This is a genomic window from Sphingomonas sp. GW821-FHT02B09 (assembly GCF_059421875.1).
In genome coordinates this window covers 112164-153578 of sequence record NZ_JBWKVV010000008.1, presented here as the reverse complement: position 1 = coordinate 153578, position 41415 = coordinate 112164, and the positions used below count along the sequence as shown (strand labels likewise).

At 62.2% G+C, this 41415-nt stretch carries 38 protein-coding genes; 15 read left to right on the top strand and 23 right to left on the bottom strand.

From position 1 onward, the window contains the following. Together AC07U4_RS21665 and AC07U4_RS21660 are read right to left on the bottom strand one after the other, a co-directional pair. The coding region (locus AC07U4_RS21665; RefSeq protein ID WP_495197025.1) for a GDP-mannose 4,6-dehydratase at window positions 1-368 on the bottom strand (368 nt) is incomplete at its 3' end. A 161-nt stretch (window positions 369-529) separates the two neighbouring features. Further along, on the bottom strand, window positions 530-2218 hold the full coding sequence (locus AC07U4_RS21660; RefSeq protein WP_495197024.1) for a hypothetical protein: 1689 nt from the start codon (window positions 2216-2218) through the stop codon (window positions 530-532). A gap of 446 nt (window positions 2219-2664) precedes the next feature. Here AC07U4_RS21660 and AC07U4_RS21655 point away from each other — a divergent pair, with 446 nt between their 5' ends. The 6 genes from AC07U4_RS21655 to AC07U4_RS21630 all read left to right on the top strand — a co-directional run bounded on the left by AC07U4_RS21655 (window position 2665) and on the right by AC07U4_RS21630 (window position 10251). After that, entirely contained in the window at window positions 2665-3606 is a 942-nt protein-coding gene (locus tag AC07U4_RS21655) for a glycosyltransferase family 2 protein (protein ID WP_495197023.1), read from the top strand. Beyond that, window positions 3603-4883 (top strand): oligosaccharide flippase family protein, encoded by a 1281-nt coding sequence (locus AC07U4_RS21650; RefSeq protein WP_495197022.1) that lies wholly within the window; start codon window positions 3603-3605, stop codon window positions 4881-4883. Before AC07U4_RS21655 ends, AC07U4_RS21650 begins: the two co-directional genes overlap by 4 nt. A 133-nt stretch (window positions 4884-5016) precedes the next feature. Beyond that, window positions 5017-6903: an asparagine synthase (glutamine-hydrolyzing) gene (gene asnB, locus AC07U4_RS21645; protein ID WP_495197021.1), complete on the top strand. Its 1887-nt coding sequence runs from the start codon at window positions 5017-5019 to the stop codon at window positions 6901-6903. Between the two features lie 34 nt (window positions 6904-6937). Next, complete coding sequence (locus tag AC07U4_RS21640) at window positions 6938-8023, top strand: glycosyltransferase (protein ID WP_495197020.1); 1086 nt, start codon at window positions 6938-6940, stop codon at window positions 8021-8023. A 68-nt stretch (window positions 8024-8091) separates the two neighbouring features. After that, entirely contained in the window at window positions 8092-9117 is a 1026-nt protein-coding gene (locus tag AC07U4_RS21635; protein ID WP_495197019.1) for a hypothetical protein, read from the top strand. 9 nt (window positions 9118-9126) lie between these two features. Further along, on the top strand, window positions 9127-10251 hold the full coding sequence (locus AC07U4_RS21630; protein WP_495197018.1) for a glycosyltransferase family 4 protein: 1125 nt from the start codon (window positions 9127-9129) through the stop codon (window positions 10249-10251). Here the strand turns inward: AC07U4_RS21630 and AC07U4_RS21625 are convergent. Further along, complete coding sequence (locus AC07U4_RS21625) at window positions 10248-11393, bottom strand: glycosyltransferase family 4 protein (RefSeq protein ID WP_495197017.1); 1146 nt, start codon at window positions 11391-11393, stop codon at window positions 10248-10250. The two genes, AC07U4_RS21630 and AC07U4_RS21625, sit on opposite strands and share 4 nt — an antisense overlap. A 202-nt stretch (window positions 11394-11595) precedes the next feature. Here AC07U4_RS21625 and AC07U4_RS21620 point away from each other — a divergent pair, with 202 nt between their 5' ends. Then, window positions 11596-12777 (top strand): DegT/DnrJ/EryC1/StrS family aminotransferase, encoded by a 1182-nt coding sequence (locus AC07U4_RS21620; RefSeq protein ID WP_495197016.1) that lies wholly within the window; start codon window positions 11596-11598, stop codon window positions 12775-12777. Between the two features lie 38 nt (window positions 12778-12815). Here the strand turns inward: AC07U4_RS21620 and AC07U4_RS21615 are convergent, their stop codons facing one another. Continuing rightward, window positions 12816-13430 carry a sugar transferase gene (locus tag AC07U4_RS21615; protein WP_495197015.1) on the bottom strand — a complete coding sequence of 205 codons (615 nt, stop codon included), beginning with the start codon at window positions 13428-13430 and terminating at the stop codon, window positions 12816-12818. 184 nt (window positions 13431-13614) lie between these two features. Further along, window positions 13615-14379 carry an SDR family NAD(P)-dependent oxidoreductase gene (locus tag AC07U4_RS21610; protein ID WP_495197014.1) on the bottom strand — a complete coding sequence of 255 codons (765 nt, stop codon included), beginning with the start codon at window positions 14377-14379 and terminating at the stop codon, window positions 13615-13617. Window positions 14380-14464: 85 nt separating this feature from the next. Between AC07U4_RS21610 and AC07U4_RS21605 the strand changes: the two genes are divergently transcribed. Next, window positions 14465-15136 (top strand): acetyltransferase, encoded by a 672-nt coding sequence (locus AC07U4_RS21605; RefSeq protein WP_495197013.1) that lies wholly within the window; start codon window positions 14465-14467, stop codon window positions 15134-15136. Here the strand turns inward: AC07U4_RS21605 and AC07U4_RS21600 are convergent. From AC07U4_RS21600 to AC07U4_RS21555, 10 genes are all read right to left on the bottom strand, one after another. Next, on the bottom strand, window positions 15109-16143 hold the full coding sequence (locus AC07U4_RS21600) for an aromatic ring-hydroxylating oxygenase subunit alpha (RefSeq protein ID WP_495197012.1): 1035 nt from the start codon (window positions 16141-16143) through the stop codon (window positions 15109-15111). The genes AC07U4_RS21605 and AC07U4_RS21600 overlap by 28 nt on opposite strands. Before the next feature lie 3 nt (window positions 16144-16146). Continuing rightward, a complete protein-coding gene (locus AC07U4_RS21595; protein WP_495197011.1) occupies window positions 16147-17187 on the bottom strand; it encodes a ketoacyl-ACP synthase III in 1041 nt (346 codons plus the stop codon). A 2-nt stretch (window positions 17188-17189) separates the two neighbouring features. Then, window positions 17190-17405 (bottom strand): acyl carrier protein, encoded by a 216-nt coding sequence (locus tag AC07U4_RS21590; RefSeq protein WP_137899201.1) that lies wholly within the window; start codon window positions 17403-17405, stop codon window positions 17190-17192. A 22-nt stretch (window positions 17406-17427) separates the two neighbouring features. Beyond that, window positions 17428-18474, bottom strand: coding sequence for a 3-oxoacyl-ACP synthase III family protein (locus tag AC07U4_RS21585; protein WP_212742984.1), 1047 nt, complete (start codon window positions 18472-18474; stop codon window positions 17428-17430). Window positions 18475-18639: 165 nt separating this feature from the next. Continuing rightward, the gene (locus tag AC07U4_RS21580; protein ID WP_137899200.1) at window positions 18640-18930 is read right to left on the bottom strand and encodes a hypothetical protein; all 291 of its coding nucleotides are present in this window, start codon (window positions 18928-18930) and stop codon (window positions 18640-18642) included. A 2-nt stretch (window positions 18931-18932) separates the two neighbouring features. Continuing rightward, window positions 18933-20099 (bottom strand): tetratricopeptide repeat protein, encoded by a 1167-nt coding sequence (locus tag AC07U4_RS21575; protein WP_495197010.1) that lies wholly within the window; start codon window positions 20097-20099, stop codon window positions 18933-18935. 47 nt (window positions 20100-20146) lie between these two features. Continuing rightward, window positions 20147-22360, bottom strand: a complete 2214-nt coding sequence (locus AC07U4_RS21570; RefSeq protein ID WP_495197009.1) for a GumC family protein — start codon at window positions 22358-22360, stop codon at window positions 20147-20149. A gap of 14 nt (window positions 22361-22374) precedes the next feature. Then, on the bottom strand, window positions 22375-23061 hold the full coding sequence (locus AC07U4_RS21565; protein WP_495197008.1) for a polysaccharide biosynthesis/export family protein: 687 nt from the start codon (window positions 23059-23061) through the stop codon (window positions 22375-22377). Between the two features lie 71 nt (window positions 23062-23132). After that, a complete protein-coding gene (locus AC07U4_RS21560; RefSeq protein WP_495197007.1) occupies window positions 23133-24494 on the bottom strand; it encodes an O-antigen ligase family protein in 1362 nt (453 codons plus the stop codon). Window positions 24495-24547: 53 nt separating this feature from the next. Next, the gene (locus AC07U4_RS21555; RefSeq protein WP_495197006.1) at window positions 24548-26209 is read right to left on the bottom strand and encodes a polysaccharide biosynthesis protein; all 1662 of its coding nucleotides are present in this window, start codon (window positions 26207-26209) and stop codon (window positions 24548-24550) included. Between the two features lie 535 nt (window positions 26210-26744). On the opposite strand from AC07U4_RS21555, the gene AC07U4_RS21550 reads away from it, so the two are divergent. Next, window positions 26745-27767, top strand: coding sequence for a site-specific integrase (locus AC07U4_RS21550; RefSeq protein ID WP_495197005.1), 1023 nt, complete (start codon window positions 26745-26747; stop codon window positions 27765-27767). 1 nt (window position 27768) lies between these two features. Here the strand turns inward: AC07U4_RS21550 and AC07U4_RS21545 are convergent, their stop codons facing one another. The 6 genes from AC07U4_RS21545 to AC07U4_RS21520 all read right to left on the bottom strand — a co-directional run bounded on the left by AC07U4_RS21545 (window position 27769) and on the right by AC07U4_RS21520 (window position 33259). Beyond that, window positions 27769-28530, bottom strand: coding sequence for an energy transducer TonB family protein (locus AC07U4_RS21545; protein ID WP_495197004.1), 762 nt, complete (start codon window positions 28528-28530; stop codon window positions 27769-27771). 31 nt (window positions 28531-28561) lie between these two features. Beyond that, window positions 28562-30775: a TonB-dependent receptor domain-containing protein gene (locus tag AC07U4_RS21540; RefSeq protein ID WP_495197029.1), complete on the bottom strand. Its 2214-nt coding sequence runs from the start codon at window positions 30773-30775 to the stop codon at window positions 28562-28564. Window positions 30776-30780: 5 nt separating this feature from the next. After that, window positions 30781-31095, bottom strand: coding sequence for an STN domain-containing protein (locus AC07U4_RS21535; protein WP_495197003.1), 315 nt, complete (start codon window positions 31093-31095; stop codon window positions 30781-30783). An 83-nt stretch (window positions 31096-31178) separates the two neighbouring features. Continuing rightward, a complete protein-coding gene (locus tag AC07U4_RS21530) occupies window positions 31179-32126 on the bottom strand; it encodes a FecR family protein (RefSeq protein ID WP_495197002.1) in 948 nt (315 codons plus the stop codon). 76 nt (window positions 32127-32202) lie between these two features. Continuing rightward, window positions 32203-32697, bottom strand: a complete 495-nt coding sequence (locus AC07U4_RS21525; protein WP_495197001.1) for an RNA polymerase sigma factor — start codon at window positions 32695-32697, stop codon at window positions 32203-32205. A gap of 52 nt (window positions 32698-32749) precedes the next feature. Beyond that, the gene (locus AC07U4_RS21520; protein ID WP_495197000.1) at window positions 32750-33259 is read right to left on the bottom strand and encodes a hypothetical protein; all 510 of its coding nucleotides are present in this window, start codon (window positions 33257-33259) and stop codon (window positions 32750-32752) included. Window positions 33260-33352: 93 nt separating this feature from the next. Between AC07U4_RS21520 and AC07U4_RS21515 the strand changes: the two genes are divergently transcribed. The 6 genes from AC07U4_RS21515 to AC07U4_RS21490 all read left to right on the top strand — a co-directional run bounded on the left by AC07U4_RS21515 (window position 33353) and on the right by AC07U4_RS21490 (window position 40507). Next, window positions 33353-35371: an HAD family hydrolase gene (locus tag AC07U4_RS21515; RefSeq protein ID WP_495196999.1), complete on the top strand. Its 2019-nt coding sequence runs from the start codon at window positions 33353-33355 to the stop codon at window positions 35369-35371. Beyond that, window positions 35368-36501, top strand: a complete 1134-nt coding sequence (locus AC07U4_RS21510; RefSeq protein ID WP_495196998.1) for a glycosyltransferase — start codon at window positions 35368-35370, stop codon at window positions 36499-36501. The genes AC07U4_RS21515 and AC07U4_RS21510 overlap by 4 nt, the downstream gene beginning before the upstream one ends. 196 nt (window positions 36502-36697) lie before the next feature. Beyond that, the gene (locus tag AC07U4_RS21505) at window positions 36698-37603 is read left to right on the top strand and encodes a galactosyltransferase-related protein (RefSeq protein WP_041394167.1); all 906 of its coding nucleotides are present in this window, start codon (window positions 36698-36700) and stop codon (window positions 37601-37603) included. After that, window positions 37600-38673, top strand: a complete 1074-nt coding sequence (locus AC07U4_RS21500; RefSeq protein WP_495196997.1) for a glycosyltransferase — start codon at window positions 37600-37602, stop codon at window positions 38671-38673. The genes AC07U4_RS21505 and AC07U4_RS21500 overlap by 4 nt, the downstream gene beginning before the upstream one ends. Then, complete coding sequence (locus AC07U4_RS21495; protein WP_495196996.1) at window positions 38670-39587, top strand: polysaccharide pyruvyl transferase family protein; 918 nt, start codon at window positions 38670-38672, stop codon at window positions 39585-39587. Before AC07U4_RS21500 ends, AC07U4_RS21495 begins: the two co-directional genes overlap by 4 nt. Before the next feature lie 5 nt (window positions 39588-39592). Further along, window positions 39593-40507 (top strand): glycosyltransferase family 2 protein, encoded by a 915-nt coding sequence (locus AC07U4_RS21490; protein ID WP_137897730.1) that lies wholly within the window; start codon window positions 39593-39595, stop codon window positions 40505-40507. Here the strand turns inward: AC07U4_RS21490 and AC07U4_RS21485 are convergent. Next, complete coding sequence (locus AC07U4_RS21485; RefSeq protein ID WP_495181377.1) at window positions 40504-40992, bottom strand: RES family NAD+ phosphorylase; 489 nt, start codon at window positions 40990-40992, stop codon at window positions 40504-40506. The two genes, AC07U4_RS21490 and AC07U4_RS21485, sit on opposite strands and share 4 nt — an antisense overlap. 23 nt (window positions 40993-41015) lie before the next feature. After that, window positions 41016-41366, bottom strand: coding sequence for a hypothetical protein (locus AC07U4_RS21480; RefSeq protein WP_495196995.1), 351 nt, complete (start codon window positions 41364-41366; stop codon window positions 41016-41018). Window positions 41367-41415: the final 49 nt, after the last annotated feature.

Sequence of the window (41415 nt, the reverse complement as noted above, 5' to 3'; positions counted from 1 at the left end):
TCGACCCGCCGCGTGCGTGCGAGTTCGAGGATATTGAGATGGCCGACGAGGTTGGACTGGCCGTAGACCTCGGGATGCTCGATCGAATAGCGGACGCCCGCCTGCGCGCCGAGATGGACGATGCGCTCGAACGCATGCGGTGCCAGCGCATCGCGCAACGTCGCGGCATCGGCAAAATCGACGGCGAGGAAGGTGAAGCGGTCGCCATGCCGCCGGGTGAGTTCGGCGAGACGCGCCTGCTTCAATGCCGGATCATAGTAATCGTTGAGCGAGTCGATGCCGACCACGCTGTCGCCGCGTGCGAGCAGCGCTTCCGCCGTGTGCATGCCGATGAAACCCGCCGCCCCGGTTACCAACGTCTTCGGCATCGTCTGTCTGCTCCGTCTTCGCGAGGCCATCGACGGCCGCAGCCATTCGCTAGCCGAGGAAGCGCCGCTTGACGATGCCCCGCATAAATCCGGTCATTTTGTCGTAAAAGCGTTGATAATATTGTTTTAAATAGTATGTCAAAGCAAGGTGCAAATTCAATTTATAATGGGAGAATTCTCCATTTGAGAGGTGCGATACGCCTAACGACTACCTCATGACCAGGGTCAATCTGCAGGCATTTATCACTTATACCTAGTATTACATCTTGGCCTGAAGAGCATACCATAATAGGAAATTTACCTTTAGCAGAAATTGTAACGTCTGGCCATCCTAGCGGAACATGCTCATCAGATAATCTAAACTTAACAATTCCATTGGCTCCATTATTAGAATAATGTCCAAAAAAATGCCATTTATCTATAATCCATTCACCATCGACAGAAGTACGATTGTACACAGACAATCGATATTTATCACTCCACAAAACCTCTCCTTCAATCCAGCTATACTTAGCACCTTGTAATTTTATAGGGTCTATAATCGAAATATTCGCGACTGAATCAGGAAATTTTTCATTCTGAATGTAAATGTATCTTTCGATGCGCCCATTACTATCACCGACAATCGATGGATTTACAATTTTGATATTTCCAATCGTCTCAGCATCCCCCCCGGCAGCTAAAAACAAAGTGATCCCAGCTCGCGCACGGTCTGCCGTTAAATTTCCTTTATTAGGATATTCGATTTTAGGTCGCATGATGAATACACGAGCTCCGCGAACATCCCAATCTTCCACGCCAATACCAGTGACACGAGAATTCTTAATATTGGGATTGATGTAATCTATCCTACCCTTAACATAACTTCCTGATGCGCCCGACCTAGCAAACTGCGCCCCACTATTATCACCATTACTATCATGATCCTTTATAGCGATGTTGACGGGACTGGAGCTAGACCGCAGCATACCTAAATAAATTGAGATTCCCGCCCCCGCGTTGCCGCTTGTCACGGGTGCGATGATCTGGATATCCTGCAAGACACAGCTGGCCAGATTGGGTTCGATGTCCAGACCGGCCGAGGGGGGGGTTCCATTCGTATTGGTCCAGATCGGACGTCGCACGATGCATCTATGCGCCGAAGTGATGCTCATCCCCTGCCGACGGCAATTGTCGGCACGTGGATCCGAGACCTCTACCGATCGCGGATTGGCGCCGGTTGCCATATCCTCGCCGATGTAAATGCCGTCGCCCCACATGTTGTTGGTGACTGGTGAGATGATTCGGATGTCATCCACGTCCCCCAAGATCTGGATACCATTGCCCCATTCGCCAGTCGTTTCAACGTTGAGGTCGCGACGGCCGTCAAGCATCGCGTCGATGATCTCGACATTCCGGACATTGTGCAACAGCAGCATTTCATAGCCGGTCAGGCGATGGGGGAGGTTCTCGATTTTGCTGCCGGCTTCGAAGATCACCTTGCTATTGCTCGGTACGCGAAGGCTCTGCCGGCCAGATTCGGGCTGGATATGATAGACGCGAGACAGGTGGACAGGCGCGCGTCCTCCCCCATAATCGAACGCCGCCTGCAGCACATGGGATGCGTCCTTTCCAGCGACGACGACACCGAATTGTTCGGGTCGAATGATCGCGTTCGCTGGATAGAGGCCTAGCCCTCCGACTGTCCGGACGGCATGATAGGCCAAGCGGGGGGCGACGAGATATTGGTTGTTCCCCGCCCGGACCCGTGTTCCCGCAGCTATCCGAGCATGGTTCATCGTTCGGTCGGCTAGGAGGTCGGCCACCGTATCAAACGAGATTGCGGCACTCCCCTCCAGTGCGTAGCGCATCCATGAACCCCGATTGGTAGGGGAAATTTTGGATCGATCGGCTGCCCCGTCGCTTATCCCATCAGTGGCTTCTGTATCATGCCATATCCAGATAGCATTATCTCGAAAGACAGGACTCTCAGCGGGTCGAGCATTTCTTATTGTAGTCAATACGCTAGGTCGACCAACCGTGCGAATTGAAAGCAGCGTTACGATTCCTGCTAAAGAGCTTCCAAGCGCTGCACGGCGCGTAGGCCCTAAGCCAGGAGCAGAGCGTCGGTCAGCGTTCACAGGCGGCACGCCAGCATCAACAGTCTCTCTGGGTTGACCTCAGCTTGGCAGGGCAATAGGCGACCGGTCGTCCAGCCGCCAACTTTCATGCCTTCCCTCGTCTGGACGAGAGCCAATGTGTTAACCACGTGCGTTTTTGACAGGTTGGGTTTGCCATTGCGCAACAAGGACCATTGGTGACAGAACCGGTTTTCACCGTCGCGACTCCGACCTACAATCGTGCCGACACGCTTCCACGTGTCTATGACAGTCTTTGTGCTCAAAGTTTTCGCAGCTTCGAGTGGCTGGTGGTTGATGACGGTTCGACGGATCATACCCGCGATCTAGTGCTGAGTTGGCAAGACGCCAGTCCCTTTCCGATCCGATATCACTGGCAACCCAACCAGCACAAAAAAACCGCCGTCAATCACGCCGTACGTGAGGCGAGGGGGGCGTTCATTGCCATACTAGACAGCGATGACAGCTTCATGCCCAACGCCCTTCAGGACATGTATGACGGATGGGAAAGCATCCCGATCGCCGAACGCTCGGATTTTGCCGGAGTTTCGGCGTTGGTCATGAGTCCCGACGGGGCAATCGTCGGCGATGCCTTTCCCGAAGATCCTTTGGACGCCGATTATATGACCTGCCACTACATTATAGGCGTGCGCGGAGAAAAATTCACGATGCAGCGCACTGACGTTATGCGGCAATTTCCTTTTCCCGATTTTGTAAGCGGACTTGTGCCCGAAAACTATGTATGGGATCGCATAGCCATAAATTATAAGATGCGCCACATCAATAGAGTTGTCAGAATATACTATCCAACTCCGGGATCTCTTATAAATGGAAATGTATACCAGCGGGTTGGGGCTGATTATGATGGTTGTTTATATTGCTCTTGTATGTTCATAGACGAAATTGCGCCAATTCTAGCCTTTAAAGCTCCACGAGTGATATTCGATACATGTCGGCAACATTGCAGGTTTATCCTGCACACGTTGCGCCAGAAGCGAGCCATTCGATGGTGGCCATCACGGGCATCATCCTGGCTGTTGCTGTTGCTGCATCTGCCCGTTGGCCTCGCGCTTTTCAGCAAAGACATGCTTGAGGCCTGGTCACGGCGCGTTCAACGATGACGCTTCCCAACTTCATCCGCTCCATGATGTCGATCGGAGCTATCAATCTGATCGACCGGATCGTCGGGATCGTTATTGGTATCTGCTTGGCGCGCATGTTGGGTGTGCAGGCCTACGGAATCTACGCGTTTGCCATGGCGTTCATGGGGATGCTGATGATTCCCGCTCGTTGGGGGCAGCCCGAATTACTGCTCCGGGAGACTGCAATTGCGCAGGTAGATGCTCAAGCCTTTGATCCAAGCACCTTTGCTCGGACTTCCGGCCTGTTTGTCCTCGCAGTCTGCGCAGTTGCGGCACTGCTTTCGTGGCCCGTCATCGCCTATCGTTACGCAGACGATGGCGCCATGCGTCACGCGCTCTATATGATCTTGCTCGTTTTACCTGCCTATGTTTTACTGGATCTTGCGTGTTACGGCTTGCGCGGCGTTCGCAAGGTCGTACCAGCTGCATGGTTTGTCACCCCCGTACCCAACGCGCTTGTCATGATCGGGCTTGGCCTCTTCTTTCTAGTCGACCGACTGGCACTGAATCCGACGAACGCATTGCTCCTGCGTTGCGCTGCGCTAGGGCTTTCTGCCCTCCCGGCATGGCTGTTGCTGTTCCGAACTTTGCCCCTGTCGAGTGCTGCTGCTGCTCCACGGCTACGCTTTGCGCAGCTGTTTCGACTGGGCGTTCCGTTCATGCTGCTGACCGCAAGTTCGGTGCTCATGAGCCGCACCGACGTCTTCATCCTCGGTCTTTTCAAACAGCCTGCCGACGTCGGTTTGTACAATGTCGCGTTCCAAGCGGCGGTATTAGTTGATCTGGGTCTGCAGGTCTCCAACTTCATCACGACCCAAGAATTTGCCCGTTATCATGCCAGCAACCAGCGAGACGAGCTTCAAACGTTCGCGATCCATAGCGCCCGCATCACACTGGTAATCGGCATTGCAATTTTTGCATTTCTGGTAGTATTTGGGCGCTATCTGCTGGGAATATTGTTTGGGCACGAATACCAGTCGGCGTTCAGCATTATGGTCGTGCTCGCTTTTGGAAAATGCATCGCGCTTCTGTTCGGAGAGCCCGGTTTTATCCTGAACATGTCCGGCAATGAGCGTACCACGGTTCGTATCTTCGGCGCGACTGCGCTGTCTAACGTCGCCTTGTGCTTGATCGCAATTCCGATCGGCGGCCCTATCGGTGCTGCATGGGCCTCTGGTCTCTCGCTGATGGTGTGGCGCCTGCTAGCATGGCAGGCGGTACGTAAGAAAGTCGGCATTTCCTGTGCGGTCTTTTGACCCGGCGTCGACGCACCAAATGACGCCCCTTTCCGGGTGGCTCGTTTGGTGCGATGGGCAGCGGATCGCTGATCGGAGCCGATCAGCGGGGTCGAGTAAACGACTTTTTACGTTGATATAGGCAGACTTTGCGATGTGCGGAATTTGCGGTTTCTGGGGAAATCAGCGCGACGCCGACGCTCTTGCTGGCGAGATGGCCCTGCGTATCGAGCACCGCGGCCCGGACTCGACAGGCGTTTGGGCCGATACGGAAGGAGGCATCGCGCTGGCCCATTGTCGGCTGGCCATCGTCGACCTGTCACCGGCGGGACATCAACCGATGGCCAGTTACGACGGTCGCTATCAAATCAGCTACAATGGCGAAATTTACAATCATCTTGATCTGCGCGCGGCATTAAATGCCGAAGAGGCGCGAACTTGGCGCGGCCATTCAGATACGGAAACTCTCGTCGAGGCGATCAGCCGCTGGGGTGTCGAGACAACGCTCAAGCGTATCAACGGCATGTTTGCCGTGGCAATTTGGGATAGGGATTGCCAAGAACTTCATTTAGCTCGCGATCGGATGGGGGAGAAGCCGCTTTATTGGGGAAGAGTCGGTAAAGATGTCGTCTTTTCTTCCGAGCTGAAAGCGATGCGCGTTCACCCGCAATGGACGGGTGAAATCAATCGTGACGTTTTAGCGCTATACTTTCGACACAATTATATTCCGGGCGATCACTGCATCTATCAGGGACTGTACAAACTTCCCCCGGGCCATTGGGTGACGATTTCGCAACCGTCCGGTGACCTTCCAGCGCCTCGACCCTATTGGTCGCTTCGCGACGTGGCAGAAGCCGGCATAAACGCGCCCTTCGCAGGCTCTGTATCCGACGCAGTCGATGCGCTGGAAACGCTGCTGCTGGACGCCGTTGGTCTTCGAATGATCGCCGACGTACCCCTTGGCGCATTTCTGTCGGGCGGCGTGGATTCGTCGACGATAGTTGCATTGATGCAGGCGCAGTCGCAGCGACCCGTACAAACCTTTTCGATCGGCTTCAACGAGGCCGCCTATGACGAGGCACCCCATGCTAGGGCGGTCGCTGCTCACCTCGGAACCGACCATACAGAACTTTATGTCAGCGGCGACGATGCGATAGCTGCCATTGCAAGTCTGCCGGATATTTGGGATGAACCTTTTGCCGACCCTTCACAGATCCCGACGGTTTTACTCAGTCGTCTGACACGGCAGGCGGTAACGGTTAGCTTGTCAGGTGATGGTGGTGACGAACTCTTTTACGGTTATGGCAGGTATGATCGAGCTGCGCAGTTATGGTCGCAGATTTCCGCCATTCCTGCGCCAATCCGGCGGTTCGCCGGAACACTGGCTAGCCGCATCCCCCTTGGAATAAGCCGTCGCGCCAGCAAACACATTGAGCAGGTTGCGCAGATCGCAGATATGCGGAGGCCGGAGGATTTGTATCATCTAACCATGTCTTTTGCGCGCGCACCGGAACGACTGGTTTTAGGTGCGACAGAGCCTTCAACTCTGTTGACTGATCCTACGCGCTGGCTGACTGGCGCGAACTTTCGCGAGCAAATGATGTATCTCGACGCTGGAAGTTATCTGCCTGACGATGTGCTGGTAAAGGTCGACCGGGCCAGCATGGCGGTCGGATTGGAATCGCGTGTGCCGCTACTTGATCATCGCGTGGTTGAATTTGCCTGGAGCTTACCCTTGTCGATGAAGGCACGGGAGGGCAGCGCAAAATGGGCGCTGCGCGAGGTGCTGTATCGCCACGTTCCCAAAGCTTTGATAGAACGGCCGAAAATGGGCTTCGGCGTGCCCATTGACAGCTGGCTTACCGGGCCATTGCGCAACTGGGCAGAAGCGTTGCTGACTGAAGAGCGGCTCAACCGAGACGGATATCTCAATCCGGCCATCGTCCGCCGCATGTGGGAGGATCATCAGAGCGGTGCCCGGCAATGGCACTTCCAGCTGTGGGGTGTATTAATGTTTCAGATGTGGCTGGACGCACAATGAGGAGTCATGATCGGCAATCTGCGGCGCCACGGGCATGAGCCACGTCGCGATCTTCTTGCCGGATGTGGAAGGCGGCGGTGCGGAGCGAGTCATGGTCACATTGGCCAACGGCTTTGCAGTGCGTGGACACCAGGTCGATCTGGTGCTGGCAAAGGCGCGTGGGTCCTATCTTGGCGAAGTCGCCGGCAATGTCCGCGTGATCGACCTGAATAAGGGCCGGGTCGCCACCAGTATCCTGCCGCTGGCGCAATATCTCAGACGGGAACGCCCGACTGCCCTGCTATCGGCGCTGAACCACGCGAACATCATTGCGATTATCGCCAAAAAGCTATCCGGCGTGCCGATGCGGCTGGTCGTTAGTGAACGCGATTCACCCCTGCGCACCCTGATGGGGGGCGGTCAGGTTGCGATCTTTCGCGCGCTTACGCGGTGCCTCTACCCGGCGACCGACGGCATCATCTGTGTGGCCAAGGGCATTCAGGATGAACTCGAGCACCTACTGGGTCTGCCGCCCGAGAAGCTGCACACCGTTTACAATCCCCTTGATCTAAGTCGTATTGAGTCGCTCAAGGCGGATGTGCCCGATCATGTCTGGTTTAGGCAGCATCAGTCGCCTGTGATCGTAGCGGCAGGGCGGCTGAATGCGCAGAAGGACTATCCTACGCTCTTGCGAGCGTTCCAGCATCTCCGCCGTACACGCGATGCCAAGCTTATCGTCCTCGGCAAGGGAGAGGAGCGAGCGGCCTTGCTGCAACTGGTCGATGAACTCGACATTGGTGCGCACGTTGATTTTGTCGGCTTTCAGGACAATCCCTTTGCATGGATGGCGGCGTCAGACCTTTACGTCATGTCATCAGCCTGGGAGGGGCTGCCAGGTTCGCTACTCCAAGCGATGGCGTGCGGCACTCGCATCGTCAGTACTGACTGCCGCACCGGACCAGCGGAGATATTGGAGAACGGTCGTTGGGGACGGCTGGTCCCCGTCGGCGATTGGCATGCGTTGGGAGAGGCGATGGCGGTAGCCCTTGATGATCCGTCCCCCCCACAAGTGACCGAGCGCGCCCATGCCTTCGGACTTGATCGGGCAATTGATGGCTATGCCCGTCTGCTCGCATTATAAGAACTATACCAACGTGCTCTCTCGCGCCCGTTCGCACGCGTAACCTGCATCGATAGGCATATCTTCGGATGACGATTGATCAAACGGCGACCATGCCGACTTCAGCTACGCTGAAGGATACACCAGACGGCGGCATAGCTCCGGCCGTTTCGGCACCACATTCGGTGCTGCCGGCCGCCTTCGCGCTGGTGTATGCGACGGTTTTGACCATGCTGCCAATTAACGCCTTTCAGGACCGTACTAACTATCTAGCCTATGCAGATTATAGCGACTTCATCCTGTGGCACTATCTGATCGACGGTTGGTCAGCCGTATTTGCAAACGAACCATTGTGGCTAGTCGTGAACATGGCACTCGCCAGTTGCATGTCGAACTACAACGCCGTTCGCGTCATCATATTCCTTCCCGCATTCATCACTCCCTTCGTGATATTACGACGGGAGCGCGGATCCGCGTTGTGGTTGATCTTTCTTTTTCTCGTTCCACTTGTCATCAAAAACAACATTATCCACTTGCGACAGGGCGTCGCGGTCGCGCTTTTCGTGGCGGGATATTATGACAAAGTAAGATGGCGGCGTTGGCTGATAATTGGCCTGACTCCTCTTGTGCACTCTTCGTTTTTTTTCCTTGTCATGATCGAAGTGCTGAATCAGGTTACGGCACGTTTCCGACTGTCGCCATGGGTCAGAATAATCTTCTTCATTGGCTTCTTTTTGACATTGGGCTTGTTGCTTGGCGTGCTTTCCGCAAGCCTAGGTGCGCGTCAGGCAGGTGAATATGAGGGCGCTTCCATTGGGGTCAGTGGCGTAGCTTTTGCGTATTGGTCAATTATATTGGCGATCTTTATATCGGCAGGTAAAGATTTTCTTCAAAGAGAATCCTTTGCCGTGTCTGTGTTATCATTTTATTTGTGCGTATACTTTCTAACGGTGGTGTCCGGTCGAATATTTGAGAGCGGCCTGCTATTCGTACTTCTGGCTGGTACGCACCTTTTTGGATGGAGGAAGAAGGCGTTCGTTGTGCTGATCATCGGCTTCACGCTCGCCAATTATATTGGCCGGTTGAACGAACCTTGGCTTGGCTGGGGTGTTTGAGAACTATCAATGGACATTCTTCACATCATTACTGGGCTGAACGACGGGGGAGCCGAAAGCGCCCTGTACCGCTTATGCCTTCATAATTCGCAAGATCGGCATCGGGTTGTCTCCCTTACCGACGCCGGAAAATATGGACCGTTGCTTGAGGCGCAGGGCATTCCAGCTTTTTGTCTGAACATGCCACGGGGCCGGATCACCGGCCGCGGATTAAGGCAACTCTGGAACATTCTAAGTAAATCGCGCTCCGATGTCGTACAGACATGGATGTATCATTCAAATTTGGCCGGTGGTCTTGCCGCCAAGGTGAGTGGCCATCGGAATATTATATGGGGCATCCATCACTCTGATCTTGGCGAAGGCGGAACTTCGAAAAGAACCGTGATGGTCGCGAAGCTGGGCGCGCGCTTGTCGCGTATAGTACCCCGGCGCATCATCTGCTGCGCAGAAAAGTCGGCTCAAATCCACGCCGATTTTGGATATGAGCCAAGCCGTCTGCGTGTCGTGCCAAACGGGTATGACCTGTCCGTATTTCAGCCCGATACAATTCTGCGCGAGCAATGTCGCTCAGAATTTGGTTTGACCAGCACCGAGCCGGTGATCGGGTTTGTCGCGCGTTATGATGTACTCAAGGATCACTCAAACCTGTTGACGGCACTTCGCCTCCTGCGGGAAATGGGTCATCACCCAAGATGTCTTTTGGTCGGAACGGGTATGGATCCGGACAACCGCGATTTGAGGACGCAGATCGAGGAGCTCGGCTTGACGGAGCAAGTCATGCTGCTTGGTCGACGTGATGACATTCCGGCAGTGATGAACGCGTTGGACATGCACGTTATGTCCTCGACCAGCGAAGCTTTTCCCAATGTGCTTGCCGAGGCGATGGCATCGGGCACGCCATGCATTTCGACGGATGTCGGAGATGCACCCGATATTGTTGGACCGACGGGGTGGATCGTGCCGCCTCGCGATCCACAAGCTCTTGCTCGGGCGTTGGCTGAGGCTCTGCAAGCTCTTGGCCGGCCTGGAACCGAATGGTGCGCACGGCAGCGTGCAACGCGAGAGCGCGTGGAGCAGCGTTTCTCGATCGCGCGGATGGTCGAGGGTTATCGTTCGGTCTGGCTTGACACTTAGCTTCCGGTAAGAGCTCCGTAAATTCTTTCGTTTACCTCGTTGATGTTGAAGCGTTCCTGCGCCATTCGCCGGCTTTCCGCGCCCATTACCGGGATTAATGAAGGATTATCGCAGAATCGAGCCATGGTGTCTGCTAGGCTGTCCGCATCGCGGGCCGTTGCAAAGAACCCGTTGACACCAGCCTGGACCGTTTCCCGGCAGCCTGGAACATCGGTCGTGACGACGGGGCGTCCCATTGCCATCGCTTCTTGCGTGCTACGTGGCACGCCTTCGCGGTACGAGGGGAGAACATATACCGAGCAACCGGCGATCGCAGGCCGGACATCGGACACCTCTCCCAGCCACTCCACCGCCCCATCCACAAGAAGTTCGTCGACCTGGGTCGTGGACAACCCGCCCGGATTGTTGTCGCGCCCACCGACAAGGTAGAACCGAGCGGCCGGATAGCGAACCTTCAATCGGCGCGCCGCCTCAATATACTCGCATACGCCCTTTTCTCGAAGTAGTCGGCCGATCATCAAAAAGGAGGGCATACCGTCGGGAAGGGGGGCAGGTGAGAATATGTCGAGGTCGACCCCAATCCCGCCTAGCAACAGAACCTGTTCAGGGCGGACAATCCGCCTAGCCACGAACTCGTCCCGATCGTCCGGGTTGAGAAAGATAACCTGATGCGCACGGCGCAATGCCGCCCGTAGCAACACGACTGCCACTGTGCGTGCAACGGAGCGCTTTAATGAGCTATCACCGTTGTCGGTGAATAGATAACCCAATCCCTCGACCATCGCCACGCGCCGCGCAATACCGGTCATCGCGGCGGCCAGGCCGCCATAGATGTTCGGCTTGATAAAGTAGGTCAGGCTGACGTCGGGCCGTTCACGCCGGAACCAATGTCGCAGATCGACCAGCGTGGACAGGTCGGACAGGGGGCTCTGTCCGGTGCGCTCAATTCGGACGATGTCAAGATGGACGCCTATCTCCTCCAACTGCTTCCGCTGCATTGCCGAATAGCTGGGCGCCAGAGTATGCACTCGGTGACCGCGCGCTACGAGAAGGCGGAGCAGAGGGCCACGGAAACCCACCAGAGATTCCGCAGCATTCGCGACAATAGCAATCTTCATCTGCCCGGTTTGTTCATCAGCCATGCCCGCACATCTTCCCTTGTGCAGACGTGCCGATGTCGGCAGTACCCCCGTCACACGTCAGCCGCAAAACCAAGAGCTAGAGTCGATAAGAAAAAGCCTGCGCCGCGTCAACATGCGGCCCCACTGCATGATGGCGTCCTGCTTTGCTTTGTCCGTTGGGTCGGCTAATGAGCGGCGCATACCGCAAACGAGACCCTTCACGATGCTCAATGGCCCTTTTAGCCCATGGCCTTCTTTCGACCAGGAAGAGCAGGAGGCTGTCGCGCGGGTACTCGCCTCTAATCGGGTAAACTATTGGACCGGTGAGGAGGGGCGCGAATTTGAGCGTGAATTCGCTCAGTGGACCGGCACATCGCGGGCGATTGCGGTAGCAAACGGCACCGTCGCGCTGGATCTGGCTTTGAAGGGCTTGAAGATTGGTCCGGGCGACGAGGTGATTGTGACCCCCCGCACATTCATCGCCTCCATTTCCACGGTCGTGAACGCTGGCGCCATACCGGTCTTTGCCGATGTGGATCTTGACAGCGGCAACATTTTTCCGGCCAGCATTGCGGCTGTCCTCTCACCTCGTACCCGTGCCATTATTCCGGTTCATCTCGGCGGGTGGCCAGCTGATATGGATGGTATTGTAGAGGTGGCAAGGCCGCGTGGCATTCGCGTCATCGAGGATTGCGCGCAAGCTCATGGTGCCAAGATTGACGGCCGTGCGGTGGGATCGATCGGTGACGTCGGTGCTTGGTCATTCTGCCAAGACAAGATCATGACGACTGGCGGCGAAGGCGGTATGGTAACCACTGATGACGAAGCCCTCTGGTCGGCGATGTGGTCTTATAAGGATCACGGCAAAAGCTGGGCTGCGGTCTATGATCTGCAGCATCCGCCGGGATTTCGATGGGTGCATGATGATTTCGGCACCAACTGGCGAATGCTGGAATTACAGGCAGTTATCGGTCGATTGCAGCTTCGTCGCATGGCTGATTGGACGCGTCGCCGTACTGCTATCGCCATGCGGTTTCATGCCATGCTTGCGGACTTCGAAGATGTGATACGCACTCCGCTGCCTGACGCAGGTATGACACACGCTTTCTATCGGTTTTACGCCTATGTTCGACTGGAGAGGCTGAAGTCAGGCTGGCATCGCGATAGGATCGTTGCCGAAGTAACGGCGGCCGGCGTGCCGCTCTTTCAGGGCAGTTGCCCTGAAGTGTATCTTGAAAAGGCTTTCGACGGCACGGGGTGGCGTCCTGCGGAACGGCTTCACAATGCCCGGGAGCTGGGTGAGACGAGCCTGATGTTCCTCACCCATCCAACTTTGACCGATGAGGAAGTGGACCGGATCTGCGAAACGATCGCGCAGGTATTAAAGGCGGCGACGGCAAGCTGACTCTATGGTTAGCTCGCCACCTCGGCGCGCGGGATTGCCTATTTTGGACGGGGGCGCTCGTCGATCTCACTGCCAAGAAAGGCTGGCATCGTCGCCTCGCCGGCTGCGTTGATCCCATCGCGTTTCAGCACCTTCTTTGCGGTAAGCAACAGGATTTTAATATCGAGCCAGAAGCTCTGATGATCGACATACCAAATGTCGTGTTCGAATTTCTTTTCCCAATCCAGCGTGTTCCGTCCGTTGACTTGTGCCCATCCAGTAATGCCAGGGCGCACTTCGTGACGGCGTGACTGGAGAGGCGTATACAGGGGGACGTATTGCATTAGCAGGGGGCGGGGGCCGACTAGGCTCATGTCGCCCTTCAAAACATTGAAAAGCCCAGGCAGTTCGTCAAGGCTTGATGCTCGCAGCCAAGCACCGAACGGCGGCAGGCGATCGGCGTCAGGTAGCAAGGCCCCGGCTGTGTCCCGTGTACCTACCATCGTCCGGAACTTGATCATGTGGAATGGGCGACCGTGGAGGCCAGGTCGTTGTTGCTTAAACAATACGGGCGAGCCGAGCTTAAATCGGACGAATAGCGCAATCAATACAATCGGAATTGCAAGCAAGATTACGACAATTAGTGCGATCGCCAGATCGAATACACGTTTCACGCAAATTTTCCTATAAGCATACTGCAGAACAGGTGAGGTGGCGGGCGTGTTGAAATGGTAATAGTTAAAGTTGGTTACCATTATTTAGAAACATGACAGGTGTGAGGGAAAAAAATTCGGAACGCTGTGGCGCTTTTTTGAGAAGGCACCGTTACAGATTGAGATACCTTCGTTGTCGATCCCGCTATTGAGCGGTATAGCCTCCATCGACCATCAGCGTTGTACCAGTAATCCACGTCGAGGCACTACTGAGCAAAAACATAGCAGCATTGGTAATGTCAGCGGGGCGACCAAAGCCAAGCAGGTGGCGGCGTTCATATTGATCAATCGCACTCTCGCCCAATGTTTTGGCAAGGCGGGTATGCATCTCGGTTTCGACAGCGCCGGCGGCAATGCTGTTAACCCGAATTCGGCGCGGGGCAAGCTCGCAGGCAAGGCTGCGGACCACGCCATCGACAGCGGCTTTGGCCGCCGAGTAGCCGACCATGCCGGCGGTGCCGCGGAGACCCGCGACCGAAGACATGATTACCAGCGACGCGCCGTCTGAGAGCACACCTCGCGATGCTGCTGCCCGAGCTATACCAAGCGAGCCGTAAAGGGCGGCTCCGAACAGCTCTGCAGCATTGTTGTTTTTGAACATGCGCATCGGCCGGACGAGTTCCGTCCCGGCGGCATGAAAGACGCCATCGAGAGTGCCGTGCTCACTCACAATAGCCTTAACCGCCTCAGCGGTCGCCTCGAGATCGTTGAAGGCAGTAGCGACGGCGGCATGGCGCTCGCCGGCCAGTCGCGCGCGTGTTTCGTCTAGGCGTCCTGTATCGCGTCCCATCAGTGTGAGGCGGGCGCCGGCTTCGGCAAAAGCAAGCGCCGCAGCACGGCCGAGACCCGACGATGCGCCTGTCACAAGGAGGTGGCGGCCACTCAGTACATCCGACGTGTATATGGTCATTGCCTGCATCTCCGTCGGAGCCCCGCTTGGCGATTGCCAGGGCATTGGGGGGCTCCTTATAGCGCCGCTCGTAATAGGAGTGGATATGATGGAAAAGGGCCGGACGATCATCGTTGGAGCGGGCGGGTTCGGTCGCGAGCTGATCAGCTGGGCGAACGATGCCCATGTCGCTGGCAGGGTACCGCCGCTCGCCGGATTGATCGATGACGATTCGGCCGCGATGAACGGTTTCGCTTACAGCGTCGGTCTGCTCGGCAGTATTGCAGATTTCGTCCCACACTCGGGGGATCAGCTGTTGATGGCAATTGGTACCCCACGGATCAAGGACCGGGTGGCGGCTCTTCTGGACGCCCGGGGGGGGCGTTTTACGACGCTGATACATCCGACGGCAGTAGTAGCTGGGTCGGCGATACTTGGGTATGGCGTGATCCTGTGCCCGTTGTCATTGGTATCGGCCGATGTGCACGTCGGTGAACTGGTTAGTGTCAACGTACTGACCAGCATTGGGCACGACGTATCGGTCGGTCGCTATTCGACGCTCAGTGCGCATGTCGATCTGACGGGCGGAGTACGGGTAGAGGAGGCCGTAATGATCGGCACGGGGGCCAAGCTGTTGCCGAGGGTGAAGGTCGGAGCAGGCGCTACGATCGGCGCAGGTTCGGTGGTTTATCGCTCTGTGCCAGCGGGGCGATCGGTATTCGCAGCGCCCGCCAAGACGCTGCGGCAGGCTCAACCGCCTGAAATCGCCGCCCGATAGCTTTCGCGGAAATGAAGAAGTTTTTCTTCAGAGGCCGACCAGAAGCGCGGCGGGTCCATAGACCATGTGTCGCGTGCGACCCGTTTGCAGATATCATGGTCCTCGTTAAAGACCGCCCGGTTCATCGTCGCCGACGATTCCATGAACGAGGTGACGAGTTCGGGCTTGATCGCAGGCCTTAGCCGACCGGTGAATAGGCGACTGGTAAAATGGGTGCGCTCCGGAGTCGTCGCCGGTAAAAAATGCTGCACCGATTGCGAAAAACCAAAGGTCGAGGAGATCATGGTGAAGGGAAAGAGATACAGGCTTTCGTAACCTTCAAATTGGTGCGGTAGATCGAACAAGCGCGACAGCGACCGCATTCGCCGCACCATCCGCTCGTCACCCAGCGGCGCCGACCATACCGAATTACGTCCGTAATAGCGGTTCTCACCAGGCTGAAGGTTTAACGTGTTCAGCGTGTTGGGATGGATCGGCCCGACATGATAAGGTTCAAGAGCATTTTCCAATGCTATCCGCCAGTCGGCCTCGTAGAGATAGCGGTTGAAGTCCCAACGCTGGCCAATCCCGTGCGAGATATCCTCAAGCATGGGTCCGAGCCCTGCCAACTGGTCTTCCAAAGGTTGTGCGGGCGTCTGTGCTACAAATACAAAATCGCCCATCCACGCGAGGTGGAGGGTGTTGAGCGCGATCTGATCTATCGAGCAATGGGCAAGGGATGCCTTGTCCGCAACGAACATACGTCCTTTTGCATAGGACCAACCATGATAGCGGCACAGAAATCGTTCACACCCGGTATCGCCATCAAAAATGCGCGCGCCGCGATGCGGGCACCGATTATCGAACGCGATGACGGATGTACCGTCGTGGTATAATACCACTTCGCGTCCCAAAATGTCGAAACGCACGAAATTGCGCGACGCCGCCAGCTCGGAGCGGTGTGCAAGCAGGTGCCAATTTTCCGCCCACAAGCGTGCGGAGGCGTGATCAAGAGCCTCGTGCGCCATGAGTTACCGGTAGTCGATTGTTTCGACGCAGGCGAGCGGACCGACGGTAATATCCACAGACCCCCAGGAAAAACCGACGCCGAAGCCGAACATCCCGAGCCGCACTGGTCCGACGCGGAGACGGGTGGCCAGGTCAGTGGTCATCAGCAGTGGGATTGTCGCGCTGCTCGTATTGCCGAACCGGTCGATATTCATCGGTACCTTGTCGGCGGGCAGCCTGGACTTTTTTGCGAGGTGCTTCAGCATGAATGCATTGGCTTGATGAAAGAGAAAGGCGTCGAAGCCATCGGCGCCCCCGTCCCGATCGAGCGTCGCAGTAACCAGCGGCGGAACCGTGGCCAGCGTGAAATTGAAGATGGCACCACCGTCCATGTACAGCGCGTCCGCTTTGGGGCCTGCTATATCATCTGCCGGCACCGGGGCAGAACGAAAGGCTCCTTCGGAAATGATGAGTTGGTGCTCGCCCGTCCCGTCGGTGCCGAGGATGAAGTGGGCCGCGCCGTCTGCATTCGCCTCAATCGCGGTTGCAGTTCCGGCGTCGCCGAACAGCATGGCAGTGCTGCGATCCTCGCTATCGACGGTCTTGGTAATGGTATCTCCGACCAACAGCATGACGCGCCTGGCGGCGCCGGAGGCCGCTGTCGTCATCGCCAGCCATAAGCCATAGGGATAGCCCGAGCATCCCAGATTGACGTCGAATGCCAGGGTCTGACGGTTCAGGCCCAGCCGACCCTGCAGCGCGCAGGCGGTCGCCGGCAGACGATAGTCGGGTGTCTGCGTCACGAAGAACAGCGCGTCGACGCTGTCACGCTCCCAACCCAACCGCTCCAGAAGCGTTTCCGCTGCCCGTTGGCACAGATCGGCGGTGGTTGTATCCGCGTCCGTCCAGCGTCGCTCGCGCACACCTGTCATTTTTTCGATGTCGTTGGCCTTGTCGCCGAACCGCTCACGGAAAGACGTGTTGTCAACGACATGCTCGGGTAAACAGGACACGACGCCGGCAATGCGGCTGCCTGTGACAGAAATGGAGCGCCCCGGCGCCATGGTCACTCCGCTGCGTTCGCGAGCGCTTCGACCTCGCCCACCGTCTTGCACTGGACTAGCGCATCGGGGCTGACCGAGCGGTCGTGAATCTCGTCGATCAGGGCGATCGTCGAGACGATCGCAAGCGAGTCCCAGGCATCACCCAATTCAAAATCTGGGCCGATCTCAGACACGTCCACGTCTAGGATTTCGGCCATGCCTTCGTAGAATTCCGACATCGTCATCTCATCTCTTGTTTGATCAAAAGCCCACTAGCGCCCCGGCCCATGACAAGCCAACACCAAAGCCGATCAGTGCGACGCGCGATCCGGTGGTTATGCGGCCGGCTGCGAGTTCCTGTTCGAGCACAAAGGGTATCGTCGAGGATACGGTGTTACCGATTAGTTCGTAGCGACGCGGCACGATAGCATCGTCGAGGCCAAGCTTTTTCTGCAGCGCATCCAGCAGGAACTTGTTCGCCTGATGTAGGATAACCGCTGACAGCTCGGTGGGCGCAAGACCCCCGCGATCAAGCAGGCTGCGGAAAGTGCGTGGGACCTCACGGAGCGTGAAGTTGAGGACCGCACCGCCATCCATGAACAGGTTCTCGGCGCTGCGCACGTTACCGGAGCGATCCTCGCTTTCAATTACCGTATCAGCACTGCGAGGAAGACGGAAACCGCCGGCGGGGACGATTAACCGGTCAGCGCCCGCACCGTCGGTGCCGAAGACAAACGGTCCAATCGAAGCGCTGCCGATGTCGTCGCTGGTGACGATCGTCGCTGCCGCACCGTCACCGAACAGGGTGCGTACACTCTTGTCGCGCGAATTGATGTATTTGGAATAGGTATCGGCCGTGGCGAGCAGCACCGTTCGTGCGCTGCCGGTCGCTATGAGCCCCGCAGCGACCGACAGGCCATAGACGAAGCCGGAGCAGCCAAGGTTTATATCCAGTGCGCCGATACCAGTGCGCATCCCCAGCCGATCCTGGAGGAGGCAGGCGGAGGTCGGCAGGACATGGTCGGGAGCCTGTGTGCACAGGATGATGAAGTCGACACGCATACGCAGATCGGGTCTGCGTTCGAACAACGACGTGCACGCAGCGGTGGCGAGGTCGAGTGCTGTTTCATCAGGTGCGGCGATCCGACGTTCACGGATACCGGTCTTTTCCAAGATTTTCCCGGCAGGCCAATCCGGGAAATCAGCCGCGAGTTCCTCGTTTGACAATATGCGCTCGGGCACATGTGTCGCTACGTCGAAGATACGTGCGGCGATGCCGCTATGAGCGGCAGAAGACGAATTAGACACGATTGAAGCACGCCTTGCTGAAGGTGCCGTTCCTAGGCTGACCAGTGATCGTCGTCCAGTGTGACCGCACTTGCAGGCCGCCGTTACGCCATTGGCGAAACGCGGGAGCAACAGCCCTTATCAGGATAAAGATCGGTAAGGCGGCACAAGCCTGAAGGCCGCATCCTAACGCCCCCTTTGTGTCGGCGCCTTGGCACGAGACCCCCGAACATGTTCGATACGACTGTTGATCCGCGATTGGACACGATTGGACAGGCGCGTATCGAGACGCTTCATCGGCGTGACGTTGATCGGATTCACCATCGGGTTGGTTTGCAGCCCGGATGGATTGCTAGGGCGCAGTCCGGTATCAAGTTGGGTTTTGACCGACTGCGTGTCTTCCTGCGCCGCCACGGGGGCCGCGAACAGGATCAGCAGGATCACTCCGCCGAGCATGCGATATGAAATGCCTGCCATTGTCAGCGTATCGGCCGCAGGATCGCTTCGCTGATCTGCCCGGAAATACCTTGGACCGCATCGGAAGGCGGGATGATCAGTGACAATATCTGAACGGGACAATCCGCCGGAACCCGCAAACGGCCGGAAAAATGGCCGTTTGCTTGGCTCGATGATGTGAGGGCAACCCGACCAAGTTCACGCTCGTTACGGCAGCTTAACATCCAGTAGGGCATCGGCACACCAGTTGGCTGAATATCTATACTGCGACCGGTCATACCGTAATCACCGGGTGGCAGCATTTGATATTGTCGCAATGCCGTTCCACCTACGCTGGGGGGCGCCGCGAAGACAAAGATTCCACCACTTCCGTTTTGCTGAATGGCGGCGGTGATTCCCCCCGTGGTCACTGGCACCCAGTCAAAGACCGACGGTTCGGTCAATAGCATGCCAAACTGCGGATCACGGGACCGATGACGACTGGACCCCGGTCGTACCGCCGCATAATAGCGCCAGGCCTCCTCCAAAAGATCCTGGCTGAGCAACCGGTCGAGTGTGACGGCGTGAACATTCTGCGGCACGATCATGCCGTGGCGTTGAAGGGCAACGAACAGGGATGCCGCGGCGCGCGGATCAGGCGCATTTCCGGCGGCATAACCGATGAAATTTGGTGCCCACGCAGGCCGGGTAAGCAGCGTGCGGGCAAGAGCCGTGCGAACTTCCGGCGCCGAGAGCGCGCTGGCCAGCACGGGGTAGAGCAATTCGGGAGCGGGCGCTGAAGTCCGAAGGGCGATATCGTAATGACGCAGGGCACCCGCGATATCCTGCCGCGTGATCGAGTCTTCGATCATCCACAGTTGCGCCTGCAAATTGCGGCGCGACAAAGTCGTTGCGTAGCGAAAGTGCTGTTGGGCTTTGGCCGTATTACCGTTCAATTGCGCAGCCAGCCCAAGCGTCGTTACCGCTGGAACGGCGGTCGGATCGCGATGCAGAGCTAGGTTCGCCAAGGCGACGGCGCGAGCGCGATCTGTGCCGATCATTTGGGCAGAAAGCAGCGCAGCGGTGCGACCGTCGGTCGATGATAGGGCATAAGCCCGATCGGGAGCCGAACTACGTAGCGAACCAGCAAGGCTGTACGTCACAAAACCATAGCCGAGCACTGCGATCAGCAGCGCGGCCAGACTTCGCATGGCCCACTCGCTGGGAGAGCGATGTAACCGGCGCTTTGCTCGATTCATCAGCGGTCCGTCTTCGCCATATCCTGGCTATCACGGCCATAATTATAGCCATACTCATAGCCGAAGCCGTAATTTGATTTGCGGGCTTTGAATTTGGTCAGCACGCCGCCCACAATGCTGGCATTTGCCGCGGCGAGCCGGTTCAAAGCAGTCTTTACCAAGCTGGATCGGATGCCATGCGACTCTACGGTGTAGATAGTCCCTTCGACGCGGTTGGCGATGAGCGGAGCATCGGCAAGTCCCATTACGGGCGGAGAGTCGATGATGACATAATCATAGCGCTCGAGCAGCAGCGTTATCAGCTTATCCAACCGGTCGCCCGTCAGCAGTTCCGCGGCGTTGGGAGGGATTGGCCCTGCCGACATCGCGGCAAAGCCTAGATCGCTCATGATGAAAATGAGCGGGTCGATCTCGTCCTGACCGGATAGGAAATTGCTCAGCCCCCGATCGTGGCTCACGCCGCCTAGGTGATGTACCGATGGCGACCGCATGTCACCATCGACCAGGATGACCGTTCGCTGCGTACGGGCGAGCATTGTTGCCAAAGCCAAGGCCGTAGTCGACTTGCCTTCCGCGGGGCGGGTTGAGGTAACTGCAAGAGACCGCGGGACACCGTGCGCCGTCGTGAAACCAAGGTTGGTCTGGACTGCCAGATAGGCATCGACCAGTTCAGACTTGCGGTCGAGCAACGCCTCCTTAGGCGTCCCACGATGCAATTTGGGTACCGACCCGAGCAGAGGTACGCCGAGGCGGCGTTCGATCTCTTCCGGATCAGCGATGGCTTCGTCGATCTGTTCCAGCGCCAGTGCCAATAGTGCGCCGAGTGCCAGTCCGGCTGCGAGAGCGATGGCCAGATTTAGCAACAAGCGGGGACTGGAAGGCCTCTGCGGGACATCCGCCATGTCAACAATGGCGATATTGTTGACGCCAACCCCGCCGGCCACGCCGATCTCCTTGAAGCGCTGCAGCAGGCCATCGTAGAGGGCACGGTTCGTATCTACCTCTTGCTGATAGATATTATATTGGATGCTGCGCCGGCGCAGATCGAGATAGCTACTCTTAAGCTGATCAACCTTCGATTGAAGCGCCCGCTCGCGCCCTGCTGCCTGGCGATAATCGGTCTGGAACGAGCCAAGGACACGGGTCTCTTCTCGAGCGATACTGGCATCAATCTGATCCACCTGCGATTTGACCGCTTTTGCAGCAGGATAGCCTGGCTCGAACTGAGTCATCAACTCTTGATACTTTGCGGCAAGTTCGGCACGCTTTTGACGCAGCGAACTGATCGCTTGATTTCGCAACGCCTCTGTCGAGGCGCCATTGCGCCCGATCTGCTCGTAGCGAGCTTCAGCCTGGATCCGGTCTGCCGTGGCTTGCGCGAGCGCGCCGTTGAGCGCCGCCAAATCGTCGGCCACGATCGATCGTTCCGATGTCTGCCGGCCGTCATTTGACTGAGCCGGGAGATTGATGATTTTCTCCGCCGACGCATAGGCTACCAACTGCCGCTGCGACTGATCAAGGCGTTCCTTGAGTTGCGCCAACTGCCGCTGCAGCATGTCCCGGCCATAAGACGTGGCCTGTACCTTGCGCTGTAAGTTCGTCTGGATGAAATTTTCAGCCCAAGCGTTGGCAACGCGCGCCGACAATTCTGGATTGGGGCTGACGAAATGAATGTCCACCAGCCGCGACAAGCGCGTCGGATCGATGTCCAAATTTCTGCGTAGGATCTCGCCCGCGATCCGCTGGCGGGTCGCCCTACCAGACGCGGGATAGCGACCGTTCGTCTGCTGGAACGCCGGGTTTTCTCCTGATACCCCGAACATCTCAAAGAATTTTGCATCGTCGACCAAACGAAGCTGGGTCGCCACGCGTTCCGAGAGGCTGCGCGATCGCAGGAGGCCATATTGGGTCTGGTAAAACTCTTGGTCGGCTACACCGGCTTCCCGCTCAACACTTTGGATATTTGTAATTTGATTAGACTCACGCGAGATTTCGACCGTCGCAGTGGCGGTATACTTGGGCGTCATCATCAACGTGACAACTAAGCCCAGCAGGACGCATAAAGCGACTGTCCCGGCGATGACATAGCGCCACCGCATCGCAATGCGCAAATAATGCCGCAGGTCGGTCTTCTCCTCCGCAGGCGCCGCCCAGGTCGGTCGCGGAGTGCCATCTATGGTTTTGCCACGCAAAGAAGATGTCACGAGGTTCATGAGTATGGTCGGCCTTACTGCAAGATCGCGATCAACGGCGCGGCTAGAATTGGAGATACCGAAACGATGTCACGGAACAGACGGCGCTGGGGCGAGTCACCAACGATGATGACGTCGTTCGCATATACCGGCGGATCGTCGTATGTACCCTGTCGGATTGCACCTACATTGTACAGGCCCGCCATGCGATGGTCATTAACGGTGCGTAAAATCACAACGTCCTCTTGGCGCGCGTATTCGGACAGGCCCTTCGCCGAAGCGATAACCCGCATCAGCGTCATCTGGTTTGTCACTGGATAAAGGCCAGGCTCGACGACTTGACCGTCGATCGTAACGACCTGACTGACCGAGTTCCTGATATTAACGGTCACGCTCGGGTTGCGCACGTAATGGCTGCGAAGCGCCGCCTCAATCGCCTTGGCCAGTTCCTCTGCGGTACGGCCACGTGCATCGATCGTGCCGGCCAAGGGCATGGCGATCCGGCCGCTCGCATCGACCTGCATCTCGCGGCTGAGGTCCTCGACGTTGAACACGTCGACGACGATGGTATCGAGAGGACCGATTAACGCGGGCCGATCGGCAGCCGTCAGGTCACCACGACCGGGAGGTGGCAGGCCCTTGCTGTCCGGTATCACCGTCAGTGAGGCGGTTGACTGCGGCGGGGGCGTACGGCTGCATCCGGCAACGGCGCTGATGGCCATTAAGGCAATACAAAACTTGCGCATGCGCTAGAACAGACCTGCGTGGGGGGAAGGACGATCGCCTATAAGTGCTACCTGTCGGCGGGTAAAGCTGGCGTATGGCGGTATGACGCTGCTCCATTCAGCCACCAAGCGGCGATAATGCATATCGCCATGATCAGAGGGGTCCGGGCGGGATAGTCGAAACCGCTAGCTATGATCACCAGCAGGAGGATTCCTGTGCCGAGGCGCTGCAAGCGATCACCGGATCGAATGGCTCGCAAGCTGGCCATTCCCCACCATATCAGCGCGCCCAGCAACAACGCCGCGCCGAAAATACCGCCTTCGAGAACCACTTCAAGGAAGTCGTTATGTGCGTGATTAAAGAAGGTGAGTTTCAAAAGATTAAATGGCTCGTGCATCCGGAATATTGGATCGAACCCACCAAATCCGCTGCCCCACGGGAAGTAGGTTTCGATCATCGTCATGATTGTCGGCAGGGCTCGGCTTCGCATATCGGCTGACGGATCGACAGATAGCACTCGGGTGATCGACTGAGCGCGACCGGCGACCACGCTGACTAAAACGAATATCGAGATAACGGTCACTATGCCGAGGATGATCGCCGGCAATGTCCATCGTGGCGCACCGCGCAGCATCTGGTGCATGTCTTTCCACACGATGGCGAGCCCAAGTCCAACGGCCAGGACGCCGAGTCCTAGGCCGGCGCGTGATCCGCTCGCCAGGATCACGAGGATGAACAGCAGCAACAGTCCTAACGCGATCGGAATGCGGCGTATTCGATGGCGACTGCCTTGGAAGGCCCAGACCGGCACGAGGATGCAGCCGATCGCCAAGAATAGCGCGAAATGGTTTCGGTTAGCGAAGGTACCATTCACCGCCCCGACGCCTTCGTTGATGAAGGGATTGTTGAATCTTACACCAGAGAATTGCAACAAGCCGAGCAACGTTGACACTGTGATCAAGGCCAAAATCATGTCGGGCAGCCAGCGACGTTCGCGCTCGCGTAACGTGGTAACGAACACCAAAGCGGCGACCGGCACTATTAAAGATCCCAGCGCGTTCCACGTCGCGCCAGGAACGATCGACCATGGTCGCCAAGGTTGTGTTCCTTCGACCGCCTGCATGAAGACGGTACGGCCAGACAGGCTTTCCCAGATCGCGGGAGGTAGCGGAACGAGTTGCAACGTCGGCAAGAGTACTGCGGCTAGGACCAGGTATGCGACGGCGCCCGCTTCACGAACCTGAGGCCGCGGGCTGAAAAGTGCCGCAAGGATCAAGAGCCCCCAAGCTGCTCCACGCACGAGGACTTGCCCCAGAACGTCCGCACGTGATGCCCCGCCCGCCAGCCAAAGAACGATGAGAAACGCTGCCAAAAGAATGGCGGGAAGCCCAAGGTGGCCGCCTTGGCTTGAACGCTGACGGGATCTCATGACGGAGGCTCTAGCCATGTTTCGACGCCAGCGGAACTGCTGGCAGGGATAAGTTAGGCGGCTGTCGATCGACGGATCGACTGCGCGCCAACATATTCGGGTACGATAGTCGATAGGATTTCAAGCGAGGCAATGCGATCTCCCTTGGTCAGAACCCGGTGGAGATCATTGAGATGAATAGCCAAGGTTCTCCAATCAATAAAATTCTCACGTGCTTGCATGATTCGGGAGTGCTGTGTGGGGGATGGGGAGTTGCCGATCAATAATTCCTCATACAACTTCTCACCCTTGCGGAGCCCAACCTCGCAAATCTCGATGTCGCCATCGGGGTTCGAGGGATCGCGAACGGTCAGGCCGGACAGGTGGATTATAGTTCGCGCCAAGTCATAGATGAAGATGGGGTCGCCCATATTTAGAACATAGACCTCGCCGCCTTCGGCCATGCCGCCTGCCTGAATAACTAGCTGCGCAGCCTCCGGTATGGTCATGAAGTACCGCGTGACGTCGCGATGTGTGAGCGTAACTGGACCTCCCTTCTGAATCTGTTGCTGGAAGCGAGGGACGACCGACCCGCTCGATCCAAGCACGTTGCCGAAGCGAACCATGGCGAATTTGGTCTTGCTTCCCTGCGCGGCCAAGGCCTGCAGGATCAGTTCGCAAACACGCTTGCTTGCGCCCATGACATTGGTTGGCCGTACGGCCTTATCTGTACTAACTAAGATAAAATGCTGCACGGCTGTGCGATCCGCTTCCAATGCGCAATTCAGCGTGCCACTGATGTTGTTGCGCATACCCGCGATGACGTTCTCCTCGACTAGTGGAACGTGCTTGTAGGCTGCGGCATGGAAAACGGTATCGGGTTTCCAGCGGTCGAATAGTCGTCGTACCGTGTCGACATCAGCGATATTGCCCAATTCCGCATGGATCGCGGGCCTGCCGCGGTAGCCTTGGGCTTCCTGCGCCTCCCGCAACTCACCTTCGATGGAATAGAGCGCGTGTTCGGTCATCTCGACGAGGATGAGGCGCGTGGGATCCAGTCGAATGATTTGACGGCATAGCTCGCTACCGATCGAGCCTCCTGCTCCAGTGACCATCACGGTAAAACCGCGGATTGTTCGATGTAGCAGCAACTCGTTCGGAGGTACGGGATCGCGGCCAAGAAGGTCGGTGATCTCGATCGCGCGTAGATCGCCGATGGATACCGACCCGCTCAATAAATCACCCATCGCGGGCAGCGTCAGGACCCTGACGCTGATATTCTCGAACTTGCGCACAATCCGCTCGCGCCGCTGGCGGGATATGCGCGGCAGTGCGAGCAATATCGTGCTCACTTCCAGTCGCTCGACGAGCTGGGCGACTTGATCGCTGCCATGAACTGAGACGCCGTCGAGGTGCTTGCCGATCAGTCTTGTATCGTCGTCGATATATCCACGGAGCACCATGTTAGGTTCATGGCGCATTGACAAGGCGAGTTGACGTCCTGCCGACCCCGCCCCGTAGATCAGCACGCCTTGCCGGCGCCCAGGAGAGCTGCGCTGATTAAGGAGATCCAGGAGCACATAGCGAGCCATAAGTCTGCTGAAGATCAGCAGCACGGCAAACACCATGGGTTGTATGAAAGCTACGGTGCGCGGGACTCCAGGAAATGCACCAATCGCCAACATAACACTGAGGCCAACCCCCATTAAAATGCATGATGTCGCGATGCCAACCATCGTGCGGGTTCCAATGAACCGCACGATAGAATTGTAAATTCCACGCCAAAAGAATATTGGAAGCCATAGTGACAGGCTGAGTGCCATTACTTTCGATATTGCGGGACTCCACAATATCCACTCACCTATGCGCAGCGAAAAGGCAATCCACACCGCGGCTATGCATAAGATGGCGTCGAGGGTTACGAGGGCGCCGACTTTGGTAGCCCGGTTCAAGCCGATAACCGCTCTCAGCAGAGCGATAGCCCCGTGGTCGATACGGTTCCAGATTTTAATCACCGGATACGCTCTCTCTGGTTCGAGCTGAACTGCGTCGAACGCGCACCACACGCTCCTCTGACGAAGCGCCTATATCAGCCACTTTTCATTTGCAAATTTGTATAAGGAACGAGGTGCCGTCAGGTCGGGTTTGCCGGAGGTGTTGAGGCGTAAAAAGAGGCGCCATGTGGTGCTCGCCCAACACAGCTGTGTCCGATAACCGTGATTCTCGGACACAGCGCTGGCGCTCACTGATCCGCCATGGCACAGCCATATTATGGCTCCCCCCCGCCGCCCTACCGCGCCCCCGAGCGATCCCGCCGCGCTGACGCTCCCCACATTTGCGCCCGAGCAACCCGCGCTTCCCGCGATCCTCAATGACAAGATCGAGCAGGCCGCCGCTTATGCCCGCGCCGCCCGCGCCGGGGCGACGCGGCGCGCGTATGAATCGGATTGGGCGATCTTCACCGCCTGGTGTGCGGCGCATCAGCTCGTCGCATTGCCGGCGACGCCCGAGGTGGTGGCGGTGTTCGCGAGCGATCAGGCGGTCGGCGGGCTCAACCCGGCGACGATCGGGCGGCGGATCGCGGCGATCGGTCATTACCACCGCGCCGGCGGTCACCCCGCGCCGACCGCCCTGCCCACCGCCGGGCGGCTGGCGGAAGTGCTCGCCGGCATCCGCGCCGAACATGGTGGGGCGAAGCGCCGCAAGCAGCCCGCCGATGCCGCGGCGCTGCGCAACATGCTCGCGGGGATCGAAGGCGACGGGCTCCGGGCGGTGCGCGATCGCGCGATCCTGGCGGTGGGCATGGCCGCGGCGCTGCGCCGTTCGGAGATCGTCGCGCTCGGCGTCGAGCATGTCGGGCTGGTCCCTGAGGGACTGCGGCTGACCATTGCGCGCTCGAAGACCGACCGGACCGGTGCCGGTGCGGTGATCGCCATTCCGGAGGGCTCGCGGATCCGCCCCAAGGCGCTGCTGCTCGCCTGGATGGCCGCGGCAGGGCATGATTCCGGCCCCCTGTTTCGCCGGCTGTCGCGCAGCGATGCGCTGACCGGGGACGCGATGTCCGATCGGGCGATCGCCCGGCTGGTCCAGCAGCATGCCGCCGCGGCGGGCTATGACCCGACGCAATTCGCCGGTCATTCGCTGCGCGCCGGCTTCCTGACCGAGGGCGCGGCGCAGGGGGCGACGATCTTCAAGCTGCAGGAGGTCAGCCGCCACAAATCGGTGCAGGTCCTGTCCGATTACGTGCGCAATGCCGAGCTGTTCCGCGATCACGCCGGCCAGCGGTTCCTCTAGGCTAGCGCTCGCGCAGCGCCGACAGCGAGAAGCTGACCGGCACGGTCAGTTCGATGCGCTCGGCGCGCGTCGGCGGGATCGGCGGGAACGGTACGGCATAGGCGACCGCGGCGGTCGCGGCATGATCGAGCAGCGCCGAGCCGGACGACGCGACCAGCGCCACGCCGAGCAGGCCGCCGTTGCGGGTGACGGTGAAGCGGACCAGCGCGGTGCCCTCGATCCCGGCGCTGCGGGCCGCTTCGGGATAGGCCTTTCGCTTCGCCAGCCGCGCCAGCACCTGCCCTTCCCAGCTCGTCTCGCTCGCTCCGGCCGGGGCGATGGCGGGCGGTGCATCGGGGGTCAGCGGTGCGGCGGGAGGGGGCGCGGGATGCGGCAGGGCGGGCGCAGGCGGTGTCGGCGCGCTGGCGGCGGCCGACGCGGGCAGGCTGCGGACGATCGGCACCGGCGCCTGCAACGGCGTGGGCACGGGGGGCGGCACCGGCACGCTCGCCGGATGCTGCGGCGTCACCCGTCTTGCGACGTGCGGCTGCACCGGGACCGGGGGAGAGGCCGGTGGGGCGGCGTCAATGTCGAACAGCATCAGCGATGGCGGGGGCGGAGCCGGCACGACGGTGTCGTGCAGGTGGACGCCGGCCGCCGCGATCGCGACGACCAGCATCGCTGCCGTACAGAGACGTCCCGCCCACCGGCACCGCGGGCAGCCGCGATAGCCGCCGGACGGGCCGGCGATCGTCACGCGCAATACCGCGACCGGGACGGGCATCGTAACGGCGCCCGTCGGTCTGCTGCGCGGCTCACAACCGCTGGGTAAGCGTCAGCCGCACCGTCCGGCCGGAGGCGGGCACCCAGGTGGTCGACATGACGTCATAATAGAAGCGATCGCCGATATTCTCGGCGCTGAGGTCGAGCCGGGTCGCCGCCCAGGGCTGGAACTGGACGAAGCCGCCCCAGATCGTCTCGTTGTTGAAGGTCTGCGCCGCCTCGGTGGTGACGCGGGCACCGAAGACGTTCACCCGAGCGCCGAGGGTCAGCGCGCGATCGAACAGGCGCACGCCGAGCGTGCCGCTGCCCGAATAGCTCGGCGGGACATAGACGCGCTGGTAGTCGGAGACGAACGGCGTCTCGTCGCACTGATCCTGCGTCATGCAATATTCGACGTGATCGTAGCGCGTATAGGCGCCCTCGGCGAACAGGCGGCCGATGTCGTAGCTGCCGCTCACCTCATAGCCGCGGAAGTCGGCGTGATCGATGTTGTACGGCGTGCGCCACCATTTGTAGCCGCCCTCGGTGCAATATCGCTTCTGGTTGCACTGGCGGCGGATGACATAGTCCTGATTGTGGTTGTCGAACCGCGACACCTTCAGCCGGAGCCGATCGCCGGCGAAGAGCAGACCGTCGCGCAACACGTTGACGCCGAATTCGATGTTGTGCGTGCGCTCGGGGCGGAGATTGGGGTTGGGCACCAGATAGGTCCAGGCCATCGCCATCGTCCATTCGCGCAGGCTGACCGGGCGATAGCCCTCGGCATAGGAGGCGTAGACGCCGATGCCCCGGAACGGCGACAGCGTGATGCCGCCGGAGACCGTCGTGCCGCTGCCGCTGCCGATCTTGGACACCGCCCGCAACTCCTTGGTGCTGCGCGGATCGTCGTCGGCAAGATCGCGGCGCAGACGATAATATACGTAGCGGGCGCTGCCGTTGAGCGTCAGCCAGTCGGCGACGTCGATGCGGTTGTCGGTGAACAGACTGGTGATCTGCCGCTCGCCGTTGGCGTTGAGCAGCATGGCCGGTTCCTGCATGTCGTCGCGCGCCTTCTCCAGCGCGAGCGAAACGCCGTTGCTGCTGGTCAGCACCGCGTCGCCGGGCAATTCCGCCACCGATCGATTGACCAGCGACGCGCCGGTGTTGCGGGTGTGGAACGGCGCGTCGGACGCGATGCTGCTCTCGACCTTGTCGACCACCGCGCCCTGCACGGTCAGATCGATCAGCGACTGCCCTGCCGGCTTGAACCCGTATTTCGCGGTATAGGTATCGGTCCTGGCGAATTGTTCGGGCTTCTGGTTCTTGCCCTGCGCCCAGAACAGCTCGCTTTCCCAGGACTCACCGTAGCGGCTGTCGTAACGGATATAGCCGAGTTCCAGGCTGTGCTCCGGCGCGAAGTGCCACGTCGCCTTGAGCAGGCCGGAGGTGGTGTGCTGGCTGGTGTTGAGCACCTCCTCGCCGCGGTCATATTCGCCGACCGGCTCGCCACCCTGGCGGCCGGCGAAGTAATTGCCCTGGTCGCGTCGCGACACCGCGGCGACGAGATCGACGCGGGCGAAGCGGGCGCCGAGCGCGACGCTGCCGAAATGGTTGCGGAGCGCCGGCCAGTCGCCGTCGCGGAACCGCGGATGGAAATCCTCGTCCTTGTCGCCGAACCGGCCGCCTGACGATCCGATCTCGGGCGGCGACACGGTGTTGCTGCCGATACTGCCGCGCAGCCGCACCGCGAAACGTTCGTCGGGGGGGACGAGGTCGCCGACCCGCAGGGTCGAGATGTTGACCACGCCTCCGGTATAGCCTGCCCCGGCCGGCCCGCCGGTCGGTCCCTTGTCGATCTCGATGCCGCCGATCAGTTCGGGGTCGATCGACAGGCGGTTGTTGCTGCCGGTGTAGCCGCGATAGTCGGAACTAGCCGATTGCGCCCCGTCGACCAGCATCGCGACGCGGCTGGCGCCTTGCAGCCCGCGGATGTTGACGTCGAGCGTGTTGCCGATGTTGGCGCCGCTCGAGATCACCCCGGGTGCGGTCTTGAGGATGTCGCCGATCGCGGTCGGCGGGATCCGGTCGATCGCGGCACGCGCGACATAGGCCGACGAGCCGGCGGTGCGGAACGGCCGGTCGGCCTCGTCGCGGCGGGTGCCGCCGGCGCCGCGGCCGGCCGCATCGTCGCCCGCGCCGGCGACGTGGAGCGTGGCGAGCGCGACATGCTCGTCGTCGCCGTCGGCCTGTGCCGCGGTGTCGGGCAGCAGGGTCAGCGATCGCCCTTCCAGCCGCCCGGCAGACCGGTGCCGGCGAGCAGCCGGGCCAGCGCCGCCTCACGCGACAGCGTGCCGCTGACCCCGGCGGTCTGCTTGTCGCGGGCGAGTTCGGCCGGATAGGACAATTGCAGATCGGCCTGTTCGGCGAACCGCCGCATCGCCTGTGCCAGCGGTCCTGCCGCGACGTTGAAGCTGCGCGGCTGTTCCGCCGCCTGCTGCGCGCGCGCCACGCCGACCGCCATCGTCGCCGATGCCGCCAGCATCGCCGGCACCATCGCGCCGCGGATCACCCTGCCGAACCGTATCATGAAGCCCCCAAACGCTAATGATTGTCATTACCGTTACGGAAGACGAACGATTGGCGGGATACCCGACCCGGCATCCAAAATAATCAGCCGGCGTAGAGGATCGTCACCCCGCCGAGATCGAGACGGCGCAGGCCGAGCGACGACGCGATCAGCGCCAGCGCCGCTTCGGGACGATCGAGATCGTAGACGCCATCGACGCGGCGCTGCGCTGCACGTGGCGACAGGAGGATGCGGCCATGGCGATAGGGCTGCAACGCCGCGATCACGTCGCCGAGCGGCTGGTCGTCGGCGATCAGCCGGCCGCGGAGCAGCGCGACGGCGGCATCGCGATCGAAGCGGCGGTCGGGCGCCAACAGGCCGTCGGCGGTATAGCGCACCTGCCAGCCTTCGCGCAGCGACGTCCCGCCGCGACCGGTGCGCACCTCGACGCGATGCTGGAGGACGTCGACCTCGGTCGCGCCAGCGTCGCGCCGTACGATGAAGGCGGTGCCGCGGGCGATCGCCTGGCCGTCACCGCTGGCGACCGCGAACGGCCGGGCGGGATCGCGGCGGACCGCGAAGGCGGCGGTGCCGCGCAACAGGCGCAGGTCGCGGCGGTTGGCGTACATGTGCCACGCCAGCGCGCTCTGCGGTGCGAGCCACGCCTGCGAGCCGTCGGGCAGGCGGATCAGCCGGCGCTCGCCGATGCCGGTGATCGCATCCGCCTGCCACCGCAGCCGCAGCGCGTCGCCGGCCGGGATCAGAACGGCGAGCGTCGCGACCGCGGCGCTCGCCGCGAGTGCAAGCCGGGGTCGCGTCCATATCGCGCTGCAGGCGCGGCGACGCGGCCGGCGCGGCGGCACGCGCACGGGCGTCGGCGGTAGCAGGATCGCCGCGAGCCGGTCGTAGGCAGCGGCATGCGCCGGGTCCGCCGCCAGCCATGCGGCGAAAGCGCGCGTCTCGCGGCGCGACAGCGGCCCCGCGTCGAGGCGGACGACCCAATGCGCCGCCTCCTCTTCCGGTGGTGCGTCGCGTGGCGTCTGGCGCGTCATGATCCCGGTCCTTCCGATCCTGCTCCCTGCAAGACCAGACGGCCGGGCGCGGCAAAACCCGACCTCGTCCCGGCAGTCACGGGTCGGGTTCGTCGAGCGTGCGGGCGATCTGGGCGAGCGCGAGGCGCAGATGCTTTTCGACCATGCCGCGGCTGATGTTCATCCGCTCGGCGATCGTCGCCTGATCGAGATCCTCGAAGCGGCGCATCAGGAACGCCTCGCGTGCCCGCGGCGGCAACGTGTCGGCGAGGCGCCGGATGCGGGCGAGCCGGTCGCAGGCCAGCGCCTGCGACTCGGGCGAGGCGGCGCGGTCGGCGACCTCCTCGACGCGATCGCCGGCGTCGACCAGCACCTGCGCGACGCGGCGGTACCTGGCGCCGCGGTCGATGACGACGCTGCGCACGACGCGGAACAGATAGGCGGCGGGATCGAGGACATGGCCCTGGCGCAGGCCGGGGAGCGCGCGCAGCCAGGCTTCCTGAACGATGTCGCCGGTTTCCTCGCGCGGCGCCAGCCGGCCGACGAAACGACGCAACCGGCGATCGAGATCTGCAATGTCACGCACGATCACGGGCGACTATCAATAATGATAATCACCCGCAACAAGGAATCGTATACTCGAATTACATGCGTCGACGCCTCGACGTGTCGACACCGCGACGGGTCGATGGGTGCATCAGCCGCCGGCGGGTGAGCGGCGGATCCTCGAACAGGTCGCGGATGGCACGCCGGCGGAAGGCGTTCCACCAGCGTTGCCAGCGATGTTCGGCGGCATCGTGGAGCATGTGGCAGCGCTGGCACAGAGCGGCGAGATTGCCGGCGGCATTGTTGCCGGGATCGTGGTCGAGATGCGCGCAGGCGAGCACGACATAGGTGGTGCGCACGCCGGCGAGCGGCACCGCGCCGCGCCGCATCGCGATGCGGCGGCCGTCGCCGTCGCGCCAGCCGGTCGCGGCGCCGTCCCACCAGCGACCATCGCCGAGATGCGCGACATGGCGGCGATGCGGCCGGCGGCAGCGCTCGCAGCGCGCGCCGGCGCGCACGAAGCGGATGGCACTCGACACCTGCGGCCAGTCGATCGGGTAGAGCCAGCGGTTTTCGGCGCGGATCGGCATCGCGATTCTATGAATCATCGCCGAGTCGCCGCCAAGCGTTATGTGAACAGATCGTGACGAAACCAAAATGCGTGAGGAAACGTTTCGAACCTACAATAACTTGGGGGTCGTTTGTTCATCCTGCATCTGGCCCTCGGCGGCTGTCTGAAGTCGCCGCCCGTCGCTTATGGGATCACCGCGGATACCGGTGGGCATATCGCTTACGTGCTCGAGGCGGCGCGGGCGCAGGCGCGGCGTGACGATGTCGACCAGGTTTCGATCGTCACCCGCCGGTTCGCCGATGCGCGGCTCGACCCCTGCCATGCGCGCGCGCGCGAGACGCTCGACGCCAAGGTGACGATCGACCGGATCGCCACCGGGTCGGAGGCCTATCTGGAGAAGGAGGCGCTCGACGCCGAACTGCCCGCGTTCACCGCGGCATTCTGCGTGCATCTGGCGGCGCTGCCGCGACTGCCCGACGTGATCCATGCGCATTTCGCCGATGCCGCCGCGGTCGCGCGCGCCGCGCACGCGCGGTTCGGCATTCCCTTCGCCTATACGCCGCACGCGCTCGGCATCGACAAGCGCGCGGCCGGTCTGGAGAGCGAGGGCCTCGACGCGCGGATCGACGCCGAGCGTGCCGCGATCGCCGGCGCCGCGGCGATCCTGGTGTCGACCCGCGACGAGGCGGAGCGGCAGATCGGCGGCTATGACGTGGCGGTGACGGGGCGGATCCACTGCCTGCCGCCCGGCGTGCCGCAGCGCGACGCGGCCGGCGCCAACGATGCCGACACGCTCGCCGACCGGCTCGGCGACTGGCTCGACCGGCCCGAGCTGCCGATCCTGTTCGCTGTGGCGCGGCCGGTCGCCAAGAAGAACCTCGCCGCGCTGGTCCGCGCCTATGCCGGCGATCCGGCGCTGCGGGCGCAGGCCAATCTGGTCATCCTCGCCGGGCGTCACGACCATGCCGTCGGCGAGGAAGCCGCGGTGCTTGCCGAACTGCATTGCCTCGCGGCGGACCCGGCGCTCGTCGGGCGGATCGCGCTGCCGCCGCGGCATGACGCGGCCGATGTCGCCGCGCTCTACGACCGCGCCGCGCGCGGCGGGGTGTTCGTCAATCCGGCGTTGCACGAGCCGTTCGGGCTGACGCTGATCGAGGCGGCCGCGGCGGGCGTGCCGGTGGTGGCGACGCGCAACGGCGGCCCCGCCGAGATCGCCGCGCGGCTGCACCATGGCGTGCTGATCGATCCGCGCGACGATGCCGGCATCGCCCGCGCCTGCCGCGCGATCATCGGCGATCCCGTCCGCCACGCCGCGCTCGCGCACGCCGGCCGCACGCGGGTCGGCGCCTATTGCTGGACGGACTATGCCGCCGCCTCGGTCGCGATCTATCGCGACATCGCCGCGCCGCGGCTGCTCGCCTGCGATATCGACCATACGCTGACCGGCGACAGTGACGGCGCCGCGGCCTTCGCCGCATGGCGCGGCGCATCGCCGCTCGGCTTCGTCGTCGCCACCGGGCGCGGGATCGAGGCGGCGCAGGCGATCCTGGCGCGCTGGCAGCTACCCGAGCCCGATGCCTATATCGTCGATGTCGGGACGCGGCTGTTGCTCGCCGACGGTGCCGGCGGCTGGCGCGGCTGCGCCGATTATGCGCGCGCGCTCGACGCTGGCTGGAATCGCGCCGCGGTGGTGCGCGCGCTGGCGCCGCTCGGCGTGACGCCGCAGCCGGTCGCGACCGAAGGGCCGCACAAACTGAGCTTCTTCGGCACCGCGGCGGATGCCGCGGCGATCCGCGGCACGCTCGCTGCGGCGGGGCTCGGCGCGCGGGTGATCTTCTCGCACGGCGAGCTGATCGACGTGCTCGCGCCGGCGGGCGGCAAGGCCGCGGCGATCGCTTTCTATGCCGCACGCCACGGCTGGTCGCTCGGTCAGTGTATCGCGGCGGGCGACAGCGGCAACGACGCCGACATGCTCGCCGCCTGCGGTCAGGCAATCGTCGTCGGCAATGCCGGCGACGAGCTCGCCGATCTGCCCGTGCGCGCCGGTCTGTACCGGGCGAGCGCGCATCATGCGGCGGGGATCGTCGAGGGGCTCGACCGGCTCGGCCTCGTCGCGTCCGCCGCCACGCCGCTGGCGCAGGCGGCGTGAGGCCGTTCGGCTATTTCGTCCATCATCAGGGACGCGGCCATGCCGAACGCTGCGCGGCGATCGCCAACGCCTTGCCGCCGACCCGGCCGCTGACGCTGTTCTGCGCGCGCGACGACATCTTCCCGGCGCTCCCGCCGCACGTCGCGATCGTCCGCCTGCCCTCGCTGTTCGAGCCGAGCGGCGACGAGGCGGGAGCGATGGACTGGGTGGCGACGCCCGACACGCTGCATTGCGCGCCATTGGGCTGGCCGGGCATCCGCCGCGCGATGGCGACGCTGGCGAACTGGTTCGACGCGGCCGACCCGGCGCTGATGATCTGCGACGTCTCCGCCGAGATCGCGCAGCTCGCCCGCATCTGCTCGGTGCCGCACGTCAAGATCCTCCAGCATGGTGATCGCGGCGATCCCGGCCACCGCGCGGCCTATGACGGCGCGGCGGGCCTGCTCGCACCGTTCCACGCCGCGCTCGCCCAGCCCGAATGGGATGCGGGCATGCGCGCCAAGACGTGCTTCGCCGGCGGGCTCGGCGTCGACACCCGCGTCCCCGAGCGCGAGGTGGCGCGGCAGCGGATCGGCGTCGCGCCCGACGAGGAGATGATCCTGGTCGTCGCGGGCGGCGGGGGCGGCGGGTTCGCGGCCGCGCCGCTCGGCGTCGGTGCGCGCGCGACGCCGGCCGCGCGCTGGATCACGATCGGCCCGGTGCAGCGCGACTGGCATGCCACCGAGCCCGCCAATCTCGAGCATCGCGGCTGGGTCGACGATGCCGCCGACCATATCGCCGCGGCGGACATCGTCATCGCCTCGACCGGCAACACCACCTGCCAGCAGATCCTCGCCGCGGGGCGGCCGTGGCTGGCGGTGCCCGAGTGGCGCTATTTCGACGAACAGCATCGCAAGGCCGAGGCGCTCGCCGCGGCGGGCGTCGCCTGCGTGCGGCCGCATCTGCCCTCGTCGGCGGCCGGCTGGACCGCGGCGCTCGCCGAGACGCGCGCCGGCCATCGCCCGGCAGCGCAGCGCGCGATGATCGCTGACGCGCCCGCCGAGGATGCGGCGCGCTGGCTGGAGGCGCTGAGCGACCGGTTGTGGACGCCGCAGGCGGTCCGCCCTGCTACCGCACCCGAGCGGGCATGACCCCCGCCCCACCCACTCCGTCACCCCGGACCCGTTCCGGGGTCCACTCTGCGGCGCGGTGCGTGGCTGAAGGGGCGAGCGCACGCCTGCGGCTCGGTGGACCCCGGAACGGGTATGGGGTGACGGATATGGGGGGCAATCTACCAAGTCCCACGACCCCCACGCACCCCAGCCCTCCTCTCTTACGGAACCCGCTATGACCTCCATCTCCGTCGTCACGCTCGCCAAGGGGCGGCCCGATCATCTCGTCAATCTCGTCCATGGCCTGACGCGGCAGCGCCAGATGCCGGTCGAGCTGATCGTCGCGGTGATGCAGGCGGAGGCCTATGAGCTGCCCGCCGCCCCCTTCCCGATCCGCCAGATGCACGTCGTCGCCGACGCGCTGCCGCTCGCCGCGGCGCGCAATGCCGCGGCGCGCAGCGCGCAGGGCGAGGGGATCGTCTTCCTCGACATGGATTGCATCCCGACGCCCGATCTGGTCGCCGATTATGCCGGCTTCCTCGCCGACACCGACGCGCTGCTGATGGGCGAGGTGCTCTATCTGCCCGGCGGGGCGACCGAGGCCGATCTGTCGATGGACCGGTTCGAGGCACTTGCGGTGCGCCATTCCGACCGCCGCGGTCCCCCGCCGCAGGGTGTCGAGCGCTGCAACGACTATCGCTGCTTCTGGTCGCTCAACTTCGCGATGCGGCGCGCGACCTTCCTCGATATCGGCGGATTCGACGAACGCTATGTCGGCTATGGCGGCGAGGACACCGATTTCGGCAAGACGCTCGACCAGGCCGGCGTGGAGATCGCGTGGATCAAGGGCGGGCGCGCCTATCACCAATATCACCCGCACCATATGCCGCCGGTCCATCATCTCGACAGCGTCGTGCGCAACGCCGAATTGTTCGAGGCGAAATGGGGCTATCGCACCATGGGCCATTGGCTGCACGCCTTCCGCCTGATGGGGCTGGTCGACGACACCGCCGGCCGTCCGGTGCGCATCCTGCGCCGTCCCGGCCCCGAGGATTTCGCGCTCACCGGCCAGCAGAGCCACCAGCCCTATGCCAATACCGCCAGTGTCATCCGCCAGCTCGAGGCGCGCGCCGCGGCATGAGGATCGCGATCCTCGCCCATGTCCGTCAGCGTATCGCGCAGCCGTTCGCGGGCGGCATGGAGGCGCATTGCTGGCAGCTCGCCGCGGGCCTGCAGGCGCGCGGCCATGACGTCACTTTGTTCGCCTCGGGCGACAGCGATCCGCGCTTCGCGATCGATCCCGTCGTGACGAAACATTACGAATGCGTCTTCCCCTGGGCGGAGCATCGCGGCTCGGCGCCGCTGATCGCGCATCTTGACGCCGGTTATGCCGCCGCCTGCGACCGGATCTCGGCGGGCGGCTATGACGTCGTCCACAACAACAGCCTGCACCGGTTCGCGATCGAGCCGCGGCGCACCGCGGTGACGCCGACCGTCACCTCGCTGCACGTGCCGCCCTATGATGCGTTGCACTGGTTCGTCGGCGCCAGCGCGACGCCGGGGCATCGGCTCACCGTCACCTCGGCGACGCAGCTTGCCGCCTGGTGGCCCGAGGGCGCGCCGGCGCAGGCGTCGGTGCTGCACAATGGCATCGATGCCGATGCGTGGCGCTTTTCGCCGCAGGGCGACGGCAGCGCGCTCTGGTGCGGGCGGATGACCCCCAACAAGGGGCCGCATTTCGCCGCGCAGGCGGCGCTGCGTGCCGGCGTGCCGCTCACCTTGTTCGGACCGGTCGAGGACCCCGATTATTGGGCCGCCGAGGTCGCGCCGCTGCTTGGGCCTACGGTGCGCTACGGCGGCCATCTCGCCGGCGCGGCGCTCGCGGCGGAGATGGCGCGCGCCTCGGTATTTCTGTTCACCCCCTGCTGGGACGAGCCGTTCGGTCTCGTCGCGGCGGAGGCGATGGCGTGCGGTCTGCCCGTCGCCGCCTTCGACCAGGGCGCCGCGCGCGAGGTGATCGGCGAGGCCGGTGCCTTCGCCCCCGCCGGCGACGTCGCCGCGCTCGCCGCAGCGATCGGGACGGCGCTCGCCATCCCCCGCCTCGTGCCGCGCGCGCGGGTCGATCGGATGTTCACCCGCGATATATGGCTCGACCGGTGCGAGGCGCTCTATCGTGCGGCCGGCGCCGATCGTGCGGTGCTCGCGGCATGACCGCGCCCGCACCGCTGGCGGTACTCGACGCCTGCTATCGCGCGCACGTCGGCGCCGGCGCGCCTTATGCGCTGGTCGATTTCCCCGATCACGCCAATGTCGGCGACAGCGCGATCTGGCTCGGCGAGCTGGCGATGCTCCGCCGCATCACCGGCTGTGGACCTGTCTACGTGTCGACATGGCACGACTTCGATGCCGACGCCTTCCGCCGCGCCTGCCCGAGCGGCACGTTGTTCCTCCATGGCGGCGGCAATCTCGGCGACATCTGGCCGCATCATCAGCATTTCCGCGAACATCTGCTGGCGACGGTGCGCGACCGGCCGGTGGTGCAATTGCCGCAGTCGATCCACTTCCGCGATCCCGCCAGGGCCGGGCGGTTCGCCGCGCTCGCCGCGGAACATCCCGATTTCACGCTCTACGTTCGCGATGCGCGCAGCCACGCCTTCGCCACCGCGCGGATCGCCTGCCCCGTCGATCTCGTACCCGATTCCGCGATCGCGCTGGGCGCGCAGCCGCGTGGCGCGGCCGAGGTCGCGCTGCTGATGCTGTTGCGCAGCGACGACGAACGGCGCGATCATGGCGGCGCGCCAGCGGCGCCGGCGCGCGTCGTCGACTGGCTCGACGACGATCCCGATGTGCCAGCCGGTACCGGCGTCGCGGCGCGCGAGGCGCAGGCGCAGGCGCGCGTCGCGCGCGGCCTGCGGCTGCTCGCGCAGGGCGAGGTGATCGTCACCGACCGGCTGCACGGCCATATCCTCGCCGACCTGCTCGGCATTCCGCACGTCGTGCTCGATAACGATTACGGCAAGATCGCCGCTTATGCCGCCGCCTGGTCCGCCGCCACGCCGGTCGCGACCGCGGCGACGATGGCGGAGGCGCACGTCCTCGCCGAACGGCTGCGCGACGCGGGGTGAGCGGCGTGCGTCCCGATGTCAGCCTGCTGGTCTGCACGCGCGACCGCAGCGCGTCGCTGGCCGCGACGCTCGCCTCGATCGACCGGGCGGTCGCGGCGGCCCCGGCACTGGCGGTCGAGGTGATCCTCGTTGACAACGGCTCGCGCGACGATACGCCGCGGCGGCTGGCGGCGTGGCGGCCGCTTTTCCCCGTCCATCGGCTGCACGAGGCGCGGCCCGGCCTCGCCCGCGCGCGCAACCTCGGCCTCGCCCGGGCGCGCGGGCGGATCGTCGCGATGACCGACGACGATTGCGTCCTCCACGCCGATTATTTCCCCGCGCTGGTCCAGGCGTTCGCCGAGGTGGCGGGGCCGGCGATCATCGGCGGGCGCATCCTGCTCGGCGATCCCGCCGACCTGCCGGTGACGGTGAAGCTGGAGGATCATCCGATGACCGCGCCCGCGGGCAGCTTTCCCGGCGGCTTCGTGATGGGCGCCAACCTGGCCTTCACCGCCGACGTGCCGCGGCGGGTCGGCGCGTTCGACGCGCGCTTCGGTGCCGGCGCGCCGTTCGTCGCCGCGGAGGACACCGATTTCCTGGTCCGCGCGATGCGCCAGGATATCGCGCTGCACTACGATCACCGTTTCGTCGTCGACCATCATCACGGCCGCCGGCGGCTCGACGAGGAGACGGCGTTGCTCGCCGGCTATGGCTTCGGCGACGGTGCGCTCTACGCCAAGCACTGGCGCGATCCGCGCATCCGGCGCGCGCTGGCACGCGACATCGCCGACCTGCGCCGCGATCTCACCGATCCCGTCACCACCCATGGCGGCATCCGCGCCTTCTACGCCTTCCGCCTGCGCCACAAGCTGCGCGGCGCGGTCGGCTATTGGCGGCATCGCGCGGACGATGTCCTGCGGCGACGCCGACCGTCGCGCTAGCGGCCGGTCAGCACCGCCTCGGGATCGAGCAGGGTCAGCGCCGCGCCTTCGCCGGCGAGGCGGGCGTCGTGCCAGCGCCACAGCACCAGATTGGTGCCGCCGCGGTGCTGGACCGACGGCACCAGCGCGCCCTCGGCCCCGGCGTCGCGCAGCGTCTGCGCCAGCGTCCAGCTCGGCGGGATGCCGCCGTCCAGCTTGAAGATGCGGCGCCATTGGCAATCGAGGATCGCCGGATCGGCGTCGCGCAGGTCGGCGATTGCCGTCGCGACCAGATCGTAGGCGACCAGCGTCCCCGGCCGTACCAGATCCTGATGCATCTCGCGGATCGCGGTATTGTAGTCGGCGGACAGATAGAGCGCGGCCATGCCGGGCGGGTTCCAGCGTCCGCCGGTCAGATGCGCGCCGCTGTCGAACGGCTGTCCCTGCCAGCGAACGCCAAGCATCCGCCAATAGCGCGCGGCGAGCGGGTGGAGCGGAACGGCCATGCGTCGGTCAGCTCAGCGACCCGTCACGCATAGACGCCCTGGTCCATCGTCTCGAGCGTCCACAGCACTGCCGCGGCCTCCCCCGCCTCGACCAGTTCCTCGGCGGTCTTGCCGAAACCGGCGATCGGCTGGTGTCGGAACCAGATGATCGCCTTGCCCTCGTCGCCGGACAGTTCGGCGGCGCGCGCGATGATCCGCGCGATCTCGCCGAGCTTGGCCTGCACCGCCGGGCTCTCCGGCTTGGCGGCCATCGTGTTGCGATTGACGTGCGCCAGCCGCGCCAGCTGCGCCATCGGCAGCCGCAGCCGGTCCGCCATGCGGCGCGGGGCGATCATGTCGTGATCGCGGATATCGTCGAGAAACGCGGCTAGCATGAGTGCACTCCCTGCCCGTTATATGCACTCAAAACAGCCATGACGCAAT

Bases quoted from the DNA above. Each gene is read 5' to 3' on its own strand.
- AC07U4_RS21530 (WP_495197002.1), bottom strand. From the start codon at position 32,126: ATGACGCGCCAGACGCCACGCGACGCACCACCGGAAGAGGAGGCGGCG.
- AC07U4_RS21640 (WP_495197020.1), top strand. From the start codon at position 6,938: ATGAGCCACGTCGCGATCTTCTTGCCGGATGTGGAAGGCGGCGGTGCG.
- AC07U4_RS21650 (WP_495197022.1), top strand. From the start codon at position 3,603: ATGACGCTTCCCAACTTCATCCGCTCCATGATGTCGATCGGAGCTATC.
- AC07U4_RS21560 (WP_495197007.1), bottom strand. From the start codon at position 24,494: ATGAGATCCCGTCAGCGTTCAAGCCAAGGCGGCCACCTTGGGCTTCCC.
- AC07U4_RS21575 (WP_495197010.1), bottom strand. From the start codon at position 20,099: ATGCGAAGTCTGGCCGCGCTGCTGATCGCAGTGCTCGGCTATGGTTTT.
- AC07U4_RS21605 (WP_495197013.1), top strand. From the start codon at position 14,465: ATGATGGAAAAGGGCCGGACGATCATCGTTGGAGCGGGCGGGTTCGGT.
- AC07U4_RS21550 (WP_495197005.1), top strand. From the start codon at position 26,745: ATGGCTCCCCCCCGCCGCCCTACCGCGCCCCCGAGCGATCCCGCCGCG.
- AC07U4_RS21660 (WP_495197024.1), bottom strand. From the start codon at position 2,218: ATGCGCTACGCACTGGAGGGGAGTGCCGCAATCTCGTTTGATACGGTG.
- AC07U4_RS21520 (WP_495197000.1), bottom strand. From the start codon at position 33,259: ATGATTCATAGAATCGCGATGCCGATCCGCGCCGAAAACCGCTGGCTC.
- AC07U4_RS21545 (WP_495197004.1), bottom strand. From the start codon at position 28,530: ATGCCCGTCCCGGTCGCGGTATTGCGCGTGACGATCGCCGGCCCGTCC.
- AC07U4_RS21500 (WP_495196997.1), top strand. From the start codon at position 37,600: ATGAGGATCGCGATCCTCGCCCATGTCCGTCAGCGTATCGCGCAGCCG.
- AC07U4_RS21495 (WP_495196996.1), top strand. From the start codon at position 38,670: ATGACCGCGCCCGCACCGCTGGCGGTACTCGACGCCTGCTATCGCGCG.
- asnB (WP_495197021.1), top strand. From the start codon at position 5,017: ATGTGCGGAATTTGCGGTTTCTGGGGAAATCAGCGCGACGCCGACGCT.
- AC07U4_RS21625 (WP_495197017.1), bottom strand. From the start codon at position 11,393: ATGGCTGATGAACAAACCGGGCAGATGAAGATTGCTATTGTCGCGAAT.
- AC07U4_RS21600 (WP_495197012.1), bottom strand. From the start codon at position 16,143: ATGGCGCACGAGGCTCTTGATCACGCCTCCGCACGCTTGTGGGCGGAA.
- AC07U4_RS21565 (WP_495197008.1), bottom strand. From the start codon at position 23,061: ATGGCCATCAGCGCCGTTGCCGGATGCAGCCGTACGCCCCCGCCGCAG.
- AC07U4_RS21535 (WP_495197003.1), bottom strand. From the start codon at position 31,095: ATGATACGGTTCGGCAGGGTGATCCGCGGCGCGATGGTGCCGGCGATG.
- AC07U4_RS21590 (WP_137899201.1), bottom strand. From the start codon at position 17,405: ATGTCGGAATTCTACGAAGGCATGGCCGAAATCCTAGACGTGGACGTG.
- AC07U4_RS21620 (WP_495197016.1), top strand. From the start codon at position 11,596: ATGCTCAATGGCCCTTTTAGCCCATGGCCTTCTTTCGACCAGGAAGAG.
- AC07U4_RS21505 (WP_041394167.1), top strand. From the start codon at position 36,698: ATGACCTCCATCTCCGTCGTCACGCTCGCCAAGGGGCGGCCCGATCAT.
- AC07U4_RS21570 (WP_495197009.1), bottom strand. From the start codon at position 22,360: ATGAACCTCGTGACATCTTCTTTGCGTGGCAAAACCATAGATGGCACT.
- AC07U4_RS21595 (WP_495197011.1), bottom strand. From the start codon at position 17,187: ATGGCGCCGGGGCGCTCCATTTCTGTCACAGGCAGCCGCATTGCCGGC.
- AC07U4_RS21480 (WP_495196995.1), bottom strand. From the start codon at position 41,366: ATGCTAGCCGCGTTTCTCGACGATATCCGCGATCACGACATGATCGCC.
- AC07U4_RS21635 (WP_495197019.1), top strand. From the start codon at position 8,092: ATGACGATTGATCAAACGGCGACCATGCCGACTTCAGCTACGCTGAAG.
- AC07U4_RS21610 (WP_495197014.1), bottom strand. From the start codon at position 14,379: ATGACCATATACACGTCGGATGTACTGAGTGGCCGCCACCTCCTTGTG.
- AC07U4_RS21555 (WP_495197006.1), bottom strand. From the start codon at position 26,209: ATGGTTGGCATCGCGACATCATGCATTTTAATGGGGGTTGGCCTCAGT.
- AC07U4_RS21580 (WP_137899200.1), bottom strand. From the start codon at position 18,930: ATGGCAGGCATTTCATATCGCATGCTCGGCGGAGTGATCCTGCTGATC.
- AC07U4_RS21485 (WP_495181377.1), bottom strand. From the start codon at position 40,992: ATGGCCGTTCCGCTCCACCCGCTCGCCGCGCGCTATTGGCGGATGCTT.
- AC07U4_RS21630 (WP_495197018.1), top strand. From the start codon at position 9,127: ATGGACATTCTTCACATCATTACTGGGCTGAACGACGGGGGAGCCGAA.